Source organism: Companilactobacillus musae (assembly GCF_003967595.1).
Classification (GTDB): Bacteria; Bacillota; Bacilli; order Lactobacillales; family Lactobacillaceae; genus Companilactobacillus; species Companilactobacillus musae.
In genome coordinates this window covers 115,344-156,047 of record NZ_BIFW01000009.1, presented here as the reverse complement: position 1 = coordinate 156,047, position 40,704 = coordinate 115,344, and the positions used below count along the sequence as shown (strand labels likewise).

The 40,704-nt window shown below is 35.7% G+C and carries 35 protein-coding genes and 1 tRNA gene (1 of these 36 cut by a window edge); 8 read left to right on the top strand and 28 right to left on the bottom strand.

Annotation, left to right across the window (positions count from 1 at the left end; translation table 11 throughout):
* Positions 1-321: 321 nt before the first annotated feature.
* The 6 genes from LAB100_RS10240 to LAB100_RS10215 all read right to left on the bottom strand — a co-directional run bounded on the left by LAB100_RS10240 (position 322) and on the right by LAB100_RS10215 (position 6,999).
* Complete coding sequence (locus LAB100_RS10240) at positions 322-2,385, bottom strand: LTA synthase family protein (protein ID WP_119327430.1); 2,064 nt, start codon at positions 2,383-2,385, stop codon at positions 322-324.
* Complete coding sequence (locus LAB100_RS10235; RefSeq protein WP_119327429.1) at positions 2,385-3,428, bottom strand: lysylphosphatidylglycerol synthase transmembrane domain-containing protein; 1,044 nt, start codon at positions 3,426-3,428, stop codon at positions 2,385-2,387. Before LAB100_RS10235 ends, LAB100_RS10240 begins: the two co-directional genes overlap by 1 nt.
* Positions 3,428-4,462 (bottom strand): glycosyltransferase family 4 protein, encoded by a 1,035-nt coding sequence (locus tag LAB100_RS10230; RefSeq protein WP_119327428.1) that lies wholly within the window; start codon positions 4,460-4,462, stop codon positions 3,428-3,430. Before LAB100_RS10230 ends, LAB100_RS10235 begins: the two co-directional genes overlap by 1 nt.
* Positions 4,455-5,654: a glycosyltransferase family 4 protein gene (locus LAB100_RS10225; protein ID WP_119327427.1), complete on the bottom strand. Its 1,200-nt coding sequence runs from the start codon at positions 5,652-5,654 to the stop codon at positions 4,455-4,457. The genes LAB100_RS10230 and LAB100_RS10225 overlap by 8 nt, the downstream gene beginning before the upstream one ends.
* A 78-nt stretch (positions 5,655-5,732) precedes the next feature.
* Positions 5,733-6,227, bottom strand: a complete 495-nt coding sequence (locus LAB100_RS10220; RefSeq protein ID WP_119327426.1) for a QueT transporter family protein — start codon at positions 6,225-6,227, stop codon at positions 5,733-5,735.
* A 127-nt stretch (positions 6,228-6,354) separates the two neighbouring features.
* Positions 6,355-6,999, bottom strand: coding sequence for a deoxynucleoside kinase (locus LAB100_RS10215; protein ID WP_119327434.1), 645 nt, complete (start codon positions 6,997-6,999; stop codon positions 6,355-6,357).
* Positions 7,000-7,270: 271 nt separating this feature from the next.
* On the opposite strand from LAB100_RS10215, the gene LAB100_RS10210 reads away from it, so the two are divergent.
* Positions 7,271-9,454, top strand: a complete 2,184-nt coding sequence (locus tag LAB100_RS10210; protein WP_119327433.1) for a SpaA isopeptide-forming pilin-related protein — start codon at positions 7,271-7,273, stop codon at positions 9,452-9,454.
* A 71-nt stretch (positions 9,455-9,525) separates the two neighbouring features.
* Here the strand turns inward: LAB100_RS10210 and LAB100_RS10205 are convergent, their stop codons facing one another.
* The 12 genes from LAB100_RS10205 to LAB100_RS10150 all read right to left on the bottom strand — a co-directional run bounded on the left by LAB100_RS10205 (position 9,526) and on the right by LAB100_RS10150 (position 23,625).
* Entirely contained in the window at positions 9,526-11,328 is a 1,803-nt protein-coding gene (locus LAB100_RS10205; RefSeq protein WP_119327425.1) for a DUF2207 domain-containing protein, read from the bottom strand.
* Between the two features lie 77 nt (positions 11,329-11,405).
* On the bottom strand, positions 11,406-11,876 hold the full coding sequence (smpB, locus tag LAB100_RS10200) for an SsrA-binding protein SmpB (RefSeq protein WP_119327424.1): 471 nt from the start codon (positions 11,874-11,876) through the stop codon (positions 11,406-11,408).
* A gap of 5 nt (positions 11,877-11,881) precedes the next feature.
* Positions 11,882-14,209 (bottom strand): ribonuclease R, encoded by a 2,328-nt coding sequence (gene rnr / locus LAB100_RS10195; RefSeq protein ID WP_119327423.1) that lies wholly within the window; start codon positions 14,207-14,209, stop codon positions 11,882-11,884.
* A gap of 8 nt (positions 14,210-14,217) precedes the next feature.
* Positions 14,218-14,955 (bottom strand): alpha/beta hydrolase, encoded by a 738-nt coding sequence (locus LAB100_RS10190; RefSeq protein ID WP_119327422.1) that lies wholly within the window; start codon positions 14,953-14,955, stop codon positions 14,218-14,220.
* Positions 14,956-15,012: 57 nt separating this feature from the next.
* Positions 15,013-15,249, bottom strand: coding sequence for a preprotein translocase subunit SecG (gene secG / locus LAB100_RS10185; protein ID WP_102195198.1), 237 nt, complete (start codon positions 15,247-15,249; stop codon positions 15,013-15,015).
* A gap of 73 nt (positions 15,250-15,322) precedes the next feature.
* Positions 15,323-16,864: a ClC family H(+)/Cl(-) exchange transporter gene (locus tag LAB100_RS10180; RefSeq protein ID WP_119327421.1), complete on the bottom strand. Its 1,542-nt coding sequence runs from the start codon at positions 16,862-16,864 to the stop codon at positions 15,323-15,325.
* A 9-nt stretch (positions 16,865-16,873) separates the two neighbouring features.
* Positions 16,874-17,929 (bottom strand): oxidoreductase, encoded by a 1,056-nt coding sequence (locus LAB100_RS10175; RefSeq protein ID WP_119327420.1) that lies wholly within the window; start codon positions 17,927-17,929, stop codon positions 16,874-16,876.
* 86 nt (positions 17,930-18,015) lie between these two features.
* On the bottom strand, positions 18,016-19,317 hold the full coding sequence (eno, locus tag LAB100_RS10170; RefSeq protein WP_119327419.1) for a phosphopyruvate hydratase: 1,302 nt from the start codon (positions 19,315-19,317) through the stop codon (positions 18,016-18,018).
* 84 nt (positions 19,318-19,401) lie between these two features.
* Complete coding sequence (tpiA, locus tag LAB100_RS10165) at positions 19,402-20,154, bottom strand: triose-phosphate isomerase (protein ID WP_025085074.1); 753 nt, start codon at positions 20,152-20,154, stop codon at positions 19,402-19,404.
* 26 nt (positions 20,155-20,180) lie between these two features.
* Positions 20,181-21,395: a phosphoglycerate kinase gene (locus LAB100_RS10160; RefSeq protein ID WP_119327418.1), complete on the bottom strand. Its 1,215-nt coding sequence runs from the start codon at positions 21,393-21,395 to the stop codon at positions 20,181-20,183.
* 119 nt (positions 21,396-21,514) lie between these two features.
* Positions 21,515-22,543 carry a type I glyceraldehyde-3-phosphate dehydrogenase gene (gene gap / locus LAB100_RS10155; RefSeq protein WP_119327417.1) on the bottom strand — a complete coding sequence of 343 codons (1,029 nt, stop codon included), beginning with the start codon at positions 22,541-22,543 and terminating at the stop codon, positions 21,515-21,517.
* Between the two features lie 35 nt (positions 22,544-22,578).
* Positions 22,579-23,625 carry a sugar-binding transcriptional regulator gene (locus LAB100_RS10150; protein ID WP_119327416.1) on the bottom strand — a complete coding sequence of 349 codons (1,047 nt, stop codon included), beginning with the start codon at positions 23,623-23,625 and terminating at the stop codon, positions 22,579-22,581.
* 224 nt (positions 23,626-23,849) lie between these two features.
* Between LAB100_RS10150 and LAB100_RS10145 the strand changes: the two genes are divergently transcribed.
* Positions 23,850-23,921, top strand: a tRNA-Arg gene (locus tag LAB100_RS10145).
* A gap of 135 nt (positions 23,922-24,056) precedes the next feature.
* On the opposite strand, the gene LAB100_RS10140 is transcribed toward LAB100_RS10145, so the two are convergent.
* The 7 genes from LAB100_RS10140 to LAB100_RS10110 are packed head-to-tail and all read right to left on the bottom strand — an operon-like array spanning position 24,057 to position 30,770.
* Positions 24,057-24,842 (bottom strand): alpha/beta fold hydrolase, encoded by a 786-nt coding sequence (locus tag LAB100_RS10140; protein WP_119327415.1) that lies wholly within the window; start codon positions 24,840-24,842, stop codon positions 24,057-24,059.
* 22 nt (positions 24,843-24,864) lie between these two features.
* The gene (locus tag LAB100_RS10135) at positions 24,865-25,485 is read right to left on the bottom strand and encodes a malonate decarboxylase holo-ACP synthase (protein WP_119327414.1); all 621 of its coding nucleotides are present in this window, start codon (positions 25,483-25,485) and stop codon (positions 24,865-24,867) included.
* On the bottom strand, positions 25,473-27,137 hold the full coding sequence (gene mdcD / locus LAB100_RS10130) for a biotin-independent malonate decarboxylase subunit beta (protein WP_119327413.1): 1,665 nt from the start codon (positions 27,135-27,137) through the stop codon (positions 25,473-25,475). The genes LAB100_RS10135 and mdcD overlap by 13 nt, the downstream gene beginning before the upstream one ends.
* Positions 27,127-27,423 (bottom strand): malonate decarboxylase acyl carrier protein, encoded by a 297-nt coding sequence (gene mdcC / locus LAB100_RS10125; protein WP_119327412.1) that lies wholly within the window; start codon positions 27,421-27,423, stop codon positions 27,127-27,129. Before mdcC ends, mdcD begins: the two co-directional genes overlap by 11 nt.
* Before the next feature lie 14 nt (positions 27,424-27,437).
* Complete coding sequence (locus LAB100_RS10120; RefSeq protein ID WP_119327411.1) at positions 27,438-28,229, bottom strand: triphosphoribosyl-dephospho-CoA synthase; 792 nt, start codon at positions 28,227-28,229, stop codon at positions 27,438-27,440.
* A gap of 3 nt (positions 28,230-28,232) precedes the next feature.
* Positions 28,233-29,873, bottom strand: a complete 1,641-nt coding sequence (gene mdcA, locus LAB100_RS10115) for a malonate decarboxylase subunit alpha (RefSeq protein WP_119327410.1) — start codon at positions 29,871-29,873, stop codon at positions 28,233-28,235.
* A 3-nt stretch (positions 29,874-29,876) separates the two neighbouring features.
* Positions 29,877-30,770, bottom strand: coding sequence for an ACP S-malonyltransferase (locus LAB100_RS10110; RefSeq protein ID WP_346202394.1), 894 nt, complete (start codon positions 30,768-30,770; stop codon positions 29,877-29,879).
* A gap of 139 nt (positions 30,771-30,909) precedes the next feature.
* Here LAB100_RS10110 and LAB100_RS10105 point away from each other — a divergent pair, with 139 nt between their 5' ends.
* The 5 genes from LAB100_RS10105 to LAB100_RS10085 all read left to right on the top strand — a co-directional run bounded on the left by LAB100_RS10105 (position 30,910) and on the right by LAB100_RS10085 (position 37,177).
* A complete protein-coding gene (locus LAB100_RS10105) occupies positions 30,910-31,785 on the top strand; it encodes a LysR family transcriptional regulator (RefSeq protein ID WP_126322039.1) in 876 nt (291 codons plus the stop codon).
* Between the two features lie 85 nt (positions 31,786-31,870).
* The gene (locus tag LAB100_RS10100) at positions 31,871-32,995 is read left to right on the top strand and encodes an acyltransferase family protein (RefSeq protein WP_119327407.1); all 1,125 of its coding nucleotides are present in this window, start codon (positions 31,871-31,873) and stop codon (positions 32,993-32,995) included.
* A gap of 101 nt (positions 32,996-33,096) precedes the next feature.
* A complete protein-coding gene (locus tag LAB100_RS10095; RefSeq protein ID WP_119327406.1) occupies positions 33,097-33,684 on the top strand; it encodes an ATP-dependent Clp protease proteolytic subunit in 588 nt (195 codons plus the stop codon).
* A 209-nt stretch (positions 33,685-33,893) separates the two neighbouring features.
* Positions 33,894-35,285: a DHA2 family efflux MFS transporter permease subunit gene (locus LAB100_RS10090; RefSeq protein ID WP_119327405.1), complete on the top strand. Its 1,392-nt coding sequence runs from the start codon at positions 33,894-33,896 to the stop codon at positions 35,283-35,285.
* 188 nt (positions 35,286-35,473) lie between these two features.
* The gene (locus LAB100_RS10085) at positions 35,474-37,177 is read left to right on the top strand and encodes a putative glycosyltransferase family protein (protein WP_119327404.1); all 1,704 of its coding nucleotides are present in this window, start codon (positions 35,474-35,476) and stop codon (positions 37,175-37,177) included.
* A 75-nt stretch (positions 37,178-37,252) separates the two neighbouring features.
* Here the strand turns inward: LAB100_RS10085 and whiA are convergent, their stop codons facing one another.
* Genes whiA through rapZ form a run of 3 tightly spaced genes read right to left on the bottom strand, consistent with a single transcriptional unit; the run spans position 37,253 to position 40,123 of the window.
* Complete coding sequence (gene whiA / locus LAB100_RS10080) at positions 37,253-38,188, bottom strand: DNA-binding protein WhiA (protein WP_119327403.1); 936 nt, start codon at positions 38,186-38,188, stop codon at positions 37,253-37,255.
* Positions 38,188-39,222 (bottom strand): gluconeogenesis morphogenetic factor MgfK, encoded by a 1,035-nt coding sequence (mgfK, locus tag LAB100_RS10075; RefSeq protein WP_119327402.1) that lies wholly within the window; start codon positions 39,220-39,222, stop codon positions 38,188-38,190. Before mgfK ends, whiA begins: the two co-directional genes overlap by 1 nt.
* Positions 39,209-40,123: an RNase adapter RapZ gene (rapZ, locus tag LAB100_RS10070; protein ID WP_119327401.1), complete on the bottom strand. Its 915-nt coding sequence runs from the start codon at positions 40,121-40,123 to the stop codon at positions 39,209-39,211. Before rapZ ends, mgfK begins: the two co-directional genes overlap by 14 nt.
* Before the next feature lie 130 nt (positions 40,124-40,253).
* Between rapZ and LAB100_RS10065 the strand changes: the two genes are divergently transcribed.
* A protein-coding gene (locus LAB100_RS10065) for a Na+/H+ antiporter (RefSeq protein ID WP_119327400.1) crosses the window boundary here: on the top strand, positions 40,254-40,704 show its 5' end (the start). It continues 1,574 nt past the right edge of the window; only the first 451 of its 2,025 coding nucleotides appear in the window; it begins with the start codon at positions 40,254-40,256; its stop codon lies off the right edge, out of view.

The window sequence follows — 40,704 nt, the reverse complement described above, 5'->3', positions numbered from 1 at the left end:
TGATAAAAAGTTAGGTGATGTCTAACAGACAACTTAATTATCTTACCGAAGTTACAAGATCAAGTCAAGAACTTTTTAAAAATAATTTGAGGCATCAACGAGAAGCAGTTAAGCCTCAAAGCGTTGACGCCGTTGCTCTGTCGCAACAACAAGATATATATTACCAATTAGGAAAGGTGTGTGCAACCCTTTTTTACAAAAAAGTTGAATTTTTTTCAAAAACTAATTCGTATTGCAATATATGTGGTTATTTTACTACCATAAATACTTATCTGTCCATAGAAAAAAGCATCAGAAGCAAGTTTGCTTCCGATGCTTTTATTATTTGTCAGAATTTAATTCTGGTGCATCTGTTTGATACAGATCAACCATAGACTTATTGTCGTTTTGTGCTAAAAGACTTGTACCATTCTTCTTTTGTGCCTTCTTGAGTGCTTTCAAAGCTGTACTCTTCTTATATGAAAAGTCCTTCTTATTAACAGCCGTAAATCCTGGCAACTTATGGAATCTGAGAAGATCCCCATTAATAACACGATCTGACAATGATAATTCTGTCGTCACCTTATTAGATAGTTTTGCCTTCTCAGCTGCAGATATCTTCTTATCTACTTTACCAGTCTTAGTATTATAGTATGTACTTCCAACCTTAGTTACTGTTGGTGAAACAAAGTTACCATTTCTAAAGGCAACTACCTGTGAATGTTCACTGGATAGTAAATCACTACCGAATTGAATCATATTCTTATTATCGACACCCAATAGATTCAACAATGTTGGCAAGACATCAATCTCACCACCGTAAGTATGATTAATACCACCTTTTAAGCCATCCATATGGATCATAAATGGTACTCGTTGATACTGAGCATCATTGAATTCATTGAACCCTTTAATTCCAGTTAGCTTAGCCATTGCCTTCTTGTGATTATTAGAAATACCATAGTGGTCACCATAGAGTACCACCATACTATTTTTATCTAATCCAGTTTCCTTCAACCAAGCCATAAACTCACCAATTGATTCATCCAAATATCGTGCAGTTTGAACATAACCATCAACAGTCTTATCACCAGTATCAGTCTTAGAAATACTTTGATTCTTTTTATCCAATGTATATGGATAGTGGTTTGTGACAGTAATTAATTTAGCATAGAAAGGTTGTGGTAATTGTTCAATATATTGAGCCGAATCTTTCAAGAAAATCTTATCTTTCATACCATAGCCGATATTATAGCTCTTCTTTTCCTTATAGTAATTAGAACTAAAGAAGTAATCATAACCCCATGATTTATATGCATTATCACGATTCCAGAAACTTGGAACATCCCCATGGAATGAAGCTGTTGTATAGCCATCCTGATCCAGAATTGCTGGAGCAGCTTGGAAGGTATTAGTTGTACCATCGGTAACCATAGCTGAACCTTCTGGTAAACCAAAGAGTGAGTTCTCTAACATTAACTCAGCATCAGCTGTCTTACCTTGTCCAACTTGATTAAAGAAATTATCAAAACTTAAAGTATCATCTTCATGATAAAGCTTATTTAAGTTAGGAGTAACCTCTTGTCCATCCCACTTAAAGTCGATCATAAATTGTTGCAGACTCTCCAAATGAATAATGAAGACATTCTTACCTTTAGCAACCCCTGTATATTCTACATTAGGCTGAACATAATTATTCTTCATATACTTCTCAATTGAATCAATGTCTGAACTCTTAGCTTGTGACTTAACTGCATTGGTTTTTGTCGTCTTAACCATATCATAAACATTAAAGACATTGAGTCCTAAATACTTAACTATATAGTTATTATCAAAAGTTCTCGTCAATAATTGCGAACGATCACTTTCAGCCAAAGTTAAATTAGCTCCGAACAACAAAACAGCCAATGAACTAACTAAAACTGGTATTCTCCAGTTTAAACGTTTGACATCCATCTTGATAAGATGAAATGACAACAATAATATCAAGATAATAACATCAATAAAAACTAAGAAATCAGTAGGTTTTAAAATACCCAGAATACTTTTACCAAGGTTATTTGAAACTGATCCTGACCCTTTAATAAGTACCATTGTTAAAAAGTCTGAAAACTCTCGATAGTACAAAATGTTTGAGAATAACCAAACTGTATCCAAAAAATCAACAATCAGTAGGAAGATATAAGACTTTCTTCCTTTCATATATAATGAAATACCAAATAGCAGCAACATAACTGGAATTGGATTAATAATCATTAAAAATGTTTGGATTGAACCCTTAACACCTAAGTTAAACTTTGTTTCATAAGCATAGATAGTTTTAAGAGTATATAAAAATACAGCTAGGACTACAAAACCCAGCCTAGTATTTAAAAAATTAGAAATACTTTTAGTAATACGCTTCATTATTTTCGCTCCATAGATTTATTAGCAACTTGTTGTCCAATTTTCGGTTTCTTCGAAACAGCAATAATCCCTAAGAACATCCCCAAATAATACGTAATAAATCTCCATAAAAACATTCCCAAAATTAATCCTGACGGAGAAGGTATAAATCCAGCAAACAATGTCTTGAAACTGAACTCTGCCCCACCTGATCCACCAGGGATTGGGAAAATCGAGACAATCATAACGATCATAATATGCATAACTAAAACATCAATAACATTTACATGATCGCAATTTAATGCCAACAATACAAAGTAAACTACAAAATAATATAAAAACAGTTGAACAATAGTCAGTAATGAAGCTTTAATAACTTTTTTCTTCTCTTGCTTCAAAACTAAACTTTCTTTATAAAAGCTGTCAATACTGTTCATAGCTGACTGTAAAATTCTATCACGTTTTTCTTCTTTAAGAAAAAACAAAACTGGTTTTAAAACTAATTGAACCATCTTTTTGGTGAAGTCATAGTAATACATAATCATCAATAAGAACGAAATAGTCACTACATGAATAACCATTCCAAATACAATCAACGTAGCCAAACCCGAAAAATGTTTTGCCACACTGTTAAAACTTACTACCATTGCAATGATAAAGTTAACCAAAACCATCGCTTGATAAATAACAAACTTCATCAATAAAACCGAACTCGCTCTACCACCATCTATTTTAGACTGCATCAATCCAACTAATTGTGCTGGTTGACCACCAGATGAGAAAGGTGTTATCGCATTAAACAAAGCTTGAATCAATGGGATACGATACATTTCCCACCAACCAAACTTTCGATCTTCTTTTTTCTTTAATAAAGTATGCAAAACCATTGCTTCCACACCATACGATAGTAAGATCGATAAAAATGCTACCGCTAGCCAGAAGTAATTTAAACTCTTAAAAGTTGAAACTAAAGAATTGAAATCAATTTTTCTAGCTTCCCACCAGAAAATACCAATTCCTAATCCTAGCATTACAAAAAGTGCTGCTATTTGTTTTCTACTCATTATTTATCCCGTTTAGCAATATTATATTGACTCGTATAGAAATCATACCAAATTTTACTCAAGTTTTCCTCTGAGTACTGATCGGCAGCTTCTTTTGATTTTTTCTTGAAGCCATCCAGAATGGAACGATCCTGATTCGCTTTGTTAATAAAAGCATTCATGTCAGAAAAACCATCAGCTTTTTGATAATAACCATCAATAATAGCACGATATAATTCAAGATCACGCAAGAGAACTGGTGCGCCACAACTGAAAGCCTCTAAAACTGACATTGGGAACAATTCATCATATGAAGGTAACAAGAATAAATCACAGATATTATAGTAGTTGACCAAATCATTTCTATCAACTATCCCCGTAAACTTCATATTAGCAGGTGCATTGTCGATCATATCCTTATAACGATCATAACCATCAGTGATCTTACCAAATGAGAAACCACCTGCCCAGATAAATTCAATATCCGGATTCGTTTGAGCTAGTTTATAAAAATCGTCAACACCCTTACGCTCTTGCACTTGGCCATCACCAAATACAACAAATTTATCCTCAGGGATACCTAATTTCTTACGGAAATCAGCTTTTTCTTGAGCCGTTTTTTCATAAAAATTATCCGTTGAAACAAAGTTAGGAATATATTTAATTTTATTTCTATCCAAACCATGAGCAACCAACTTATCAATAAAAGTAGGATTTACTACAACAATTTGATCCATCCTTTTATAAAAACTGATGACATATTTATAAAAAATACTCTTAGCAGGCTCTGGCAATTTGATACTTCCCTCTAATGTTTCTGGAAGAAAATGCACGTAACCTATTTTACGACCACGTTTTTTAGAAAATGTAGACAAGTAAAACTGTGGGTCAATCGTATGATAGTGGCTTAAATCGCTCGTATGATAATCATTTATTTTGACATCAAACTCATCGCTGAAATGATCTTGCAATAAATTGATCAATTCTTTATAAGCACTACCGACGCCTTGTCCGGCAACCTTATCTGCAGATGAAAACATGTTTATTTTAATCATTAGAATACTCCTCTGGATCTATTGATGAATCGGAAAGTTTTTCTCTCACAAAGTAATCCTCAGCTCGACGATAAAAATCAAGAATTGCATTACCAAATCCATCAGATGAAATACCATATAATACCTTTTGACGCGCTTCTCGATCATCAAATGAATTAGGATGATCCAAATACGTTTCAATCTTAGGTACTAATTGGTCATCTTCGTTGAATGTTACACCAACTGAAGGATCCGTCAACAAGGCATCAGTATAAGGTGCACTTCTAACGACAATCTTTGTACCTGATGCAATCGCTTCAATATAAGTCAAACCTTGTGATTCAGTATCACTTGAAGAAACAAATAAATTAGCCATGTGATAATAAGGTGAAATTTGATCATGCTCCACTTCACCAGTAAAAATAACATTATCACTCACACCTAAATCATGACTCATTTGAACTAACTCATCCATATCTGGACCATCACCAACAATAACTAGCATAATCTTAGGATTATATTTCAACAATTCCGGCATTGATTTCAACATATGGTCAATTTTCTTTTCTAAAGCAATTCGACTTAACATCAAAATAACCGGTGTATCTTCAGAAATACCGAGTTTTTCTCGAACTATTGAAGCATTAACAGGTTTTGTATATTCAGATAAATCAACACCAGTTGGAATAATTGAAATAGGCGTTTTGATATTATAGCGATCCATTGTTTCCTTGACTTGTTTACTTGGAGCCACAACGCCAGAAGCATTTTTCAAAAAAAGTCTCGTCATTTGTTTTACGTGATATGGCTTCAAAAGATGACCATTTAAAACATAATGCAAGTAATCTTCGTACATTGTGTGATATGTGTGAACAAATGGAATCTTCAGTTGTTTTGCAACGAATTTACCCATCATACCAAGCGAAAACTCTGTTTGTGTGTGAATAATATCTAGTTTTAATTCTTTAGCTAAATCAACCGCATGAAACATCCCACGAATTGCAATTCTTCTATCAGTAAATGAAATAAAAGGCACACTTGCTAGACGAAAAATATTTGGTTCAATCGTGTTCTTAGGAACATTAGGATCAGTCGTTGTAAAAATATAAACTGAGTGACCCTTTCTCTCTAAGTCGTTTTTCAATGTCTGGATTGATGTTGCTACCCCACTAACTTGAGGGAAGTATGTATCGGTAAAAATTCCGATATTCATAAAGACACATCTCCTCACAATACTTTATAAAGTAGATTATAACAAAAAAAAGAGGGAATCACTTCCCTCATCTCTGTCTTACCTTATTAATTTACTGAAACTCTTATTTTGCATCAAGAAATAGAAAATCACAGCACCAATTGCAACTACAACTAGTTCACCAAAACCAACTGTTACAAAGTTCAACCAGAATGGCAATTTCAAAATGAAATGCAATTCTGCACCGACAATAATTCCATTAACGACTGCACAAACTACTGGTACAGCCCATAAGAATTTATTTTCTGACGGAATCCTAGTGATAATTAGACAGGCAATAGCAGTTGCTAATGTTCCTAGAATCAAATCAGCTACTCCTAAAGAAGCACTGAAAATATTTGAAACAAAACAACCTACGATCAAAGACCAACTGTATTTATGATTGAAGAATGGCAATAACATCAAAATTTCGGAAACTCGAAATTGAATTTGACCGTAAGAAAATGCTGAAATTCCAGGAGCAATCGTCACTGCTACATAAAGAGCAGCAATCAATGCCAATTGTGTAATATCTCTTGTCTTTAAATTACTCAAAGTAAAACCTCCACTGTTTTAATTAATAGCAGGTTACCAGTGCAAACTGCCTTTAATAGGTTATCTTATTTTGAGGATAGTAGCAAGCAAAGAAAAAAGCCAAGAAGTTTTCTTCTCAGCTTAGTGATTAGTCTAAAGTACCACGAACACGTAATTGTTCATCAATTAAATCCAAAACTTTTTGACGATCATCAGGATTTTCAACAAAATCATATTTGTCACCGTCAATCTTCATCTTAGGACTGTAATCATAATCATCATACCAACCGTCATACCTAGCTAATAATTGATGATAATATTCTGGTAAAGTTGGATCTTGTTCTGGTTGTTCATATGAACGACCACGTTTTTCAATACGATGAATCATTGTATCGTATGAAATATCCAAATGAACTAACAAATCAGGAGCTTTCTTAGCAGCAGCATATGGAAGCTCTTGCATCATATTATCCAATAATTCATCATATACTTTAACTTCTTGTGGAGTAGCTCTACCCATATCAGCATTCATATGGAAAAATAGTGAATCTTCATAAATTGAACGGTCCAACACATTATTATCTTGCACCATTGCCTTCTTGATTGATTCAAAACGTTTGTTTAAGAAGTAAATTTGTAATAAAAATGCATACTTCTTAGGGTCTTTATAAAATAGCGGCAAAACGGGGTTATTATCAACCTGTTCATAGAAAGCCTCTGTTCCTAAGTGTTCTGATAAAACTGTTGCCAATGAACTCTTTCCGGCTCCAATTGCGCCGCTCAATACGATCATCATTATTCTCCTCCATACATCAATTGATTCTTTAATTTAATTCTCTTAATTTGTAAAAAAACAACATTCACTATGATATCACTTCTATTCTATATATTGTACAGATTTCTAAAATTTCACAAGATATGGTAGTCATGATAACGAGTTACTACCTATAAGTAAGGCTTTTTTAAACTAATATTTATTTATTAATATTTTAGTCAATCCCCTGTTTAAAGTTTTCCATTCATTCTATAATTAAAATTGTATTCAATTAGAAAGGGGAAAGAATATGGGGAAAAAATTACGCAATTTTTTAATTGCACTTGTCGCTTCTCTGGGATTAGTTATTTTAGTATTTTCTAATCAAACTACTTCCACTGAAGCTGCAACATATACAACATCTCAAGGTTCAGATGGTTTCCTTACTGGCATGAGTATCAAACAAAAAGACCATGGTACTGCTAGTAACGTCGAAGTTACTTTGAATTGGGATACAACTGGTACTCAATTAAACAACGGTGATACTTGGGAAATTCAGTTACCACCTACTCTTAAAGTTAGAGAGCCAGGAGATAAGTTCGACCTAACCAATGATAATGGGGAAAAAATCGGTGAAGCAATTCTGAATTCCGATAACACTATTCTTGTTACTTTTACTGATGTTGAAGGAAAAACTGATTTCAATGGATCTTTGAATTTAACTTCAGGACTTGGCGTTGGTAAAGACGCTGTGGTCGGACAAAACGATGTCCAAATTGGTAATCAGCATGACAATATGACTGTTGTTACCTCTGATAGTGACTTTTCTAAAAAAGGAACTATGGGTAAGGACGCTGATGGTAACCCAATCATTACTTGGACCATTTTAGCAAATCGTAACAGTGGAGATTTTCCTAACTTGCTCGTTAAGGATTTAAATATTACTGATGGGACTCAAACTTATATTCCAGGTTCTGTTAATGTCTACGAATCAAGTTGGTCATCTCCAGGTTATTATAAAAAGGACCGCTTGTTAGATTCTAGCGAATATAAATCTTTTTATGAAGATGGAAATGGTTTCTCTGTTGGTTTACCTCAAAACAATCAATTCTACGCAATTACTTTCCAAACAAGAATTGACGATCCAGCCAACGCAAGTAACGGAAATAAATTCAGAAATAATGCTGAATACACTTGGGGAAATACTGGTGGAAACGGAACTAATTCCGGAAATGTTAGTGCTAGTGTAGTTGGTAACTCCAACTCTGGTAGTGGTAATGGTAATAATATTTTAGGTTCCGTACTCCTAACTAAAACTTCCACTGAAGACGGAGAAACCCCACTTCAAGGTGCAGTCTATGATATTTATGAATATGGCTCTGATACTCCCGTCAAACAAGGACTAACAACTGATACAAATGGTCAAATCAATGTTTCTGGCTTACCTGCTGGTAATTATTATTTCAAAGAAACAACCCCACCAGATGGTTATGAAGCTAATGGTAATGAAGTACCATTTACAATTTCCGGTACTACAACCACAACAGTTAAGGTAAATACCCAAGATGAACCAATTAATGACAATCCTGAAGGTTCAATCGTTATTATGAAAATTGATAAGGAAACTGGTTATCGACTAACCGGTGCTGAATTTGAAATTCTAGATAAAGACGGAAATTCAGTAGGAACTATTACAGTCGATGAATTAGGAATTGGTCACTATTACAATTTGCCATACGGTGACTATACCTTACATGAAATTAAGACTCCTAGTGGCTATATCAGCGGTAAGGATATCAGTTTTACGATTGACAAAGAAAATCCTACTCCATCAATGATTATCATTGAAAATGAAAAAATTACTGGTTCAGATGATACCTATATGGTAAGTCTTCAAAAGTTTGATCGTGAAGATATGACCATTGGCGTTCCAGATGCCGAATACAGTCTTTATTCTGAAGACGGAACATTCATCACCAAAAATGTTACTGATAAAGACGGAATGATAACTGTCGAAGGTCTAAAGCCTGGCAAATATTACTTCCTAGAAACTAAAGCACCTGATGGATATGATCTAAATCCTGATAAGATTGAATTTGAAATCACTGATGATTATGATGGTATTGGCCTAGGTACTTTAGAAACTTCAGACCCTAAGACTACTAGTGGTAATGAAGGAAATGGAAATACTGAAGAACCCGGTACTGACGTTGACGGCAATAATAATGAAGATAAAGATGGTAATGAAGAAGACAACAACGGTGGTATAATTGTCGATCCAGAAAATCCTGGTTCAAACAACAATAACAACAACGGTGATGGCGGAATCATTACTAACCCTATCAATCCCGGTAATTCAAACAATGGGTCAACTGGTTCATCTAACTCTAACGGTACACTTCCACAAACTGGTGCTAAATCTGGTTTGATTGCAAGCTTACTTGGTTTAGTTCTTCTAAGTGGTGTTGTTTATTACAAACGTCGCAACGCATAGAAAATGAAATCATTTAATTTTAAAGGTAAAAAATAGACCGAGAAGAAATTTCTCAGTCTATTTTTTTACCCTTAAAAGGCTCCACCGCCGGAACCTCCACCAAATCCACCAGATGACCCACCGGTAAAACCACCGGAACCTCCTGATAAACTTGAAGTACCTCCAGCACCAATAGCACCCGAAAATGCCGCCTGGAAACCGACTGATCCAACATTAATGAAACTAGTTGAGCCAATATAGTATGAAGCCACGATAGAATTGTTTATTTGCTCTTTTCCAAAGTTTACTTTCAATGCCTTAATAACTTTATCCGAAACGCCAAAAACGACCGCATAAGGCAGGAATTGCTCCCAAAGGATCAAATCTCCCACTTCCGCCATTTTAATATCATCAATATCCGTCAGCATTCGTTTGAAAGCCCTAATCTTATTAACTTCTATTTCCCCTAGATCTGTATAAACTGTAACTTTTTTCTTAGTGACCCAATAAATCAACCAATATAAACCGATAAACAATAAAGATAAGCCACTATTGATCCAAAGATTTTTACCAAAAATAAGTCCAATTACAAACATAAAGAACGTTATGATACTAGATGCAATTGCTGATATTCGATAATTGTCGACAAAATTCAAATTATCGAGATCCAGATACTTCTCACGCCCCTTAGCAGCTTCCTCAGCCCAATCATTGAACTTACGAAGCATCTTTCTATTGGTTCCATACCCTTTGGCCGAAGACTTGATCTGCCTTAAATTAACTTTTTTACCATCACCAACTTCATCAATTAAATACCTAAAAAAAGTATTAGTAGGTGGTGTTAATTTAACAATTTCATAAGTACTACCAAATTTTTCAATTTCTAAATGACGTTTACCTACTTCATTTAGCAAATCAGCTGTCAAAGAAAGATTATCTGCCTTGTCCTTTTTATCTAAAATAATTTTGGCAAAACTCGGCTTAAAATTCGGCTCATCGAAAGTATGATGTAAAGGTGTTGGTATCGTATGCTTTCGACTTGGATTCTTTACAAAATCATATAAGCGATATAAATAAATCACTAAAATAACTGCCGCACCAAATACCATTAAATAAATATAAGTCCACTTTTGGTGTGTTCGACTCATATTTGCTTCCTTAACAAGGCCCTGTTCATGAGCTATGGCACTTTGCTTATGTTTTTTATTAACAACGTTAGGATTATTAGGTGTCACAGTTGTAGGAAATAACATATGCGTTTCAACATGACCGTATGGTGCTAAGTATCCTAAAGTCATTTTAACTTGACCCTTTTTTCGATAAACATGCGTATAGCCATCCCTGTTGGTACTATGTGCCCAAGCCTGTAATTTGGAAACATTCTTTGCTGGTAAATTAACTGTCAAAACTACGTTATGTAAACTATTTTCCCAACCACTACCAATCATTTTCCAATTCAGCTCAGCTGTATCGGAATAATTAGTTACCACTTGATTCAAACGATACTTGTAAATAAAAGTTACGTTCTCTTTTTGAGCGGCATGATAGACCTTGATATCCATATTATTCTTACTTTTGGTGACCTTGAAAGTATCATTCTCACCAGAAGTAGAAGGTTTCAATTGTGTTGTTTTACGACCATTATCAATGAAAACCTGTGGATCAGTGACACTTTGAGCAGCATTAATATTCTGATTGTAATAAACTCCATGAAAATTACCGTTAAATTGATAATTGATTCGCTGCGTTAGATCAATGTCTCCATTCTTTTGAATATCAGCCGTAGCGTGATATTTTTCTACTTTAAAATTGCCATCGGCTTTAACAGTAGTTGCCGTTGAAAAAAACAATAGCATCCCGAGAATGGTGAACCATATTCCCCATATTTTCTTCATTGTTACCCCCAATTAAATCTCTATAAATATTTTATCATACTAATTTTAGGGCAAAAAAAAAGCGATCATCTGAAAGATTAATACGCATTTTTAATAACACGTCTAATCTCTCTTTCTTGATCACGTTTTTTAATTGTTTCACGTTTATCGTATTGTTTCTTACCTTCAGCTACGCCAATCAATACCTTAGCGAACCCATGCTTCAAATAAACTTTCAGAGGAACTACTGTAATTCCCTTTTCTTGAATACTTGAAGTAATCTTGCGAATTTCCTTTTTATGCAAAAGTAACTTGCGATTACGTAATGGATCGTGATTGAACATATTTCCTTGGTCATAGATGCTAATATTAACATTTTCTAACCATAGTTCACCATTTCTGGCTTGCACAAACCCATCTTTAATATTCATCTTACTTGCACGAACTGATTTTATCTCAGTCCCGGTCAAAGAAATACCCGCCTCATAAGTTTCTAAAATATTGTAATCATGACGAGCCTTACGATTATTAGCTACTTCATTAGCAGCTTTTGTATGATGTTTCTTCAAAAGAATCACCGTCTTTCGTATTTACCACGTCTTTTATGGTTATTGTTTCCATGGCCTTTATCTTTATCATTGTGGCGACCATGACCACCACGTCCGCGTCCATGTTGATTAGAACGTTTCTTTTTAAATTCAGCTTCACGTTTGTCAGCTTGTTCTTGTTCCTCAGGAGTTAATACTCGTTCAAAGTCAATTTGACGATGTTCGACATCGGCTCTGATCAACTTAACCTTGATTGGTTGACCGACCTTAAAGATCTTACCAGTGCCTCGTCCGTGCATTGACATGCTCTTCTCATCATATTCATAGAAGTCATCCTTCATGTTAGAAATATGAATTAAACCTTCAACTGTATTATCCAATTGAATGAACATTCCAAAGCTTGTCACTGAACTAACTACAGCATCAAAAGTATTTCCAACTTGATCAGCCATATATTCAGTCTTCTTCAAATCATCAACCGCACGCTCAGCATTAATTGAAATTCTTTCACGCCCTGAAGTGTGTTCAGCAATTTCTTGCAACTTATTAGACCACTTAGTTTGTTCTTCATCAGTAAAACCGTTTTCAGCATAACTGTGAATCATACGATGAACTGTTAAGTCAGGATAACGTCTGATTGGTGAAGTAAAGTGAGTATAATACTTCGCAGCCAAACCAAAATGGCCAAGTGGTTCATCAGAATATCTAGCTTGTTGTAAACTTCTCAAAAGCATAATCGTAACGACTTGCTCTTCTGGAGTACCAACGACACTTTGAAGAACATTTTGGAACATCTTTGGAGTAATCTCTTTTAGATTACCCTTCACTTGTACACCCATTGCAGCGGCAAATTCAAAGAAGTTCTTAACTTTTTCTTCATCAGGTTTTTCGTGAACACGATACAAGAATGGTACATGTTTAACATTGTAATGTTCAGCTACAGTTTCATTAGCAGCCAACATAAATGATTCGATCATCTTTTCTGAAGTACCACGTTCTCTTAACTTAATGTCAATTGGCTTACCATTTTCATCAACAATGATTTGTGCTTCTGTTTCTTCAAAGTCAATCGCACCACGTTCATGACGTTTGTTAAAGAGAATTTCATGAAGTTCTGCCATCTGTTTTAACATTGGAACTACTGGTGCATATTCCTCAGTTAATAGGTCGTCACCCTTCAAAATCTCGTTAACATTGTTATAAGTCATACGATACTTAGATCTAATAACACTAGGATAAATTTCATGTTTCAAAACATTACCTTGATGATCGATTTCCATTTCACAAGTAAGGGCCAAACGATCCTCACCAGGGTTCAATGAACAAATACCATTTGATAATCTAAACGGCAACATTGGAATTACTCGATCAACTAAATAAGTACTTGTACCACGAGCATAGGCTTCTTGATCAAGTGGTGAACCTTCTTTGACATAGTGAGTAACATCAGCAATATCAACTTCCAAATGGAAATTGCCATTAGGCAACATGTCCAATCCAACAGCATCATCAAAATCTTTTGAGTCATCCCCATCAATAGTGATAACCATATTTTCAGTTAAATCTTTGCGACCAACACGATCAGAATCCAAAACGTGATCAGGAACCTTTTCAGCTTCCTTCAAAACTTCACTAGGAAATTCTGGGTTGATATCATTATCAACTACGATCGACATAATGTCGACACCAGGATCATTCTTATTACCAATAACCTCTAAAGCTGTACCTTCCATACTTTGAGGGTGCTTAGCATTAGGATATTCATCAATTGATACTTGAACCATATCTCCAATTTGTGGATGCAAGCCCTTATCAGAAATAAAGATCATATATGAAGCAATCTTCTTTTCATGACTTTGAACGTAACCATAATGACCAGTCTTTTCAACTTGAGCATCACTATATGCATGGAATTCACCAACAGCCTTTGTCAATGAACGTTCTTCGATCTTAATAATTTCTCCTTCAGGTCCTTTATCGATCCAAGGATTTGATGGCTTAGTAATTTTTACTTCAACTGTATCTCCGTTGACAGCAAACATAGTGTTGCTTCTGGCAATAAATGCATCGGGATCTACTTCGTCATATCTAACGAAACCAAAACCCTTATCATTACCCTTAAAAGTTCCTTCAACAACAGTTTCAGGTGAAGCCATCTTAAACTCGTCTTTGTTGGTCAAAGAAATTTTACTTTCACCTTCCAAGACAGCTAAAGCTTTAACCACACGCTTAAAAGCAGAAGCACCATGCATTCTTAAAATGTCTTCGATCTGTTCTGATTTGTAACGACGATCAGGGTTGCTTCTAAAAACCTCTAGTATATCTGCAATTAATTTATTTTCTTTATCTGGCATTTCTTTCCTCAATTATTTTCTAAAAAATTTAACACATCGCTCTCAACTTGATTATGAGCTCTGTTAATCGTTAAAACATGCCCCGCATCGTACAAATGCAGCTGTGATGTTTTAACCTCTTGTGCCACCTTTGAAGCAGCATCGGGATTTACTAATTTATCACTCGTACCTTGACCTATAAAATATGGTCGTTTTATTTCAGCTAATTTTTCTGACACATCAACGGAAGTTTTTCTGATTTCGGTTAATTTAGCATCGATTTTTGACTCAACTAGTCTCATTTTAGAATCCAATTCCACTTCTGTTAAGTCCTGTTGAATAGCGTACACCTTTTTTGCATAAGTCAGAAAGGCATTTTTTATTCCGTGAAAACCACCTGTATATAAGGGTGATCCAAAAACTCCCCCACCACTTACATCATCTAATTCTTCAACTGCCTTAGTAGCAAAAATTGCTCCTAATGACAGGCCAAAAACATAGATATTTTTCTTGTTTTGTTCTTTAAGATATTGAACTGCTGCTTGTGTCTGTTGCCACCACTTTTCAGTTGAACCCAATTCCAAAATATCTAAGGGTTCTTTCGTCCCATGCCCAGCAAACATAGGTGCATAAGCCGAATAATTATTTCTTTCTAAGAACCTTCCCAATAACCGCATGTCATTAGACGTTCCCGAAAAAGAATGTAGCAACAATACCGCACTTGTCCCATTATCAAAATAGAATGGTTTAGGTGTTAAAATTTTCATGCTATTTTGCTCCTTATAACAAAAAACCTCCTGAGTAACTTCAGGAGGATAAATTGCTTAGTGAGATGATAAGTATACTAGTACGATTGAAAAAACAAAGAACAATACTAGTAAAACGTAGGTAACCTTAACCATGAAGGCTTCAAAACCACGTTTCTTCTGGTTGCTGAATAGGTCCCCACCACCACCAGACAATGCATTCAAAGCATCTTGTTGCTTTGTTGGTTGCATCAATACGGCAATGATTATCAAAATGGATACAATTATCAACAATGTTTCGATAATATTATACACCTGTAAAACCTCCGTTCATGGTGTTTAAAGCTGAAATCACTCCTAAAACAATAACATAAATGACGTCAAATTTCTAGTTAATTCCATCAATCAAATCTTTTAACTTACGAGATATTTTAGCACGTTGACCCGCATTGACCATACAGATCAATCTGTCTCCCGCCTTGATCAAAGTATCGCCACGAGGTATAAGCTGACGTTCGCCACGATAAACTGCCACAACTAAAACTTCCTTAGGAAATGGAATATCACGAATGTATTTTCCATCAATTGAACTACCTTCATAAATTGGCACTTCCAAACGATCATTAAACTTGCTGACCCGATTTAAATAATCCGAGTTAAGATTCAACTTTTCTTTCAAAGCTTCATAAATTGGAGCTCCATTTAATAGATCAACGACGATATATGCTACTAATGACAATACAGCCAGCGGCATCAGATGTTTCAAAGAACCAACCATCTCAGTAACCAAAATAATTGCTGTAAAAGGAGCTTTACCAATACAGGCAAAGTAACCCGCCATAGCAAAAATAATTAAATTACTTTCAAAATAAATCGGTAATAATCCCATCTGATTCATTAAAACAGCATAGATAGCACCAATAATCGCTCCTAAATTTAAAATTGGTAGAAAAATTCCACCTGGTAAACCAGAACCATATGACAACATTGAAAAGACAAATCTCAATAAGAATAAGCCTAATAAGAAGAATAAGCCGCCTTTAAACTTATCCAAATTAACAATGACTTCATTCCCGCCACCAATAAACTGCGTATACATCATTCCCAAAGGAACGATCAATAATAACGGAATAATGCCGTGAATAAATCTAGGCAAACGAGTTTTGGAAAACAAAGTAGGCATTGATAACGTACAAATTTGATAGACGCGCCCCATCAAACCTAAGATTATTCCTAAAATTACTAAATGCCAATAATATTTCACTGGCAAACTATATTGATAAGGAACCTGTAAAACTGGCTGTAATCCAAAAACATATAAAGCCACCAAATTTGAACTAACAGCACTAGCCAAAGCTGTAATCCATACTAAAGGTGAAAAGTTATGGTAAACTTCCTCCAAAACAAACATTGCCCCGGCAATTGGAGCACTAAAAGCCGCAGATAATCCGGCTGCTGCGCCACTGGCAATTAAAACTCGTTGATTAACCCCACGATTATCATGTGTTAGATCGCCAACACCTTGACCAACAGCTGCTCCTAATTGTATAGATGGACCTTCACGACCAAGAAATAATCCTGGTCCAATACAAAGAATCCCACCAACAAATTTTCTCCACAAAATTGACCACCAATTAAGATGCATCTCGCCACCCAATTGTGCCTCAACTTGAGGAATACCCGATCCAGAAATATTGGGTTCTTTTTTAACTAATAAACCAACGAATATTGCAATAACGATCATCAAGCCTAATAACGACAAAACTAATAGAGGATTACTTCGTGCCGTAACGTAAAGACCTTGATAAAACTTTAGAGAGTGTGCAATAGACCAACGAAACATACTAACTAAAATTCCAGAAATTATTCCGACCAACACTCCCTCTAATGTCAGTCTTAACTTTTCATTATCTGTAACAGCTACTTTCATTATTCTCCCCTAAATCTTTAATTTTGGTACCTCATAAATTGATGGTGATGGTTGATAGAACCCAGCTTCAAGTAGCTCCATATCAGTTATAATTTGCTCATCAGTCACTAAACGTGGGGCATTATTTACTAACATGTTGTAAACCGAATCATAATACAATCCGTAATCACCTAATGGTGTTTTAATTTGTTTCTCAATCCAATCTCCATTGGAATTACGATACTTTGCCACACCATAATACATTGGACTATCTTCACCAAATCCTGATGTTTCTGGCATAATACCCGCTTTTAAATCGTTTTCTTGTTGATCGGCACCATACTTGATAAATGAACCGTTCATACCATGAATGATAAATCTTGGATATTCTTTAGCTACATCGGTACTGACCTTCACTTTAGCCTTCATCTGTGTGCCATAATGCATATCAACATCAAAGTAATTATCAACCGCATCAGGCACTTCAGTATTACGAATATCATAAACCATTTGATCAGGACGACCAAATAGAGCAACGATTCGATCCATTAGATGAATTCCTAAACCATAGAACTCCCCTTGTTCCTTAGTTCCTACTTTATTAACAGTATTAGGACGATAGTAATCAATATGGGATTCCACTTCAACAATATCTCCTAAAAATCCCTGATCAATTACTTGTTTAGCAGCTAAATAGTCCCCATCAAAACGACGATTTTGATATGGCATTACCAAAACATTATTATCTTTACCTAATTGAATCAATTCTTTAGCGTGTTCCAAAGTATCTACAAATGGTTTTTCAACAATAACTGATTTTTTAGCCTCAATAACTTGTTTAGCTAATTGATAATGCGTTATCGCTGGTGTACAAATGGTTACCAAATCTATTTCTGGATCATTTAAAATGTCAGCTAAATCATTAGTAAATTTAACACTATTTCGATATGGCTCTGCTAATTTATCATCAACAGGTTTCCGTGTATAAATAGTTTTTACTTGAAATTTATCTCTAATATTCAAATATGGTAAGTGGTAGCGATTGGCTGATTTACCAAACCCAATAAATGCAATTTTTAATGTCATCCTTAAAACTCCTTCACAATAGTGGATACTATTATTGTACAAAAAAAACAGCCCTAAGGCTGTTTTAATTAATCACATATTTGCAATTATTTGTTTAAGTTATAGAAACTCTTGATACCCTTGTATTCTGATTGGTCACCAAGTTGATCTTCAATTCTCATCAATTGGTTGTACTTAGCAATACGGTCTGTACGGCTCATTGAACCAGTCTTGATTTGACCTGCGTTTGTAGCAACAACAAGGTCAGCAATTGTAGTATCTTCTGTTTCACCTGAACGGTGAGAAACAACGGCTGTAAAGCCAGCTTCTTTAGCCATTTCGATAGCTTCGAATGTTTCTGTAAGTGTACCGATTTGGTTAAGCTTGATAAGGATTGAGTTTGAAACTCCCATTTCAATACCCTTCTTCAAGTAGTCTGTGTTTGTAACGAACAAGTCATCACCAACAAGTTGTACTTTCTTACCAAGTTTAGCAGTAACTTTTTGCCAGTCTTCCCATTCGTTTTCATCGATAGGATCTTCGATTGTAACAACTGGGTACTTGTCAACGATACCATCAAGCAAGTCGATAAATTCGTCTGTTGAAAGAACAGCACCGTTTTCGCCTTCACCCTTTAGTTCGTACTTGTGAGTGTCTTTGTTGTAGAATTCTGATGAAGCACAGTCAAAACCAATAGCAACGTCATCGCCAGGCTTGTAACCAGCTTTTTCAATAGCTTCAACCAAGATCTTGAATGGAGCTTCGTTGTTTTCAAGGTCAGGAGCGAAACCACCTTCATCACCAACGGCTGTGTTCAAACCACGGCCTTCAAGAACCTTCTTCAATGATTGGAAAGTTTCTGAACCCATACGTACGGCTTCACGCATTGATTTTGCACCAACAGGTACAATCATGAATTCTTGGAAGTCAACGTTGTTGTCAGCATGCTTACCACCATTGATAACGTTCATCATAGGTGTTGGCAATACGTGAGCATTAGGACCACCAAGGTATTCGTACAATGGAAGACCTAATTCGTCAGCAGCAGCACGAGCAGCAGCAAGTGAAACACCAAGAATAGCGTTAGCACCTAAAGTACCCTTGTTTGGTGTACCGTCAAGGTCGATCATAGCTTGGTCAATGGCACGTTGGTCAGTAACGTCCATGCCGATAACCTTTTTAGCAATCTTGTCGTTTACGTTAGCAACGGCTTTAAGAACACCCTTACCACCAAAACGTGATTTGTCGCCATCACGTAGTTCGACAGCTTCGTGTTCACCAGTTGAAGCACCTGATGGAACAAGTGCGCGGCCAAAGCCACCTAGTTCAGTATATAGTTCAACTTCAACAGTTGGGTTACCACGTGAATCAAGAACTTCACGGCCTAAAATATCAGTAATTACAGACATATTTTAAAAATCTCCTTTATGATTTTAATACAACACAATTTTAACCTTTTTGGCACTTAAAATAAATAACTTATATAAAACTAATTATTTATTGAAGTTAGCCAAAGCGATATATGATTCTGGATCCATTGATGCACCACCAACAAGTCCACCATCAATATCTTCTTTAGCCATCAATTCTTTAACATTAGCAGGTTTTACAGAACCACCGTAAAGGATACGTACTTTATCAGCAGTGTCAGCATCATACAAGCTAGCAATCTTTTCACGGATTACGTGAACCATTTCTTGTGCTTGATCAGCAGTAGCAGTCTTACCAGTACCGATAGCCCAGATTGGTTCGTAAGCGATAACTGATTTAGCTAAGTCAGCAGCAGAAATGCCTTTAACAGCATTTTCGATTTGACCAGTTACCCAGTCTTCAGCCTTGCCAGCTTCACGTTGTTCTAGAGTTTCACCACAGCAAATGATAGGTAGCATGTTGTTCTTCAAGATAGCAAGAGCTTTCTTGTTGATATCTTCATCAGTTTCACCGAAGTATTGTCTTCTTTCTGAGTGACCAATGATTACATAGTCGATGCCCATTTCGTCAAGTGCCTTTGGTGAAGTTTCACCAGTAAATGCACCAGCATCTTCAAAGTATGAGTTTTCAGCAGCTGTCTTCAATGGTGTACCTTCAGCACCTGCAACAAGTGTTGTAAGGTCAATGGCTGGAGCACCAATGATAGTTTCAACGCCAGATTCTGGCAACTTACCTTTGATACCGTCTAAAAATTCTTGGGTTTCTTTAGGATTTTTGTTCATCTTCCAGTTACCCGCAATAATAGGTGTACGCATAAAATTAATTCTCCTCTGAAAAATAATTATTTATTTGAAATTGAGTCGATACCTGGTAATACTTTACCTTCTAGATATTCTAGTGAGGCACCACCACCAGTTGAGATGTGTGTAAGCTTATCAGCAATACCAAGACTCTTAGCAGCAGCAGTTGAGTCACCACCACCAACGATAGTAATAGCATCAGTCAAGCTACCCATAGCACGTCCAACTTCAAGAGTACCTTCAGCAAACTTGCTCATTTCAAATGCACCCATTGGTCCATTCCATACAACAGTCTTTGCACCAGCTAATTTGTCTTGGAACAACTTAACTGTCTTAGGTCCGATATCAAGAGCCATTTCGTCATCAGGAATATCAACACCGTCAGTAGTTGTTGCGTCAGCATCATTTGAGAATTCTTTAGCAACAATGTGGTCTACAGGAAGAACAATCTTGTCGCCAGCTTTTTGAAGGAGGTCTTTAGCTAGTTCAACTTTGTCTTCTTCGAATAGTGACTTACCAATCTTGTGGCCTTGAGCAGCTAAGAATGTATAAGCCATACCACCACCGATTAAGATGTGGTCTGATTTTGGAATTAAGTTTTCAATAACACCGATCTTATCTGAAACCTTTGCACCACCAAGGATTGTTACGAATGGATGTACAGGATTGTCAACAGCGTTACCTAAGAACTTGATTTCCTTTTCCATTAAGAAACCAGCAGCAACGGGTTTGCCAGCAGCTTTCATAGCTGTTGAAATACCAACGTTTGAAGCATGACTTCTGTGGGCTGTACCGAAAGCATCGTTGATAAATACGTCACCAAGTGATGCCCAGTATTCGCCAAGTTTAGGATCGTTCTTGCTTTCACGTTTGCCGAAGTCGTTATCGATATCTTGGAAACGAGTATTTTCCATCAATAGGATTTGACCGTCTTTAAGATCATTGATAGCATCTTCAAGTTCTTTACCTTCGTTAGTTGGTACGAACTCTACAGGCATACCGCTTAATTCTTGAAGTTTAGCAGCAACTGGCTTCAATGACAAAGCTTTCTTGTCTTCATCACTCTTAATACGACCCAAGTGAGATAGCAAGATAACCTTTCCACCATGTTCTGAAACATATTTGATTGTTGGGATAGCACCAACGATACGGTTAGTATCGCCGACAACACCATCTTTAATAGGAACGTTGAAATCTACACGCATCAAGACTTTTTTGCCTTTTACGTCAACGTCAGAAACAATAAGTTTAGCCATTGTAAATAAATCCTCCAATATTTTCCTTAAAAAAAGGCGGAAGGAGTTTTCCTCCCTCCGCCAATTTAAATCACACTAAATTAGGTTTTCTTAATTAATCACCAAATTAGATTAAATAATTAGTCTAAGCTAGCAAATTTTTCAAGTGTACGAACCATTTGTGCAGTAAATCCTGATTCGTTATCGTACCATGCAACAGTCTTTACAACTTGGCCATCACCTGAACCAACGATTTGTGTTTGTGTTGGGTCAAAGATTGAACCGAATGATGTACCGATAACATCTGAAGATACGATTTCATCATCGTTGTAACCGAATGAAGGGTTGTTTTCTGTATACTTCTTGATTGCAGCATTTACTTCGTCAACTGTAACTTCTTTGTTAAGAGTTGCAACTAATTCTGTAACTGAACCTGTGATAACAGGTACACGTTGTGCATGTCCATCAAGCTTACCCTTCAATGCAGGAACAACTAGACCTAGGGCCTTAGCAGCACCAGTTGAATGAGGGATGATGTTTGCAGCAGCAGCACGTGCAGCACGAACATTACCTTTACGTTCTGGACCATCTTGAAGTTTTTGTGTAGCTGTGTAAGCATGGATAGTTGTCATTGTACCAGCTTTAATACCGAATTCTTCGTTTACGGCATTTGCTAGAGGTGCAAGACAGTTTGTTGTACATGAACCAGCTGAAGCAATCTTAACGTCGTTTGTTAGGATGTCATCGTTAACACCATAAACAACTGTAGGCATAGCACCTGATGGAGCTGAGATCAATACACGTTTTGCACCGGCATCGATATGAGCTTGTGCTTTTTCTTCTGATGTGTAGAAACCAGTACATTCAAGAACGATGTCAACACCGTCGTTAGCAACCCATTTAAGGTCTGCAGCGTTCATTTCAGCATATACAGGGATCTTCTTACCATCAACAACGATAGCTGCATCTTCAGCAGTGATCTTGTCAATTTCGAAGTTACCATGAGCAGTATCATACTTCAATAGGTGAGCAAGCATAGCAGGTGAAGTTAAATCGTTAATTGCAACAACTTCCAAATCTGTCTTGCCAGCTGCTTGAAGTGCAGCGATACGGCGGAATGCCAAACGACCGATACGGCCAAATCCATTAATACCAACTTTTGTAGTCATACAAAAATTCCTCCTTCAGGAAATCAAAAAAAATATTATTTTAAAGGGTTATCCCTTAAAATCAGTTTTGAGGCACCTTCATCTGTTATTAAAACAGTATGATGAGGTGCGTTTTTCATATATGACTGAATTGCCTTAGCCTTACTTTGACCACCAGCAATCGCAATCACATATTCTATTTTATCAAGGTCCCGGACATGAAGTCCAATCCTAGGTACCTTATATACAAGTTTACCACTTTGATCGAAGAAATCACCAAAAGCTTCGGAAACAGCCTGACCATCATCAATGATCTTTTGTTCCTCAGCTGAAAGATTTCGACGTTCAGCCATAATACTTGCGGTTCCAATACTGTGAATAACAACATTACTTCTATATATTAGTTCAAGAACCGATTTAATTGAAGCCTCTTTTTGCAAAGATTCAAAACTTTTTTCGCTTATGTCCTCTGGAAGGTACATAGCTCGGTACTGGCCTTGGGTTTTCAAAGCCATCTCTGCACAGACACTGTTTGCTTGAATCGTAACCGACTCACCCACACCACCTCGTGCTGGTAAAAACACCAACTGGCGATTTTTGGATAAATCAGGTGAAAGATTTCTTGCAACCTGTGCCAAGGTACTACCACCAGTAACAGAAATCATTGACTGCCCTGCTGGTAATATTGAACCTAAGAGTTGATTAAGCCTTCTACCAAATGAATCGACTACCCGATATTGCTTATCAGCATCACCTGGTAAAACGATACAACGACTAATTCCAAGCTTTTGACTCAATTGTTTTTCCAAAAGAGCTGTTCCTTGATAATCAGCCAATACATCGGTCAACCTGACTACTACGTCACTACCTGTTTTTGTCAAAGACATCCCAGATTTTGAAGAAATAATCAAGCCCTGCTTTCTCAATAAATCAGTTTCAGTCCTTAAACCACGCTCTGTGATTTTAAGATCATCAGCTAATACTCTGCGCCCGACTGGTTCCATTAATGAGATACTCTGAAGTATTTTAAATCGCTTTTCCAGAGTCTTAATGAAGTCTGGGGCAACTAAATCCAGCAATTCTAAATCTTCATTATTAGTCATTTGATATACTCCATGGGGCAATCATTGTCCCTGTATGTCTGTTTACGACCCATGTACTCAAAAAATAAAAGCCCGGATGAATCAATCTCATCTCTTAAGCACAACTGTAATTATAAACTCTCTTGTGAAAATATCAAGGGATAAGTCTACAAAAAGTGAAAATAATAATATTCTTTTGATGATTTACTTTTTATATAGGTGTGCGATAAAATAAGAGAGTACTTGCGCCGCTAGTGTAATGGATCGCACACAGGATTCCGGTTCCTGGAATGTGGGTTCGACTCCCACGTGGCGCATTTTTTGTTTCACAAACTTTCATCTTGAAGTGTTGAGTTATCAACATTTAACGTCTATTTCATATTTAGACAGGAATTATATTATACAAAAATAGAGTAATACTTCGTGTTTTACGGCGAAATATTACTCTATTTTTATTTTCTCAGACTACTATAAATGAAATGCCGTAACGTTTGATTAAATTGATTCGGAATTTCAGCCATAATATCATGTCCACAATTATCAAGAATTATCGAATTTAATTTTTTGTTAACTAAAAGTCGTTCTGGAAAATGATAATCAAAATATGGACTTTGCCTAGCAACTACGAAACTTACTGGTATTTGGCTAGAAATTAATGCTTTTCTCCAGTCCTTACCTATGTGATCGTACAATAATTCTAAATTTTTTTGTCGTTCGAAAGGATATTCATTTTTCACCCTATTTAAAGATAGAGCTACCTTACTATCCAATCCATGTAATGTTTCGTGAACTTTACTAGAATCGATAACTTTTTCTTTAAAATCATTAACCGTAATATCTTCAAATCCATAGGACCATGAAGAATTGTTGAGCATTTTAGGAGATTGATCTATTGCCATAACGGATTTTAAATTCTTATATCTACTTAAATAGGAGTAAACAATACTAGCACCCATAGAATGCCCCACCAGAATAGGATCTTTCAAATTCAAATAATCAATCAATTCGGCCAAATCCTTCGTCAATCGTTCAATTGTTAATCCAAGATTTGTTCTCTGTGACCGACCATGATTACGATGATCATATGTGATAACCCGACAATTCATATTTTTCAAATAGTCAACTTGTGCTTGCCAAATTTCTTGATAGCCGCCAAATCCTTCTATTAAAACAATTGATTGTCCCTGACCATAATCCTGATAATTAATCTCGATACCATCACTCGTTAAAAATTCCATTCATTTCTCCTCTGAAAATATCTCAGATATTCCATGGATCTCGCACTAATATTGGATCACCCAAGGTCTTCACCATAATAGTTGAAGTAGAGTTACTATATTCCTCAAGTGAAAAACCATTAGTTCCTTCAATAACTTGCAAATCGGCATGTACGCCATACTGATTTAATTCTTTTAACAAATCTTGGGCTTGTTTACGATTTATTGAATAACTTGGTTTCCAAATTAAATCCAAATCACTGGTTTCCTTAGCTGAATTAGTCTTTGTCGCTAATTCAAATCCGACGCTACCGCTGATTCCCCATTGATAATCTTTCAAGATATTAGCTATTGCTGGCAAAGCCTTAATTGCTGGTAGCTTTTTCCTATCTACTGAAACATTTTGCCAAGCTCGCTGTTGAACCAATTGATACGGCGTAATAATTTCTTTGACATTTTGTCGCAAAACCTCAACAGCTAAACGTTGTTCACGTTTAATACCACGGATTCCAACTGGAATTCTTGGTTCAACTATTTTGCTGCGACGTACAACAACCGTTAAAGAATTAGGAAAAATTTCTTGCGCCCATTGTGGAAGACTATCTACCAAAAGATCATCAGCCGAAGCTATTTTTAATAAGTCATGTGGCTCTATTTTGACCATTCTTCATCCACTAATTTTCTAACTGCCAAAGTAGCCTTTCGACCGCTAGCTTTAGCAATTGGTGTTTGATAACGGAAATGCAAAGTTGTATCGCCATCAAGACTAGTAATTGCTTCATTAATAAGTTGTTTGATTTTAACAACATTTTCATCAGTAGCTTCCCATGAACCAATGCCTTTGACTAATTTATATAAAGCACCCAATTTTTCATAATTATCAACATCATAAGCCATTGCTGGAACATGTTTCGTTGCTTCCTCTAGTTCAGCAATTGTACGTTGAGTAATTCTAGCGGCACTTGCTTTTGACATTGCTTGGATTGTAATTGAATCATCATCAAGAGCAATCATACGGTTGGATTGTAGACCATGAGCCAAAAATCCACCAGAAACGGCATCTCCAGGAATAAAGTCGATCACTGGATGTCCTGCTTGTCTGGCTTTAGCATATGCAGCAGCACTTGAACCAAGAGCCACGTGGATACCAATTAATTCTTCTTGATATCCATAAGCTTGACTAGGAACATCAACAACCAAAACAATTGGTCGTTTAACTGTCTTGTCCTTATCATCTGCCACAATCTTATTAACAATACTTGCCACAGCAAATCCCTCTTGTAGGCCTACTTCACCTTCTCGAACTCGAGGAAACTTGTTATCACTGTCAGGTACGATAGCAATATATTCTTTGCCATCCTTTTGAGCATGCAAAACTGTTGAAATAGAACTAGTAGCATTTTCAATACCAGTCAATTTTTCAAACCAAAGACGTCCACGGCTCTTTGTACCTTCCTTATTACCGGCTGTGGCTGCTGGAACTTCATGTTTAGTAGCTACAACACTTTGATATAACTTGTTATATGAATCAATATCCAACTTTTTACTTAAATCTAACTTATTTAAAAGGCTTAAATAAAAATCGACATTTTCAGTTCGATGGGCATCTTTCTTAGTTTTGATTTCATTTACAATAGCATCTTTAATACTATCGACCGTATCATCGACCACTTCATCTACTAAACCAGTCTTTGATCTCTGTTTAGTACCTAAAGTATCCCAGATCAAATCTTTATCACTGGAATCAAATTCACGTACGCCAGCTTCTTGTTCGATAACTTCCGGACCATTCAAGGCAATTCTAGCTTTATTGGTAGCAATCAAATATGAAAGAATTGATGCTGTAATCGACATTCCACCAAATGAACCGACACGACCAGGAACTAATCCAATAACTGGTACATATTTCTTCAAAGCTATTACAACATTTTGAATTTCTGAAATCGACAATAAACCATAATTAGCTTCTTGAAGACGTACTCCACCAGTATCAAGCACAATTATTGGATAAATAGTATTGCCTTGTTTATTTTCTTCAAGAACTTTTTCCAATGCGGCTACGATTTTAGCACCACTAACTTCACCAATCCCACCGCCTTGGAATTTACCTTCAATTGAAACGACTAAAACATTATTTCCATTAATCATTCCTCGCATCAAAACAATTCCATCATCACTTTCAGGAACAATGTTTTGTGGCTCCAAATGTGGAGAAATCATGTTATCAAGTGGTCCAACTATCTCTCTAGCTGTTTTGGCATCTAACAATGAAAGTGCTCTTTCACGAGCATGTAATTCAACAAAACTATTTTTCATCTTTTAACTCCTCCAATGCTTGTGTCAAACGAAGATTAACAACACCAGGTGTTGAGCCAAAATCATTGATTTCAATATCGGCTTGAATTGGATATCTATCAAAGAAACGTTGTAAAACATTTCCCCAAACTTCTTTAAATCCATCACTACCAGTAACGATATTAACTTCTGTTTCTTTATCTGTTGGTCTAAAAATAACTTCAAGATCACCAGATGCAACAACACCAACATGTACAGGCTTTGAAATTGCATCCTTTGTATCAAAGTTAAAATGTAATTTTTCCATATTTATCTCCATTTCTACAAATGTTTTAAAAAATAACTAGCGGCAAATAAATCAGCACAACCACCCGGAGAAATATTGTATTTCTCAGTAAACTCTTCTAATTTTTTAAAATCGGGATTATCTAAAATATCACTTGATGTCTGAACGATTTTTTCAGACAAAGTTTGAAACTCCAACAAAACTTTCAAATTACTGCGATAAACGATATTGGTATCATCAACATTACTATAAAGAATTAACAATCTTCTCATCCATGTATCAGAATCATCTTGATCTGATCGAAAGGACAAAGCCTTAGTCAAATTGGGAAAGCCATTTTGAGCTTCTCCCTTAGCACCAGTCAAAGAATATTTTTGTTCCGTCACCATCCCGTGAGTTTTCTCGGTCAAAATAACGTTCTTATCTGGCAAACGAGCTAATCTTTTGGCAGCCATTAAAATTTCTTCAATATCAGATGTTTCTTGACTACTTATAGCACTGATCAACAACCCTAAACTCCAAATAGCACCTTTATGAGTATTGATACCATCAGTAGCCTCGAACATATCTTTTTCTGCAATTCGACCGATACGACCAATCTCTTCTCGCAATTCAAGATCTAATGGGTGTTGATAAGACTTCATGGCAATTTCAGTAAAACTGTTCAGTAAACTATCAGCAGATTTAAAAAATAATCCAATATCCATATCGGTATGTGAACCATTGGAAATTGCATCAACTAATCCAGGTTTAGGAGTAAAGGAAACTTCCCATTTTAGGGCATCGACAGCTGCCTGCGCTAATTGTAAAAATCTTGTTTCTATCATTAACTATGACCAACTTCTGAATTTTGCAGGTGGATTATAAAGTCCATCTGACCATCTAACCAAGTCATCCATATTTTGAGCTGCAAGAAGGGATCTCTTAGCTTCACTACGATGAACTCCTAGATCTTCTGGTAAGGCAACAATTCCACGAGCACGTAAATCTGCCAATTGTTTAGGATTGCTTCTTAAACCTACTGGTGTAACACCGGCAATTGCTTCAATAGCAGCTTGTCTTTCGGCCATACTGTCGGTCTTATAAAGATATGCAATTCCTTCTTCGGTAACGATATGGGTCGTATCTTCGCTATAAATCATAATTGGAACGTTAGCTAACTTAGCTTCTTTTTGAACTTCTTCAGCATCCAAATGATCAACAAAAACTGGTTTCTTATTAGAGCCGAAAGTTTCAACCATTTGTACAACTAGTTTTTGACCTTTGCCCAATGGATCATCATCAGGACGTAAACTTTGCCAAGCTGGTGTTGAATGACGACGACCATGAGGATTGCTTCCCATATTAGGAGCACCACCGAATCCAGATAAACGACCATTAGTAACGGTTGAAGAATTACCATATTTATCAATTTGTAATGTCGAACCGACAAACATATCCAAAGCATATTGACCTGCCATTTGTCCAAATGCACGGTTAGAACGCATTGTTCCATCTTTTCCAACAAAGAAAATATCTGGACGATGAGCAATATAATCTTCCATACCAACTTCTCCACCGAAACTGTGGATAGTTTTGACCCAACCGCTCTCAATAGCAGGAATCAAAGTTGGTGTAGGATTAACTTCCCAATTAGGAACAATCTTACCTTTCAAACCTAATTGTTCTCCATAAGTTGGTAATAATAGTTCGATTGCAGCTGTATTAAAACCAACACCATGGTTAACAGTTTGAACATTATGTTTCTCATAGATACCACGAATTGCCATCATACCCATCAAGATTTGTAATTCTGTAACATTTTGGGGATCACGTGTAAACAATGGTTCCAATTGATATGGTTCATCTGCAGGAATAACAATATCTACCCAATCACCTGGGATATCCACTCGAGGAACTTTATCAACCACTTCATTGGCCTGAACAATAACGATTCCATCTTTAAAAGCGGCTGATTCAACGATAACAGGCGTTTCTTCAGTATTAGCCCCTGTGTATAGATTTCCATCATGATCAACCTTATCAGCTGCCACTAAGACAACATTAGGAATCAAATCAACATACAAACGAGCATAGAGTTCAAGATATGTATGAATATCTCCGACTTCCATCGTACCGTCCGCAATCATCTGTGAAATTCTTGTACTTTGTGGACCCGCAAATGAAAAGTCCATTTTCTTAGCAATACCTGTTTCAAAGATATCTAAATGTTCAGGACGAGAAACACTGGACATTATCATATGTAAATCATGAACTTTTTCTGGATCAACGGAAGCCAAGGTTTCAGAAAGAAAACTAGCTTGTTTTTGATTGTCCCCTTCCAAAACAACTTTATCGCCTGGTTCAATTACATCTTCTAATAATTCTTTAGCATTTTCTGTTTTAACGAACTTACCATCTAATAACGATGCAACGCTTTCCATTTTGGCAGCCTTAGCATCACGATTTTGAGTCCAACTTCTTTTAGCCATCAATTATCCTCTTTTCCATTTTTCTAACAAAAATTGAATATCATCAAGATTCATACTATTCATGGTGATCGTTCTAAAATCTGGGAATTTACTTTTGATCAATTTGGTAAAGGTCTGCCCCGGATTCATTTCTAATAACGTATCAACACCTAATTCTTCGGCAACATCCATCATCGTATCCCAATAAACAGGATGTACTAGATTGTTGATCATGTCGTATTTAACTCCTGAAACTTGTCTAACTGCATGACCGTTATAATTTGCCAAATAAATGCATTGGGAATCATTCAACGAAATCTTTGCCAATTCTTTTTCCAAAACATCAGCAACTGATTGCATCAAAGGAGAGTGTGAAGGGACAGGAACTTTTAAGAGTACTGTCTTTTGAGCATGCTTAGTCTTAGCTAAAGTTAAAACTCTTTTGATACCAGTAATTGATCCCGAAACAACTGTTTGTAATTCTGAATTCTGGTTTGACGTGAAAACCGGTTCAATATCACTATTAACTTGATTAACTAATTGTGAAACTTCTTTTCTAGTCAAACCAACGATTGCACCCATCCCATAGCCAATCGGATAAGATTCTTGCATCTTTTGCGAACGAACATAGACAATCCTTATTGCATCTTTTTCGCTGATTACCCCAGCAGCCACTGCCGCCGCAAAAATCCCTAAGGAATGTCCTGCAACAACATCTGGAACTTGTTGAATTTTTTTCAATTGACGAATATTAAACAATTGCAGGATCAAAATACTTAACTGAATTTGAATTGAGTTTTGGTAAGCTTGATCATCATCACGTAATTCAATTCCTGTTAAATCTTTAACTATTTTCAACATTTCTACCGGCACTTCATTTAACATGCCACTTCTCTGGCCACCTTGACCGGGAAAAATCCATAAATTCTTAATAGTTATCCACCCTCAACTTTTCCTTTTTATTGATCTCACAAGTTCAGTATAGGAAACGATTGATAACATGTATAATATATATAAAGCATGATACTTAACCATTTGGTTATATGAGGTGGAAATTTTGAACATCAATCAATTAAAATATTTTGTCGTAGTGGCTAATCAAGAAAGTATTACTAAAGCCTCCAATATTCTCTATGTTTCTCAACCAGCTGTTAGCAAAACCATTAAACAGCTAGAAGATGAACTAAATACTAAATTGTTTGACCGTACCGGTAGAACATTAAAATTAAATCGTTCAGGAAAACTCTTCTATAGTTACGTTAACGATAGTCTTGAAGAATTAGATCGCGGTATCAATGCTGTCAAAGGAGGGCCTGATCAAGCTGAACATCCCATTTCACTTTTAATGGAAGTTGCTTCGCCGTTCATTCCAGCAATCGTCTCAACCTTCAAGCAAAAATTTCCAAATGTTCGATTGAATATTGCCCAACACAATGTTCGAGAAACGGACTTTAAACAATTCGATTTCATCGTTACTACAAAACCACTTCAGGGTCTAAACAATGTACCGGTCTTAAAGGAAGAAATCTTTGTCGGCTGGAATATCAACTACGGTTATAGCAAACAATTTATTCGTCCCAGTGAATTAAAAGGTGAAAAGTTAATTGGTCTTTCAAAAAATAATCCTTTGAGATTAACGATCGACAACTATTTCAATAAACGAGATATTACATTAGATTACATGTATGAGGCTGACGATCCTGCTACCGTTAGAGGCTTGATTGAAGCCGGAATTGGCTTGAGCTTTATTCCCTCTGTTACCTGGCAAACAATTCAACCAAGAGTCCAATTAGCACGTCTTACTCCCGATCCATTGCAAAGAACTATCTACCTTAGTTCACCTCACAAAGATATCAATGGTATTAAGCGCGAAATAAGTAATGAACTAGTCATGCTCTTTTTAGATTTTCAAAAATTTGAATTAAAAATATAGTTGCTTTTTATTCAAGATGATATTATATTGACGTTAAGCGTTTCCTTTTGTTGATCTCACAAACTCACAAAAGGGAGATTTTCAAATGAATATAAAAAAAGACACTACAAGTCCAACCGACATAGGTGATTATATGAAGGTTTTTGCTTGTACTGCCGTTATGATGCAGACCGTACTCAGTTTAGTTTTAACAACTAATCCGGCTTTTAATTATCAAACTGCAATTGGTATTATTTATAATTTGGTCAAGTTCACAGCTCCAGCCTTTATTTTTGGTATTTTATATACTACGACTAGAACGACTAATCAAAATACCTTGCACAATTATGGTGGTTATTTGAAAAAACAATGGTCTGCTCTTTTTGTACCCACAATTTGGTGGACATTGGCATATTTGTTGATTTTTCCAAATGTTCAACAAGTGAACAAATTCAATAGTATAGGTACTTTTGCTTGGAATTTTGTCAATGGTAATGCCGCACCGCACCTTTGGTACAATACAATGATGCTTCAATTCATTATTTTAATGCCATTTTTCTGGGCTTTAGCCCATTGGGTCAAAAATAATTCTTTGCGCGCTATTTTAACAATTATCATTACAACTATATTATTCAGTGCCTGGATCATATTTTATGACTTAGAAGTATTTCACGGCATTCACCAAACTGATTGGTATCTTCTAGATCGAATTTTCATTAGTTTTGTTATTTATGGAATTTTTGGAGTTTTAGCTTGGATGTTTAGAAAACAATTCGAAAAATTTCTAAAAAAAGCTTTCCCAATTTTGTCCATTTTGATTTTAGGTATCTTTTATTGGACTAACAAAGAATTATTTGCCTTCGGTTACCCTATTAATCTCGGCAATGCTCCTTACTACAAACCCTCAATGACAATTTATGCTCTATTGGTTATTGGTTTAGTCGCTACCTTAGCAATTCATCATATCAATAATAATTCTAAAGCCTTACCTGTTTTTCACTTTCTAGCAACTTACGCTTATCGAGCTTACCTATCCAATGTCTTTTGGCTTCAAATAATTTGGCGATTAATTGGTAAAAACCTAGTACCTATAAATCCTATCTTAACCATTATCATTTGCTATTTACTAACTTGGGTATTATCATTTGCTTCTGCATACTATTTCCATCTCATTTGGACCAAATGCAAAGATTTCATGGTGAGAAAGCGTGTTCAAAGTACAACTGAATAAATATTTTTATTTATCGAGCTTAGTTTGTTGACCCGCTAACCATTGTATGCTAAATTAGCACTGTGCTATTAAGAGTGCTAATTAAAAACAGGAGGCATTTTATGTTAGTTCCTACAGTTATTGAACAAAGTTCTCGTGGCGAACGTGCCTACGATATTTACTCAAGATTATTAAAAGACAGAATCATCATGTTATCTGGTGAAGTTAACAGTCAAATGGCTAATACAGTCATTGCCGAATTACTATTCCTAGATGCTCAAGATTCCGACAAGGATATTTCAATGTATATTAACTCACCCGGTGGTTCAGTTACCGACGGATTAGCTATTATGGATACAATGAATTTCGTTAAGTCTGATATTCAAACAATTGCAACAGGTATGGCTGCATCAATGGCTAGTGTTCTATTGTCAGCAGGTACTAAAGGCAAACGTTTTGCCCTACCAAATTCAACTGTCCTTATTCACCAACCATTAGGTGGTGCTCAAGGTCAACAAACTGAAATTGAAATTGCTGCTCAAGAAATCTTGAAGACAAGAAAGAGATTGAACCATATTTTGGCCGACAACTCAGGTCAAACTTTCGAAAAACTTCAAAAAGATACTGATCGTGATAACTACATGACAGCCCAAGAAGCTAAAGATTATGGTTTGATTGATGAAATCATGACAAACAAAGCTGGCAAATAAATTTTATTAAAAGCTAGGATTTAGTTCCTAGCTTTTTTGTATGTTCAAGACATTTTGTCCATTAAGTTTCTTTAAAACAACTTCCCGATAGTTTTTATAAATTTTTAAATACAGTGAAAGCGCTCTATATCAAGCTATGAACTGGACACCAAAATTATATTAGGTTACCCTTAAATTGTTATTAGACTATACAAAAGAAGGGGTATTTTATGAATAAGGGTGAAATCCAAAATAGCCTAGCTCGTAAGTTATTCATTATAACTTTGTTATCCGGAACCTTCACAATGTCGATTAGTCAGTCATCATTATCAACTGCTTATCCAACATTAATGAAATTTTTCGGTGTCACAGCACCAACTATCCAGTGGTTAACAACTGGATTCATGTTGATCATGTGTATAATGATGCCGATCAGTCCTTGGCTATTAAATAATTTCTCGTTTAAAAAAATCTTTTTAAGCGTAGTAGCAATATTTTCACTAGGAACTTTGATTATTATCTTGGCACCAAACTTCCCTATGGCAATGTTCGGCCGTGCTTTGGAAGCCATTGGAGTTGGTGTTTTATTTCCATCATTCCAGTCCGTTTTAATGACCATTACACCAGAATCACAACGTGGTGCCACAATGGGATATGCTGGACTAGTAATGGGATCCGCTTTGGCCAGTGGTCCTATTATTTCCGGAATTGTTTTGAATTTTTTACAATGGCAAGGATTATTCGTTATCTTTTTATTGATAATGATTGTTATCTTTATCAGTGGTTTGATTAATATTAAAGATGTTATGCCACGTCACAAAGCTAACTTAGATTTAATCTCAACTATTTATTTACTTGGCTTAATTGGTCTGCTCTATGTTGTTAACCAAGCTGGTGCAACCAAGAGCTTCAGCACCAATTTAATTATTTTGCTCATTATCAGTTTAGTTTTGACAGTTTTATTTATTCATCGTCAATTAACTAAACAAGAACCACTACTAGATTTAAAAGTTATGAAAAATTTCAATTTTGATCTGGCCGTACTTTTAACTGGTTTTTCATATATTTCTTTAATTGTTGTAACTATTATCTATCCACTTTATTACCAAAACATTTTACATACTTCAGTTTTAATGTCAGGACTTGCCTTAGTTCCACCAGCAATCGTTTTAAGTATCTTAAATCCCTTAACTGGTAAACTAGCTGACAAGATAGGTTTCAAGGCCACTCTAATAACCGGAATGTCAATGATCGTCGTCGGTTGGTTCTTGTTATTTGTTATCCACTCTAAATTAAGTATTTGGCCAATGATCTTAATTGCAACGTTAATTGAAGGCGGCAATGCTTTCGTTATGATGCCAGCTACAACTTTAGGTGGCAATTCACTTTCAGAGGAATTGATTCCTCATGGAACAGCCATTATTACAACTGTCCGTCAATTATTAGGATCTTTAGGCGTCAGTTTAGCAACTTTGATTCTAGTTACAACCAATCAAAATCATCATTTACCTGCAAATAATGGTTTGATTGGTTATCAAAAAGTCTTTGCTTTCTTCTTTGGAATGGCAATCATTGGTTTTATCTTTGCTCTTTTAATTAAAAATAATAAGAAAACAAATTAAATGAAGTGCACCCTTTGTATTGGAAGCAATACGGAGGGTGTTTTTTTATTGCGGAAGACGGTAATTTCACAATATAACCAAACCTGAAAAAGAATTCAATTTTAACTTTTATATAAGCACTAATTCTTTGTACCTTATAAATGAAGTATAATTAAGTTCTGGATTATTTATTTATGGGAGTATCTATTTTGAATTCAAAAAATAAACCTGCATTACAAACTATCGCTATTGGACTATTTTTTTTGGTTGCCTTAATAACTTGGACACTGTGGCAATTCCACTTTAATTATATGATTGCTCTGTATGATTCATTTTTTCATACCCAGAGGATCTATGAAATCCGCTTGGCCTTTCAACAACATACTTTACCCAATTGGGTAAATTTCAACACTTTCTTTAATACCGGCCAAGCGGTCAATGGTATGTATCCTGATATAACCTTATGGCCTTTTGTTTTTATAACGAACTTCTTAACCCCGATTCACCAAATAATTGCTATTAAAAGTTTGATTGCTCTAGCTACTTTTGTTGTATCTTTTCTATCCTTGAACAAACGCTTTGACAGTCGCAATGCTATCTTGGCAGCTACTATCTTTACTCTATCTGGTTCTGTACTTAAAGATTTAACCAACGAAATGCAAACCGGTACTGCTATTGTAATGATTTTTGCTTTTCCTTTACTCTTTACTTTAAAAGACATTATTGAAAGTAAAAATTTTGATCTAGTTTTGATTATTAAAACATCCCTACTAATGGCAATTGTTATCAATTCTCATTTATTGAGTGCCGTAGCAATAACTATGATTGCTGGGATCTTCTTAATTGTCACCACAGTCATTAAACGTAATTATTGGGCTTGGATCAATCTTACTTTAGCAGCCTTATTAACTATTGCTCTCTGTCTACCAATGATTTATCGAATCATCAAGATATCTAAAACTGGTCTTTTATCACCATTTGGTAAAGGTACTGTCCTAAGTGACTCTCTCTTTACGCTCTTCAAAACCACTAGTTGGAGTGCCAAATCAACCATCTCTGAGGTTGCCATTATTCTTATCGTTATAACGCTAATCGGGTTAAAAAAAGATAAGCTACCCAAATTATTACCTTGGTTAGCGGTTGAATTAGTTTTAATCATTTTTTGTACCAATATTATTCCTTGGAAACTACTAGCTAAATTACCGATAATTGATAGTTTTCAAGTTGCTAATTGGCGCTTTGCTCTCTTTTTGGGAATGATTCCATTGATTTTGGTTTTAATCAATTTTTCTCAAAAAACTACTCGCATTATTTTTCTTATTATTGCTACACTATCCTTTATTCTAGCTTTTAGGAATACTTATAATTTCCAATATTATCATACTCAAAACTTACCTGTTGTCAGTCGATATTCTACAGAAACCATTTCTCAAAATGCTACTGTTAAATTGACTTCTAGCGGTATTAACAGTGATAAATTAACTCGAACTTTAATTCCTGACTATGCTCCCAATTCGGCACCTTTAGAAAAAGGCAGCAACGGTGGTAGCTTAGATTCACAAACAAGTTATTTGATTCTCAACCACTTAGCAACTACTAAGAAACGGGATATCAAATTAACTCATACTAGTACAGCTCACTCGTTAACTTTAAGAGCTACCAATGTTCCTAAGGGGAAAATCACTCTACCTGTCTTTGGCTATCGAACCTTAAATTATCACATTACTGTTAATGGGCAAAAAACCAAGGCAACTATTAATCCCAGTGGTTTCATTACTATCAATCAGAAAAAACAATTAAAACATGCTATCTATCGAATTGAACAACAGCCACCAACGTCATATAAAGCTTTATTGTGGATGTCTACGGTTCTTTTAATTGGCTTAATAGGAATTTTAATAATAAATTTTTAAACTAAAAAGCCAAGTATGGTAACCATCAAACTGGTTATCATACTTGGCTTTTATATTGCTCAAAAACATTTATTTTTATACTTTGCTAGTTTCCGCTAACTGATTCAATTTCCTTAAACGATGATTTATCCCCGACTTAGATATTGGACCACTCGGAACCATATCACCCAATTCTTTGAGTGATACTTCCGGATTTTCCAAACGTAACACGGCAATTTCACGTAATTTATCTGGTAAAGAATCCAAACCAACCGTTGCTTGTAAGTGTTTAATATTTTCAATTTGACGTTCAGCTGCAGCCACAGTCTTATTGATATTAGCATTCTCACAATTAACCAAACGATTAACAGAATTTCGCATGTCACGAACAATTCTGATATCTTCAAACTTCAACATTGCATTAGTTGCACCGATCAATTGCAAAAAGTCAGCAATCTTTTCAGCTTCCTTCAAATAAACAATATAACCATTACGACGCTTAGTTGTACGTGCATTTAAATGAAAATAATTCATCATCTGAGCTATTCCTTCATTATGCATTTCATATAATGAATAAATTTCCAAATGATAACGGGAAGTTTCAGGATTATTCACACTACCGGTAGCCAAAAAGGCACCACGCAGGTACGAACGCATTCTTTGATCCTCATTAATAACTTCTTCAGGTACATCAGTATTGATCGACAAACCCGATTCATCCAAAATATCCAAATCAGTCAACACTTTATTAGTATCATGCTTCAATCGTACTAAGTATTGATTGTTTTTCTTCAATTTCATCTTTTTACGCACAAGTAATTCTGATTCCATACCATACCTTTGCTTGATCAAAGAAAAAATTCTTCGAGCAATTGCAGCGTTCTCAGTCTGTGCGGTTAAGACAAAGTGATGATTTTGTAAACTTAATGATCCATTCATTCTTAACAAAGCTGACAATTCAACTCTGGCATGTTCCGGATGGACCACTAATTTTGTGAGCTCTTGTTTAACCTCACTTGCATAAGAAACCACTAACGTCTCACCTCATTTTTTCTGTTTCCCGATTGTAACGACAAATTAATGATTTCCTTGGCAACTTTTTCACCATCATGGAATGCTCCACTGTCATGCAATGACAAGAAATCATCTTGAATAACTTTACAACCCATCGTTCTTAAACCATTAAAGTCAGTCTTGACTTGATTGACGTATTCATCATATTTTTTATGATCCATATAGCCTTCTGGAATTTTACGCGTATTAACTAAAACAGTATCAATAAAATTACCACCCAAATGACGATTCAATACTCGCACATGATCGGCATCAGTAAAGCCCTCTGTTTCACCAATCTGAGTCATAATATTACAGATATAAACAACTTCCGCTGATGTTTGTTTAACGGCCTCTCCAATATCGCTAATCATCAAGTTAGGTAAAATACTAGTAAATAAGCTACCAGGTCCCAAGACAACTACATCAGCTTGCATAATTGAAGCAATGACTGAAATAACCGACTTAGGATCTTTTTCTGGTTCATCCGAATTAGTTACCCAAACACGTTTAACATGTTTACCTGAATGAGTTATCTCATGTTCTCCGGCCAATTTAGTTCCGTCAGTAAATTCAGCGTGCAAAGTTAATTTAGTATTACTAGCTGGATAGACGTGTCCATCGACATGCATCATCTTGGATAATTCCTGAACGGCATCAAAGATATTAGGTGACATTTCCGTCAAAGCAGCAATGATCAAATTTCCAATCGCATGACCAGAGAAGAAATCATCATTAGTCTTAAAACGATATTGGAAAACATCAAGATCAACTTTAGGTAAATCAGATAGTGATGCTAAAACATTCCGAATATCCCCGGGAGGGACAACGTTAATATAATCACGAATAACACCAGATGATCCCCCATCATCAGCTACCGTAACAATTGCGGTAATATTAGCATCCATATTTCTTAAACTATTTAATACAACTGGTAAACCAGTTCCCCCACCTATAACTACAACTCTCGGACGACGTCCCTTAACGACCCGAACTATCCTATTTGTTGCCATGTTCGATTACCTTCTTCTGAGATTTTTCCATGTCACGATGAGTAATGTCTACATAGTACTTTTTCTTCAAATCAGTACCAAGACGTTGGGCAATTGCTACTGAGCGGTGTTGTCCACCGGTACAGCCAATTGCAATCGTTAAACTGGTTTTTCCTTCTTTTTCATATCCAGGAATAATATCTTTTAATAGATCATATAACTTATTATAAAAATTCTTTGTTTCTTCATCGTCCATGACATAATCATAAACGGGTTTGTCCATCCCTGTCTGAGTTTTCAACTCTTTAATATAGAATGGATTCCGTAAAAATCTGACATCCATAACGATATCTGCATCAATTGGCAAACCATACTTAAAGCCAAATGACATTACTTCAATGTGAAAAGTTGGAACAACAGAGCTTTCTTGAAAGTTATCAAAAATTTCTTCACGAAGTTGTCTTGGAGTTAAATCAGTCGTATCAATCTCAACTGAAGCTCTACTCTCAATCTCAGCCAACAGTTCTCTTTCCTTTTGAATACCATCAAGCAGACGCCCTTCCATAGCTAAGGGATGACTACGACGAGTTTCCTTGTAACGAGAAACTAACTCTTCATCAGAGGCATTCAAGAAAAGAATCTTCATATCGACCTTTTGATGTTTTTCTTGTTCATCTTCATCCATTTTAGATAACATTGAAAAAATTTCATCATAAAACGAGCGTGATCTAATATCTACAACTAAAGCCACTTTTTTTATTTTTCCAGATTCATGAACCAACTCCCAAAACTTAGGAAGTAAGTTAGGTGGCATATTATCAATACAAAAATAACCTAAATCTTCAAAGGATTGCATTGCTACTGTCTTACCGGCACCACTCATTCCGGTTACAATAACTAAACTAAGCATATCTTCTGCCATACTGCACCTCACATTCGAATATAAGCATAACACAACAAGCCGGGCGTGTCAGTTTAAGAGGACAAAAGATAAAAATATTTTTTATTGAAAATTTGCGCTAAAATTAAACTCATCAGAGGGGGACCTTCATATGGATACAGTATTTTTAGTACTCTTATTAATTGCGGCGGTGGTAGTCGCTAATATCGTATATTGGAAATTCGATAATATTCCAATTGCATTTATTCAAATCGCCGCAGGACTATTATTATCACTTTTTCCAATTTATCAACATTTTGAATTAGAACCAGAAATTTTTCTATTAGTAATAATTTCTGTTTTGATGTTCAACGATGGACAACGTACTAGTTTATCTCGTTTAACTCATCAATTTGGAACCACTTTTTCCTTGGCAGTTGAATTAGCCATTCTATCTATTTTGGCCGTTGGTTTTATAACGCATCTTATTATTCCAAGTATGCCATTGGCCTTAGCCTTTGCTTTAGGAGCCATCATCACGCCAACTGATGCCGTAGCAGTCACTTCAATAACTAATAAAATGTTAGTTCCTAGTGCTGTTATGGGTACTTTGGAAAATGAAT

Bases quoted from the DNA above. Each gene is read 5' to 3' on its own strand.
- LAB100_RS10240 (WP_119327430.1), bottom strand. From the start codon at position 2,385: ATGAAGCGTATTACTAAAAGTATTTCTAATTTTTTAAATACTAGGCTG.
- LAB100_RS10235 (WP_119327429.1), bottom strand. From the start codon at position 3,428: ATGAGTAGAAAACAAATAGCAGCACTTTTTGTAATGCTAGGATTAGGA.
- LAB100_RS10230 (WP_119327428.1), bottom strand. From the start codon at position 4,462: ATGATTAAAATAAACATGTTTTCATCTGCAGATAAGGTTGCCGGACAA.
- LAB100_RS10225 (WP_119327427.1), bottom strand. From the start codon at position 5,654: ATGAATATCGGAATTTTTACCGATACATACTTCCCTCAAGTTAGTGGG.
- LAB100_RS10215 (WP_119327434.1), bottom strand. From the start codon at position 6,999: ATGATCGTATTGAGCGGCGCAATTGGAGCCGGAAAGAGTTCATTGGCA.
- LAB100_RS10210 (WP_119327433.1), top strand. From the start codon at position 7,271: ATGGGGAAAAAATTACGCAATTTTTTAATTGCACTTGTCGCTTCTCTG.
- LAB100_RS10205 (WP_119327425.1), bottom strand. From the start codon at position 11,328: ATGAAGAAAATATGGGGAATATGGTTCACCATTCTCGGGATGCTATTG.
- rnr (WP_119327423.1), bottom strand. From the start codon at position 14,209: ATGCCAGATAAAGAAAATAAATTAATTGCAGATATACTAGAGGTTTTT.
- LAB100_RS10190 (WP_119327422.1), bottom strand. From the start codon at position 14,955: ATGAAAATTTTAACACCTAAACCATTCTATTTTGATAATGGGACAAGT.
- LAB100_RS10180 (WP_119327421.1), bottom strand. From the start codon at position 16,864: ATGAAAGTAGCTGTTACAGATAATGAAAAGTTAAGACTGACATTAGAG.
- LAB100_RS10175 (WP_119327420.1), bottom strand. From the start codon at position 17,929: ATGACATTAAAAATTGCATTTATTGGGTTTGGTAAATCAGCCAATCGC.
- eno (WP_119327419.1), bottom strand. From the start codon at position 19,317: ATGTCTGTAATTACTGATATTTTAGGCCGTGAAGTTCTTGATTCACGT.
- tpiA (WP_025085074.1), bottom strand. From the start codon at position 20,154: ATGCGTACACCTATTATTGCGGGTAACTGGAAGATGAACAAAAATCCT.
- LAB100_RS10160 (WP_119327418.1), bottom strand. From the start codon at position 21,395: ATGGCTAAACTTATTGTTTCTGACGTTGACGTAAAAGGCAAAAAAGTC.
- gap (WP_119327417.1), bottom strand. From the start codon at position 22,543: ATGACTACAAAAGTTGGTATTAATGGATTTGGCCGTATCGGTCGTTTG.
- LAB100_RS10150 (WP_119327416.1), bottom strand. From the start codon at position 23,625: ATGACTAATAATGAAGATTTAGAATTGCTGGATTTAGTTGCCCCAGAC.
- LAB100_RS10140 (WP_119327415.1), bottom strand. From the start codon at position 24,842: ATGGAATTTTTAACGAGTGATGGTATCGAGATTAATTATCAGGATTAT.
- LAB100_RS10135 (WP_119327414.1), bottom strand. From the start codon at position 25,485: ATGGTCAAAATAGAGCCACATGACTTATTAAAAATAGCTTCGGCTGAT.
- mdcD (WP_119327413.1), bottom strand. From the start codon at position 27,137: ATGAAAAATAGTTTTGTTGAATTACATGCTCGTGAAAGAGCACTTTCA.
- mdcC (WP_119327412.1), bottom strand. From the start codon at position 27,423: ATGGAAAAATTACATTTTAACTTTGATACAAAGGATGCAATTTCAAAG.
- LAB100_RS10120 (WP_119327411.1), bottom strand. From the start codon at position 28,229: ATGATAGAAACAAGATTTTTACAATTAGCGCAGGCAGCTGTCGATGCC.
- mdcA (WP_119327410.1), bottom strand. From the start codon at position 29,873: ATGGCTAAAAGAAGTTGGACTCAAAATCGTGATGCTAAGGCTGCCAAA.
- LAB100_RS10100 (WP_119327407.1), top strand. From the start codon at position 31,871: ATGAATATAAAAAAAGACACTACAAGTCCAACCGACATAGGTGATTAT.
- LAB100_RS10095 (WP_119327406.1), top strand. From the start codon at position 33,097: ATGTTAGTTCCTACAGTTATTGAACAAAGTTCTCGTGGCGAACGTGCC.
- LAB100_RS10090 (WP_119327405.1), top strand. From the start codon at position 33,894: ATGAATAAGGGTGAAATCCAAAATAGCCTAGCTCGTAAGTTATTCATT.
- mgfK (WP_119327402.1), bottom strand. From the start codon at position 39,222: ATGGCAACAAATAGGATAGTTCGGGTCGTTAAGGGACGTCGTCCGAGA.
- rapZ (WP_119327401.1), bottom strand. From the start codon at position 40,123: ATGGCAGAAGATATGCTTAGTTTAGTTATTGTAACCGGAATGAGTGGT.